Below are 57,671 nucleotides of genomic sequence, written 5' to 3'. Positions count from 1 at the left end.
ACGGCAGATATCGGTCGAGCGTCTCGAACCATTCGGTCGAGTTGCGCGCGCTGTTCTGCAGCTTCAGCACCTCGATATTGCGCTCGGCCTGATATTCCTCGAGCGCTTCTGCGCGGCCCAGACCGGGGCGGCTCAGCACCTGGGCCAGCTTGATCGCATCCTCGAGCGCGAGCTTGGTGCCCGAACCGATCGAGAAATGGGCGGTGTGCGCGGCGTCGCCGAGGAGGATGAGCTTGTCGTATGACCAGCGGCCGGTGATGATGCGCCGGAAATTGAGCCAGGCCTGCGGTCCGGGGAGGTGGGTGGCGTTCGACATCAGCGGATTGCCGTCCAGATATCTGGCGAAGATCTTTTCGCACAGCGCGATCGCTTCGGGCTGGTCCATCTTGTCGAGGCCGAGCTTCGCCCATGTCTCGGGCTCCATCTCGACGATGAAGGTCGAAAGTTCGTCGTCGAAACGATAGGCGTGCGCCCATACCCAGCCCGCTTCGGTACGTTCGAAGGCGAAGGTGAAGGCTTCGAACTGTTTTGCGGTGCCGAACCAGAAGAATTTATTCTTCTTGACCTGGATGTCGACATCGAAATGCTCGGCATGGGCATTGCGGATGCGGCTGTTCGCGCCGTCGGCGGCGATCACCAGATCATAATCGGCCCAGTCGGCGAGGTCCGCGCTCGCTTCATGCTCGAAGTGCAGCCCGATACCCAGCTCGCGGGCGCGATCCTGCAGGATCGCGAGCAGGCGCTTGCGCCCGATGCCGATGAAGCCGTGCCCCGACGAGCGAATGCATTCGCCGTGAATATGGATGTCGATATCGTCCCAATGCGCAAATTCGTCACGGATCGTTGCGCCGCTCACCGGATCGTTCGCCATCAGATTCTCGACCGTCTGGTCGGAAAAGACGACGCCCCAGCCGAAGGTGTCGTCGGCGCGGTTGCGCTCGAAGATGTCGATGCTGTGCGCAGGTTCGCGCAGCTTCATCGAAATCGCGAAATACAGGCCCGCTGGCCCGCCTCCGACACATGCGATCCTCACTCGAACGACTCCATCGCCATTGACCGATGCCCCGATTCCTAAGCTTCGCATCAAAATGCTTCAAGCCTAAAATTTTAAGCTTGAAATATCCTTTATCACACAATTATTCACGTGTATGGGAATCACCGGGAGGTAGCGATTGATGAAGTGGCCGGCGCAGCGCCTGACGGCGGGATCGAAAAAGAGCTTCGGCATGTACGACGAGGCGGCGAAGCTCGACGCCGCGGGCGCCGACCTGATCCACCTTGAGTTCGGGCGGCCGCACGCCGACACGCCCTTGCACATCAAGGAAGCGGCGAAGGCCGCGCTCGATGCCGGCATCGTGCACTATGGCGACTTTCGCGGGACGTTGTCGTTCCGGCAGGCGCTGGCTGAAAAGCTGAAAAGCTTCAACCGGCTCGACTATGGCGTCGATGAGATCCTCGTGACGAACGGACTCACCCACGCCTCCTTCGCCGCCTTCATGGCCGCGATCGATCCGGGCGACGAGGTCATCCTGCTCGATCCCTATTATCCCCAACATATCGGCAAGACCGAGCTTGCCGGCGGCAAGGTCGTGATCGCCGAACTCGACAAGGCGAATGATTTCGCGATTTCGAAGGAAAAGATCGCGGCGAAGATCACCGACCGGACGCGGATGATCGTGCTGATCAACCCGGCGAACCCGACGGGCCGCGTCTACAGCCGCGCCGAGCTCCAGAATGTCGCCGATCTTGCGATCGAGCATGATCTGATCGTGCTGTCGGACGAGGTATATGAATATATCACCTATGGCGGGGCGGAGCATGTCAGCATCGCGAGCCTGCCCGGGATGCGCGAACGCACGATCAGCTGCTTCGCCTTCACCAAGGCCTATTCGATGGACGGCTGGCGCATTGGCTATCTGACCGCCGACGCGCGGCTGATGCCGGCGATCATGCGGATCACGATGACCGATGTGACGCACGTCAACGTCTTCATCCAGGAAGGCGCGCGCGCCGCGGTCGAGGGGCCGCAGGACGCGATGCTGGCGATGGTTGAGGCCGACCGGCGCAAGCGCGACATCGTCGTGCAGGCGCTGAACCAGATGCCGGGCGTGACCTGTCCCGAGCCCCAGGGCACCATCTATGCCTTTCCCGATATCCGCGCCACGGGGCGTTCTTCACAGGATCTGGCGATGGCGATCCTCAAGCAAGCGCATGTCGTCGTCGAATCGGGAAGCTTTTATGGCGCCGGGGGCGAGGGGCATCTGCGCGTCTGCTTCGGATCGGAATCCGAAGCGCGGGTGACCGAGGCGATGGAGCGGCTGACGCGCTTCTTCAACGCACTCTGACAGAGGCTGCGGCAACGGACTTTTGCGATCGGGAGACAGGTTTTGAAGATGAAATTGCGTGCGGCTGCCGCGCTGATGACCGCGCCCTTGCTGACCTTCGCTGCTCCGCCGCCGCTTGCCGCGCAAACCGAAGCCGCGCCGTCGGGCTATCCCGCGCTGCTCGCGCTTTACGAAGAGTTCCGTGCTTTCGTCCCGCCACCGATGGTGAAGGGCGTACCCGATTATTCGCCGGCGACGATGGCGCGGCATTATGCCGGGCTCAAGACATTCGAGGCGCGGCTGAAGGCGATCGACGACAGTGCCTGGCCGGTTTCCGAACGCGTCGACTATATGGTCGTGCTCGCGGAAATGCGCGGACTCGAGTTCCAGCACCGGGTCGTTCAGCCGTGGAAGCACGACCCCGCTTTCTACAGCACGACCAACCTCGGCTTCGGGCCCAAGATGCATGGCGCGCTGGCGATTCCGAAGCTGCCGCTGGCGGCGGGCGAACTTGCCGCGTTCAAGGCCCGGCTCGAAGCGGTTCCCGAAGCGTTGCGACAGGCGCGGGCGAACCTCACCGACCCGCGCGGCGATCTTGCGCGGCTCGGGATCGCGCAGAAGCAAGTCGAGGTGAACGTCTACGGCGAACTCGCCGCGCGCGCCGCGAAGGTGCAGCCCGCACTCGCCCTGCCGGCAAAGCGCGCGCAGGCGGCGGCCGCCGGATTCAAGGCCTGGCTCGAAAGCATCGAAGCCGGTCTTCCGGCGCACGGCGGGGTGGGCCGGGAAAATTACGCCTGGTATCTGAAGAATGTTCTGCTGCTTCCCTACACCCCCGAAGAGATCGCGGTGATCGGCGAGCGCGAGTATCAGCGCCAGATCGCATTCCTGAAGATCGAGGAGCATCGCAACCGCGGCATCGCGATGCCTGAACCCGTGCAGACGCGCGCCGAATTCGACGCCAAGCGCAAGGCCGAGGACGAGGATCTGCTGAAATTCCTGCGCGACGGCGACTGGGTGACGATCCCCGATTATGTCCGGCACGATCCCGAAGAGGGACCATATCAATTCCCGTTCGAAAAGGACCCGTCGAAACCGGGATTGTTCGATCCGCCGCTGCATCTGCATTTCTTTTTCCAGGCCGAATTTCGCGACGGGCGGCCGCTGCGCGCGCACAATCTGCCCGGCCACGCCTTCGACGCGCTGCAGGCAGCGCGCGACACGCGGCCGGTGCGGGGGGCGTCGCGGCTGTTTTTCGTCAACGGCCTGCGCAACGAGGGCTGGGCCTTCTATCTTGAGGAAATGATCCTTCAGGCGGGGATGCTCGAAGACCGGCCGAAGACACGCGAGATCGATTATATATTGGGCGCGAAACGCGCCGCGCGCATCCTGCCCGAACTGAAGATGCAGGCGAATGAATGGACGTGGAAAGAGGCCAATGCCTCGCTGATCGCGCGTACGCCCAAATGGATGGAGGCGGGCGACGCGGTAGCGCAGTTCGATATCGAGCTTTATCTGCGCCAGCCGGGTTATGGCATCGGCTATTATATCGGCAAGGTAGAGCTGGAAAAGCTGCTCGCCGACGTAGCGATGCAGGAAGGCGAAAAGTTCGACATCAAATCGTTCCACGACCGCTTTCGCGCCGCCGGGTCGATCCCGATCTCGCTCATCCGCTGGGAAATGACGGGCCGCGACGACGAGATCAGGGGCATGCGATAACAGCCGCGACGGCTTGTCTATCCGATGACGGCGGTCGCTTCGATCTCGACCAGAAAGTCCGGCAGCGCGAGCGCCTGAACGCCGATGAAGGTGTTCGGCGCGGGAAGCGCGCCGTCGTAAAAGGCGCCGACCTCGGCCAGTACGGGCCCCAGCTTGTCCGGATCATGATCGACGACATAGGTGCGCAGCCGCACAACATCGGCGGGCGTCGCACCGGCTTCGGCGAGCACCGCCTTGAGGTTGGCCAGCGCCTGCCGTGTCTGGGCGGCAAGATCGCCGCCACCGACGACATTGCAGTCCCTGTCCCATGCAACCTGTCCCGCAAGATGCAGAGTGCGCCCGCCATCCTGCAGCGCGGCATGGGAAAAGCCGTAACCAACGGCATCATAAAGCCCGGCGGGATTGATCTTGCTGTTCGGCATGCAACTTCCTTTCGTGGGTCAGTCGACGATTTCGAGCTGGTGCCCGAAGGGATCGAGTACATAGACGTTCTTCTTGCCCGCGAGCGGTCCGGCGTCGATGTGGATCGTCTCCAGCGGCGTGCAGCCATGGGCTGCGAGATAGGTGAGTGCCTTGTCGACATCGTCGACCTTCAGCCCGAGGTGATGGCCGCCGCGGTCGCAGTTGCGCGGCAGGTCCTGCCGGCGATCGGCGGGCTTGTCATATTGCACGAGCTGGAAGTTCATATTCCCGGTGAGCTTCATCATAACAAGCGTCAACCGCGCGCCTTTCACGCCCACATGCGTTTCCATCCAGTCGCGGCCCTCGGCATCGACCGGCATGTCCGCCGCGTCGAGCGGTCCCATCCGGAACAGCTCTTCGGCGCCGATGACGTCGCGGTAAAAGGCCAGCGCCGCCTCGATGTCGGGGACGGTCCACGAGATATGGTCGACCGACAGGAAAACGGGCTTTTCAGGTGCTGCGTTCATGCGAAACTCCGTGCGACAGGCCGCCATCTTGGGCGGTCCGTGTCGCGCCTGCAACGCAAGCGAAACGCAAAAATCGTTGCCGTCAATGCAACGGTCAATCGGATGACAGAAGGTCGGCGATGGAGACGGCGCGCGCAGGGAAGCGTGCGGTGAAGCCGACATCGTCGCACCCACCCGCGGCGGAAATCATCCGGAGCAGCGTCGGTTCGCAATTGCGTCCCTGACACGCGCCCATGCCGCATCGCGTCGCCAGCTTCACGGCATTGGCCGACCCGCCTGCCGATACCCGTTCCGACAGCGGGCCGAACTCGACATCCTCGCAGCGACAGACGATCGTCCCGCTGTCCGGCGCGGGAAAGAAGGGGCGCGGGTCGGCAGCCGCGTCGAGAAGGGACGCGAAGGCGCGATGGCGCGCGAACCGGCGCCGGGAGTTTTGCGCGGCGCGCTGCGCCGTGTCGGCATCGAGCAGGCCGAGATCGAGCGCGATCCCCAGACCCGCGAGCTCGCCGCCCGCCGCCGCCGCCGCAGCTCCGGCCACGCCGACCGTCTCGCCCGCCGCGTAGAGGCCGGGCACCGAGGTCCGCATCCAGTCGTCGTGGACACAGGCCCAGCCGCCCGCCGGACCTGCTGCGGTCATGCGCGCGCCGGCCATTCGCGGTAGCGCCGATTGCGGCACGAAACCGTAGCAAAGCCCGACCGCGTCGCATTCGACATTGCCCGCGCTCGTCACGGCGCCCGACACGCGGTCGCGGCCGGTCAGGGCCGACAGGCCGACGCCAAAGCGTATCGGCGCGCCCGCGCGCGCCAGCGTTGCCATGGCCGTCCCGGCAGCGAACAGATCGGATGCGCGGCCGAGTGCGGTTAGCGGCTGCGCGGCGAGCGCAGCGATCATGTGGGCGCGCGGCTGCGCAAAGAGAACAGCGGCGACCGTTCCGCCCGCAGCGACGATCTGCGCTGCGATGATCAGCTGCAGCGGATGGGTCCCCGCGAGCAGCACGCGTGTGCCGGCCAGCAACTGCTGGCTCTTGACGAAGGCCTGGATGCCGCCTGCGGCATAAACCCCCGGCAGCGTCCAGCCGGGAAGGGGCACGGCGAGATCCTGGCATCCCGCGGCGATCAGGATGCGGTCGGCCGCGATGTTTCGCAGGCCGTCGGGGCCGGTCGCAACGATCGATCCCGCCTGTAACCCGACCGCTGAGTGGCCGCCGAGCCAGCGCACTTCCTTCAACTGCCCGAACCGGTCGAGCTGGCGCTTCAGCGGTGCGTAGCTGCGGTCGGCAAGCCAGTTTGCGACGGTGAAGGCGGCGGGGGGCTGTCGCAGGATCTGTCCGCCGGGACGTATCTGTTCGTCGATTACCGCGATCGACAGGCCGTGCCCCTCTAGCGCGATTGCCGCCGCCTGACCGGCGGGACCGCCGCCGACGATCGCGATGTCGAAGCGTTCCGGTTCAGTCACGCGTCGCGACCTCCATGCCATCGCGGGCTTCGACAAGGCAGGCGCGCACGTGCGGTCCGCCGGCTATCAGCGTGACCAGACACTCGCTGCACACGCCCATGTTGCAGAACATGCCGCGCCGTTGTCCGCGTGTGTCCGCACGGAAAACGGCATGGTCGGCCGCGAGCATCGCGGCGGCCACGGTTTCGCCTGCGAAGCATTCGATCCGTATGCCATCGACGGTGATGGCGATCGGGCCGCCGCGGTTCACGCCCCGGGTGATACGGGTCGCACTCATCCCATGAACCCGTTCAGATGTTCGAAGCGTGCAGGTGACAGTGGCGCGAGCGCGGGCACCGGGCCCTCCGCCATCGCATCGGCGATCAGCCGGGCGAAGGTCAGCCCGAGCGTGAAGGCCGACCCGCCCGCCGCGACCCACAGGCCGGGCATGCTCGGCACTTCGCCGACCACGGGCAACTGGTCGGCGGAGATGGCGGTGACCCCGGTCCAGCTGCGGATCAGGTTCAGCCGCGCGACTTCCGGCACGATATCGACCGCGGCACGCAGATTGCCGGTCAGCGAGCCGGGGATCATCGCGGGCCTTGCCGACGGGTCGAATCCCCCTGCCGGCATCCGGGCCAGTCGCGAAGGCCAGCCGCCGCCGATCAGGATATTGCCGGCATATGTCTGCTTCAGCGACAGCCGGCGTCCGACGTGCTGGATAAGATGCGGCACCATGGAGCGTGTCCGCTCGGTCGCATTCATCAGCAGTGCGACGGGATATAGCGGCATGTGGATGTTGAGCAGCGTGCAGACATTGGCGCTCCATGCTCCCGCGGCGACGAGCAGCCGGTCGGCGGACAGGTCGATCCGGTCGCCCCGGATCGTAAAACGCCCGTTTTCGCGTGCGATCGACTGCACGCGCGACGCTGTGCGGATCGATGCGCCTGCGGCGCGCGCGGCGTCGGCCAGCGCGGGGGTGACGGCGCGTGGATCGGCGTGGCCTTCGTCGCCAGAGAAATTTGCGGCCAGGGCGCCCGGTGAAAGATACGGGGCGATCGCGCGCGCTTCGTCGCCGTCGATCGTCCGGACCGACAGTCCTTCACGATGTTCGCGCGCCGCCTTGCGTTCGAGCAGCGCGACCTCTTCGGCGGTTTCGGCGACCATCAGCCCGCCTTGCATCGACACGTGGAGATCGGCGCCCAGATCTTCCTCGATGGCGCGCCAGTCGTCGACCGCGATGCGGCTCAGCGCGACGATGTCGGCTACCTGCCCGGCGAGTGCGTCGCCGTTCTCGAGAAAGCGGCGCTCGATCTGGAAGTGCAACGAACCGGCATTCTGTCCCGACGCACCGCCGTTGATGTCGCCCGCTTCGATCAGCGCGACCGACGCCCCGCGCGCTGCGAGGCGCCATGCGGCGGCACAGCCGATCAGCCCCCCGCCGATGATCGCGACATCAACCTGTTCCATAAAGCCTTAGATGCGTCCGAGCGCGACCAAAGTCTCCCTGATTCTCTCGGCGTCCTCGGCCGACACGTCGCGCAGCGGCGGGCGGACGTAACCGCCCGGCAGGCCTTGGGCATTGAGCCCGGCCTTCAATATGGCGGGCCCCGATCCAAAGCGGCCGACGAGTTCGGGCGTGTACCATTCATCGAGGATGACACGGTCCATGCGGCCGCATTCGCGTGCGCCGGCGGTATCGCCCGCCCAGAGCTTGTTGTAGAAATCGGGATGGGTCCGGCCCAGCACCGCGCCCGCGCCCATTGTCCCGTCGCCGCCTCGCGCTTCGAGCAACGCAAGGCCATGTTCGTCCATCGAATGGCCGAAGATCCGGATCCGGTCCCTGAGCGCGAAGAAGGTGTCGACGAAACGGCGCAGGTCGCTGGTCGATTGTTTGATCGCAACGACATTGTCGAGTGCCGCGAGGCGCTCGAGAAGCGCGAGCGGCATGTCGATGCCGGTGCCGGGAGGCCAGTTGTAGACGCAGATCGGCAATTTGGTTTCCGCCGAAATATCGGCGTAGAAGCCGTGGATCTCGTCCGCCGAGGGGCGATAGTAGGGCGGGGGCGTCACCACGATGCCGTCGAACCCGCTCGCTGCGGCGTGGTCGGCCAGTTCGAGCACATGGCGCGCGGTGTAGGCATTGCATCCCGCAAGTAGCGGCAGCTTGCCGCCGAGCTGCGCGCCCGCTGACGAAAAGAGCGTCTTGCACTCGTCGGTCGACATGCTCGGCCATTCGCCCGTCGTGCCGGCCAGCAGCAAGCCGTGCATTCCTTCGGCATGGAGCCATTCGAGCAGCGTACCGAGTGCGGGCAGGTCGAGATTGCGGTTCGCGTCGAAGGGCGTCGTAATAGCGGGGATATAGCCTTGCCAGTCGGCACGCGATCTCTTGTTCATGTAATTCGGCTCCCCCTTGGTCGGGATATAGTCAATGCGGCCAGCCCCGATAAGCCAAGGTGCATTCGCAGCAAGGGCATCAAAAGACGAAATTAGTTGCGTTTATCGCAACGATGAGCATTTTCGGGCTTCAACCGGTAACTGCGGAGAGATTGCCGATGTGGGATAATGCGCTTCAATATTTCTACGAAGCCGCGAACCTGGGATCGATGCGGCTGGCGAGCGACAAGATCGGCGTGGCCGTGTCGTCGATCAGCCGCCAGATCGCACAGCTCGAGAGCGAGATGGGGATTGCGCTGATCGAACGCGGGCGTCGCTCGATCCGGCTGACCGAGGCGGGGCAACTGGCGTTCGAATATCACAAGAACCAGCTCGCTGACCGCGAAGCGTTGCTGAACCAGATCCAGGAATTGCGCGAGGTCAAATCGGGCCGCATCGACCTTGCGATCGGCGAGGGCTTCTTCGGCCCGCCCTTCACCGCGCTGATCGAGGGATTCCAGCGCCGTAATCCGGGCATCGCGATCACCGTGACGAGCTGCGCCAGTTCGGAGATCATCCGCATGGTGCTCGACGACGAGGCGCATATCGGCATGATCCTCCATACTACCAGCGAGCCCAAAATCCGCACGCGCAGCGCGGTCGCACAGCCCTTGATGGTGCTGTGCGCGCCGAGCCACCCGGCCGCGGCGATGGAGGCGCTGACGATAGCCGACCTCGCCGGTTTCGACCTGTGCTTGCCGCCACAGGGCTTCCGCATTCGCGGCACGCTCAATCATGCCGAAAAGCGCGCGCAAACCTGGCTGGAGCCGCGGCTGGTCACGACCTCGATCCAGATGATGCGCGAGATTGCGAAGGCCGGTCGCGCGTTGACCGTGCTGCCGCGCATCTCGGCACTCGCCGAGCTCGAGGAAGGGACCCTCGTCGCGCGCCCGCTGCTCGACGATGCGATCGAGCACAGCACGGTCAGCCTGATCCACAGGCTCGGCCGGCAGCTCGAGGGCGCACCCGCGCGGCTGATGACCATACTCGAGGCGCGGCTGAAAAGCTGGAGCTGATCGCCGATACCGCTCAGGCGGGATGCGGGGCAGTGGTGGCGCGGCGGGGCCATGCCGCGCATGCCACCGCCGCGACGGCGGCGTTGATCGCCATCGCGACCAGCCCATGGTCCCAGCCGGGCAGCAGCATCGTCCACAGTTGCTGTGCCTGCGGCAGCAACAGGGCGAGATAGCCGGCCACGATCCCCGCAAACACGCCCCCTGCGTGAGCGCGCTTCCAGGTGAAGGCGAAATAGACGCCCGGCGCGAGCATGCCGATCGCGGCATAGGCGGACAGCCCTATCTCGACGAGCGACTTCGATCCACCGAGCATCAGCCACACCGCGATGGCGGCGAAGACGATCATCGACAGGCGCGAGGCGAGCAGTGACGCGCGGTCGGAGAGGCCGGGCCGCATCGGCAGCAGGATGTTGCGGCTGAAGATCGATCCCGCGGTGAGCAGCAGCACCGACCCCGGTACCAGCGCGAGCAGGCATGCCGTCCCCGCGAAGATGCCGACCGCCCACGCCGGATAGCGATCGGCGACGAACTGCAGCAGCACGGCATTGGTGTCGCCGCCCTCGGGCTGCGTGCCGGCGAGCAGCGCCGCAAAGCCGAGCAGGATGATGAAGAAATAGGACAGCGAATAGATCGGCTGCCAGATCGCGTTGCGCCGGATCGTCGCTTCGCTTCCTGCCGAGAAGCAGAGCTGGAACAGATGCGGGAGAATCCAGTTGCCGAGCGCGACGTTAAGCGCTGCGGTCATCAGCCAGACGGTCGACAGGCCGGCCCCGGGCTGGAGCCCCGGCAGCCGGCCGATGCCGGGGAACTGGTCCTGCGCCATATTATAGACGTCGAGCATCGACGCGGCGCCGACCTTCGACGCGACGGTCGCACAGAGCGCGACGACGATCAGCAGCATCAGCACGTCCTTCACCCCCGCCGCGAAGGCGGCCGAGCGCAGCCCGGCGAAATAGACGAAGGCGAGCATGATGACCGCGGCGACCGTCGCCGCGCCCGCCGTCGAAACCTCGGGGCCCAGCGTCAGCCGCACGATCAGGCTGAGCGCGACGATCTGGATCTGCACATAGATGATCAGCGCCGCGATCCCCGCCACGCCGACCACGACGCCGAGCCAGGTCGCGCGATAGTGTGCGGCAAAGAAATCGGCCTGGGTAACCAGCCCGTATCGGCGCCCGGCATTCCAGATGCACGGCATCAGCCAATAGCCGATCGCCGCCGAGAGCGAGACCGAAGTGAAGGCGAGATAGGCGGGCGCGCCATGCGCCCACGCGAAACCGGAAATGCCGAGCACGGCGAAGGTCGTGTAGATCTCGCCGGCATTGAGGAACCAGAAGACGAGCACGCCGAAGCGGCGGCCACCGACCGCCCATTCGGTCAGCGTACGCGCACGCTCCTGCCGCCGCGCCGACAGCAGGGCTCCGGCCATCGTGCCCAGCACGACTGCGAGGGTGAGGGCGAGGATCAATGGCTTTCTCCCGCCTGTTCGGAGTTTTCGTCATCGTCTCCGAATTCGGGATGCCGGCGGTCGATCGCGAAGACGAGGGCGATGATCGCCGAGGTGACGAGGATTCCGGTCATCTGCCAAACCATGGGGAAAGGAAGCGAGAAGGGGCGCCAAGCCACGTCGTTGACCAGCGGAACCGCGCCGACCTGCCACAGAAAGGGAATGAGCAGCAGCCATCGATGGCGGCGCGAAACTGGGGGCGTTGCGGAAAGCACTTCGGTTTCCGAGGACATGAGGTGCGGCATCCTCAAGCCCGCCCGCCGCCCGATGCGACCCACGCGCGTATCTTCGTTTCGAGCACCTCCATCGGCAGCGCGCCGGTGTTCAACACCTGATGATGATAGTCGCGAATATCGAATGCGGTGCCGAGAGTCTTCGCCGCATCCTCGCGCAACTCGCGGAATTTGAGTTCGCCGATCTTGTAGGCGCATGCCTGCGCGGGATAGGCGATGTAACGGTCGATCTCGACCACCACATCGCGCGGCGCCATCGATGTGTTGCCCAGCATATAGTCGATCGCCTGCTGGCGTCCCCAGCGTTTCGCATGGATGCCGGTATCGACGACAAGCCGCACCGCGCGCAGCATTTCCATGTCGAGATGGCCGAACATCTGCATCGGGTCGGTGAACATGCCGAGTTCGGGGCCGAGCGATTCGGCGTAAAGGCCCCAACCCTCGGTGTAGGCCGTGGCCTGCCCGTGCCGGAGCAGCGGTGGCAGGTCGGCATTTTCGATCGCGAGCGTCAGCTGGAAATGATGGCCCGGAATCCCCTCATGCAGCGTCAGCGTCTCGAGCGTCGGGATCGGCCGCGTGTTCAGCATCGACATGTTGAAAAAGAGGATGCCCGGCGACACGCCGTCGGGCGGTCCGGGGCGGTAATATCCGGTGCCGCGCTGATCGCCGAGCGCGGGCAGCGGGCGGACTTCGAAGGGCGCTTTGGGGCGATTATGGAACAGTCGCGGAATCGCCGGCCAGATCTTCGCCTCGATCGCCTCGAACCGCGCGAGCAGTTCGGCGGGGGTTTTGTAATAATATCGAGGGTCGGTGCGGACATGTTCGAAAAAGGCCTTGAGGTCGCCCGCGAAGCCTACTTCGATGCGGATCTTTTCCATCTCGCCGCGGATCCGCGCGACTTCGGACAGGCCGAGCATGTGGATGTCGTCGGCCGAGCGCGTCGTCGTCGTGTGCCGCGCGAGATTCCAGTCGTAGAGCGCGGCGCCGCCCTTCATCGCCCACAGACCGGGCGCGTCGGGCGCGTCTGCCAGATAGGTTCGGCGCAGATAGGTCGCCCAGGCGCGGTAGGCGGGATAGACCTTGTCGTCGATCGCGGTTCGGAACGCGTCGGTTATCCGGGCGCTTTCGGCGGGAGTGAACGTGTCCGGCATCCGGTCGACGCCCGACCAGAAGGGGCTTTTTTCGACGGGCAGCGCGAGCATCGCGTCGACCTGTGCGAGGATATTGGTGACGATGATCTTCGGTTGCAGATAACCTTCGGCCCGGCCTTCCTTCAATCGGGCGACGGTGCTGTTCATATAGTCCACGAAACCGTCGATGCGCGCGAGGGTGTCGTCATAGTCGCGGACGGTCGCGAAGGGGGCGGCTCCGCCTGACAGAAAGTCGGGGAACTCGACGTGCAGGCCGAACGAGGGATTGAGCGGCGCCTTGCGCTGCACGGCGAACAGTCCGCTGTCGAACAGCGCGAGCATCTGGCGCGTCTTGTAGTCGAATACGTCATAGGCGATGCTATCGACCGGCGACAGCGTCGCGCGATCTATCTCGCGGAGCGCGGCAAGGTCGCGCACCTTGTTGGCACGGAGGGTCGCGCCATAGCCGTCGCTCAGCGGATCGACGAAAAGCGCGCCCCCTGTTCCTCCACCGTTGCGGGCCGCGCGTAACGGATCGAGCGCGGCATCGGCCGCCTCGCTCTGTTCGAGAAGCGCGCGCAGCGCTTCCGCACTTGAACCCGTCTTCGCGAAGCCATGTAGCGGGGTCAGCGCGCTGGCCGCCATCATCCCGATCACCGCGCGGCGCGCGAGCTGAAATGGTCGTGTATGATGCATGATCGAGTCCCCGCCTTGTTTTCGACTTGTCGCATGATCGTGTCGCGACGCGGCCAGAATGCAACCGGCGGTGTGGCGGAGCTCGATTGGCGTGGCCGGCCGTGAAGCAGCGGAAAGAAGCGGTTTTCCGCATTTATCGTTGTCGTTTCTGAAAGCTTGTTGAAGTTACGTTGCGTTTACTGCAACAAACTTGCGCCTTCTTGCGCATTGTTTTCTTGAGCCATTGCCGCAGGTTCGGCCGCAGATACTAGGGAAGGGCAATTGATGAAACGACTGCATGCCGCGCCGGCGCTTGCCGCATTTCTGGGACTTTTTGCTGCATCGGCGGCGGCTCAACCGGGCGAGGCGCCTGCGGCCGCGCCGCTGACCGCGCTGGTTGGCGGCACGGTCGTCGGCATCGACGGCGGAGCGCCGATTTCGAATGCCACCATATTGGTGCAGGGCGAGCGCATTCTGAAGGTCGGCCCTGCGGCGTCCGTCGACGTCCCCTCCGGGACAAAGGTGGTGCCGATGAACGGCAAGTGGCTGATCCCCGGCCTGATGAACATGCACGTCCATTTCGGGCTGAAGCTTCCCGGCGCCGCGGGCGCCGAACTGATCAACGAGAAGGACGGCGAGGAAGTCCTGCGCATGGCGGACAATGCACGCCGGACGCTGCTCGCCGGGGTCACGACGGTCCGGCTGACCGCCGAGGACCGCGGCCTCGATTTCATGCTCAAGCGCGCGATCGCGAAAGGTCAGGCGGTCGGCCCGCGTATCGAGACCGCAGGTGAACTGATCGTCCCGACCGGCGGCCACGGGTCGCTCGAGGCTGATGGCCCCGCCGAACTCAGCAAGGCGGCGCGAACGCAGATCAAGGGCGGTGCGAGCTGGATCAAGATTGCGATCTCGGGCGGTATTTCGGACACGCACGGCAGCATTTCCGCCGCGCCGATGACCGATGCCGAACTGTCGACGATCATCGAGGTCGCACATCGCAACGGGGTGAAGGTGACCGCGCACAACGGCTCGTCCGAAGCGGCGCTTCAAGCGTTGAAGTTCGGTATCGACTGTTTCGAACATGGCTATCATCTCAATGACGAGGTGCTCGCGAAAATGAAGGCGCAGGGCACCTGGCTGGTACCGACGATCGTCGTCAGCCAGCCGGGAGCCTATGAATTCTATCGCAAGATCGGTTCGCCCGAATGGTATCTCGACCGCGTTGCCTCGACCGGCAAGGATCATTGGGCGGTGCTGCAAAAGGCGATCAAGCTCGGGGTCAATGTCGCGCTCGGCACCGATCAGTTTCCGTTCGAACCCAATGGTGGAACGACCGCGACCGTCGCCGAGGCCGAGTTGTATCAGAAAGCCGGCATGACGCCGCTGCAGGCGCTGCAGGCGGCGACGATCAAACCCGCGGCGATGCTTGGGATCGACAAGGACGTCGGGCGGATCGTCGCCGGCCAATACGCCGACATCGTCGCCGTCACCGCCGATCCGGCCAAGGATGTCGCGGCGTTGCGCACGCTCGACTTCGTGATGAAGGGGGGCGTCATCTACCGCAACGACGCGATGCCCGAAACGATCGCGCACTGACTCGATAAATGGGGGTCGCCATGACATATCGCCTGCTTTCCGCCGCCGTCCCGCTCGCCATCGTCGTCGGGGCACCCGCCGCGGCGCAGCCCGTCGCGCTCGTCGGCGGCAATGTCGTCGATCTGGCCGGGAAGGCACCGCTGCGCGATGCCGTGGTGCTGATCGACGGCGAACGCATACAGGCAGTTGGCCCGCGTGCCTCGACGCCGGTCCCGCCGGGGGCGACGGTCATCCCGATGGATGGCAAATGGCTGATCCCCGGCCTGATGAACATGCATGTTCACCTCGCGCTCAACCTGCCGGGGGCGTCGCGCATCTATAACGAAACCCCCGACTCGATGGCGCTCCGCACGCTCGACAACGCGCAGAAATCGCTGTGGTCGGGAGTGACGACGATCCGGCTGACGGGATCCGACGCCGGGGTCGATTTCACCGTCAAGCGCGCGATCGACAGCGGCGTTTTCGACGGGCCGCGCATCCACACCGCGGGCTCGTCGATCGTTGCAACCGGCGGGCACGGCAAGACCGAGGTCAACGGGCCGGCCGAATTCGCACGTGCGGTCCGCGAGCAGGTAAAGGCTGGCGCCACCTGGATCAAGCTCGGCATTTCGGGCGGAATTTCGGATACGCACGGCGACATCGGCGCCTCGCCCTTTACCGATGACGAGCTGAAAACCGCGATCGAGGTGGCGCACCGCAACGGCGTGAAGGTCACCGGCCATACAGGGTCGCCCATCGCATCCGAGGCTGCGATCGATGCCGGGATCGACTGTTTCGAACATGGCTATTTCCTGACGCCCCCCGTCCTCGCGAAGATGAGGAAGAAGGGCGTCTGGTACGTACCGACGATCGTCGTCAGCCAGAGCGGCGCCAAGGCTTTCTACAGGAAGATCGGTTCGCCCGACTGGTATCTCGATCGCGTCGATTCGGTCGGAAAGGCGCATATCCAGTCGCTGCGAGACGCGATTTCGGCAGGGGTCAACATCGCACTCGGCACCGACCAATATCCCTGGGAACCGAACGAGGGCACGACGGCGACCGTCCGCGAAGCCGAAATCTATGTCGATGCGGGGATGAGCCATGCGCAGGCGCTTCGCGCCGCGACGAGCGAACCGGCGCGGATGCTCGGCGTCGACAGCGAGGTGGGGCTGCTGAAGGCAGGCTATTACGCCGACATCATCGCGGTGGACGCCGACCCCACGCGGGACATCCGCGCGCTGCGCACGATCGGTTTCGTGATGAAGGGCGGCAAGCTGATCCGCAACGATGCGGCGCGATAATAGACAACGAATCGCGTGATTTTTGTTACATTGCCGCGGCGGCCATCGATGGATGGTGCCGCGGCCCGTCGTCGATGACCCATGGCTCGGCGGTATCCGCGCAATAACCCGGATCGGGTCGCGGGCCGTCTGGTCGCGCAGTTATAATCGGCAAGCTATTCATCAAGTATCTGATAAAAATAATGAAAATATATCATTCGAGGTCTTTGAACGATCCCGATCAGGTGGAGAGAGGTCGTCGCGGGCGAGAACAGGGTTGTTCGTTATTTGCGTTCAGCGCAACGAACGCGAATTTGTAATGTTGTTGAAACAACAGTGCAACTGACGGACACTCCCCGAAACACCGCGGTCTCGAGGCCGCCAACGAAGCAATATAGTTACAGGGAGTTCCAAATGAAAAAGACGCTGATACTCGCATCCGCGCTTGCGGCCCTCAACTTCGCGGCACCGGCGGCGGCCCAGGAAAAGCCTGCGACCGACGTTCTTTCCAAGATGTTCATCTGGTGGAACGAGGCGTTCCGGACTCCCGGTGCCTATACGCCGGAAAATTTCTCGAAATTCTTCACTCCCGATGCGACGCTGGTGCTCGAAGGCCGCACCGTCATCAACGGCGTCAACCAATGGGCGACCCATTTCCAGCGCATCCAGTCGGGCGGCGGCGACGTCGAGATCGTCGTGCCATTCAAGGACGTCTTCGAAGCCGACGACCGCGTCTACACCTATCATGTCATTCGTTCGCGGCGCGACGGCAAGACCGGCTGCTCGCTCGCGGCGGGCCATGCGGAGCTCGAAGGTGGCAAGATCGCGTCGATCGTCCTCGTCCGCCACACGCTGGAAGAGGGCAAGGATCCACTCGACCCGCAATGCTGGACCAAATGACGCCCTGACGGTGACCGTGGAGAGGATTGGATCAAGGGGCCGACGGACAGGACTGCCGGCCAATGAGGGGGTTTTGACATGAAGTGCATCAATCAGGAAAAGCGCGGCATTGGCCGCTTTGCGTTGGGAACCGCGACCGCGGCGATGATCGGAGGTTTGACCGCCGTCCCCGCCTATGCCCAGCAAGCGGGTGCGTCCGAAAGCGCCGGTGCGGGCGAAATCGTCGTCACCGCGCAGCGCCGCGAACAGAGCCTGCAAGATGTTCCGATCGCGATCACCGCGCTCAGCGCCGAGACGATCAAGAACCAGAATATCCAGAGCGTCGACGATTATTTCGCCATGACGCCGAACGTCAGCTTCCAGTCGAACGGATCGCGCGACCGCAAGGATCTTGCGATCCGCGGCATTTCGAACCAGCTCAATCCCTATGCCGACGTCCGGCAATCGAGTTACGCCTTCTATGTCGACGAATTCAACGTCGCGGCGGGGACGAGCAACCCCCAGATCGTCGATCTCGAGCGTATCGAAGTGTTGCGCGGCCCGCAGGGCACCTATTTCGGCCGCAACGCAGTCGGCGGCGCGATCAACGTGATCACGAAGAAGCCCGTCGATGCGTTCGAGGGCGAGCTCGAGCTGGGCTACAGCCGCTTCGATACGAAACGCGCGCAGGGCGTGATCAATATCCCTGTCGTCAGCGGATTGCTCGCGGTTCGCGCATCGGGTCAGATCGAAAAATCCGACGGCTATATCAAGAATATCAACCCGATCGGCGGCGGCAACGACAGCGAATATTATACCGGCCGCATCCAGGCGCGCTTCACGCCGCTCGACAATCTGACATGGGATTTCACCTATAATTATTCCGATGAAGAAGTGGGCATGCGCAACGGCGTACCGACCGGCTTCGTCACGCGGACCTGGGCTTCGGTCTATTATGGCGCCGCCGCCGGAACGATCGCCGACGAAGACGGCGTGGGCTTTTTTCCGGACAACAAGACCCGTGTGAATTTCAACCGCGACCAGCGTGTCGGCAGCAAGTTCGAATATTTCAGTTCGCGTGCGGTCTGGGATTTCGGTCCGGTCGCCCTGACGGCCGTCGGCGGGCATCTGGTCGCCGATGTCTTCAACTATGGCGATGTCGATGGCGGCAGCCCCGACTTTTTCTACGAAGACCTGAAACTGCGTCGCAAATCGACCAGCGGCGAACTTCGACTGCAATCGACGGGGACCCAGTTCTTCGACTGGAGCCTCGGCGCCTCGCTCGGCAAGGATAGTGGCGTCAGCGACCAGTCGACCTATCACGGCGCCGACAGCCCGCTTTGTCCTGCGGCCAGCGCGGGCAACTGCGAAGGGCTGGAAGTCACCGGCGCCGACGGCGCCAGTTCAAGCCGCTATTTCGCTATCTTCGCCCAGGGAACGCTGAATTTCGGCGAGAAATTCTCGGCGACCGCTGGGCTTCGCTATTCGTGGGAGAAGGTGACGAATATCTCACAAACCCGATCGAATACGGTGGTCACCGGCAACAATGACCGCGTCGCCGATTTCGAGGATATCTCGCCCAAGGTCACGTTGAGCTATAAACCCAACAGCGACTGGATGATCTTCGCGACCGCGTCGCGTGGCTTCAAGTCGGGCGGGACGCAGACGACCAATAGCGCCGCGCTGACCAACGAATTCAAGCCTGAAACGCTCTGGAACTATGAACTCGGGACGAAGTTCGACCTGTTCGACAAGCGTCTGCGCGTCGACATCACCGGCTTCTATATGGATTGGAAGGATGTCCAGCAGACGATCCGCTTCCAGTTCATCGACCCGGTCAGCGGGCTTCTGCGCGGGGTCAGCGGCATCGCCAACGCGGCTTCGGCCGAAAGCTATGGCGTCGAGGCGAGCTTCGACGCGCGGATTACCGACCGTTGGGCGCTCGGCGGCAACGTCGGCTTCAACAAATCGAAGTACAAGGATTATCCGAACGCGCTCATCGACGGTATGGTCATCGATATCAGCGGCGAGCAACTGACCAATGCACCCGAATGGACGCTCGGTGCGCAGACCCAATATACGCTGCCGATCGGTGACCGCTTCGAAGCCTTCGTACGCGCCGAATGGAATTATCGCGATGCGATGATCTCCAACCCCTATTATTATCTATACAAGGATGTGGCGGGCGAACCCTTCGAAAGCCCGAGCTATCACAATGTGAACCTGCGTCTGGGCGTCGAGGATGACCGCGTTCGCGCGGTGGTGTTCGTCGAGAATCTGTTCGATGCAGACTATTATGCCAACGCCTATGAAAAGGCATTTTACAGCGGCGTGCAGGTCGAACCGTCCTATCGTGTCTTCGGTGTCAGCGTCGGCTATAAGTTCTGACGCGAACGGGGGTGGCGGCCCTGGTCGCGGCCGCCCCCCTCTGCTTGACCGACCGACCGACGACAATATTGCACTGGAGTAACGCCATGATCGACCGTCGACGCTTTATGGGAGCCGCGGCGGCGACCGGCTTGTCAGGGTTCGTGCCCCCTGCGCTAAACGCGCAAGGGGGCGCCGCGGATCGCGCGCTGGAGGCATTGCTGCAGCGGCACAGCGAGGCCTATCTGCGGCGTTCGCCCGAGGAAGCAACGGCGAACAATTTCGACACGGGCGCGCATGCGCTGCTCCGCAGCCGGCTCGATGACCGGTCGCTGGCGGCGCGCGCCAGCGACCGGGCCGCCGTCCGCACGGCACTGGCTGAGCTCGGTTCGATCGATGTCGGCGCCTTGTCTTCGCGCGCGGCGCTGGACCGCGATGTCGCACATTATGTCTACCGGACGCTCGACGACCTTCTCGGTCGATACGGCTATGTCGACGGCAATTTGCGGCCGAGCCCCTATGTCGTCAGCCAGATGAACGGTGCTTATTACTGGCTGCCCGACTTCATCGGCAGCCGCCATCCGATCGAGACCAAGGCCGACGTCGAGGCTTGGCTCCAGCGCCTCGCGGCGCTCGCGGTTGTACTCGATCAGGAGAGCGAGCGCATCCGCCACGATGTCGGTATAGGTGTTGTTCCGCCCGATTTCGTGATCACCCGCACCATTGCGCAGATCAAGGGCCTACGCGATGGCGATCCGCTCGGATCGGCGCTGATCGCGCCGGCGCTCAAGCGCATCCGCGAGAAAGGGCTGGGCGATCCGGCTGGTCGCGCGAGCGATATTTTCCGTTCGGCTATCCAGCCCGCGCTCAGCCGCCAGATCGATGCGCTCGAAGCGCTCGCGCCGCAAGCCGACGACCGCGCCGGGGTCTGGAAGCTGCCCGACGGCGATGCCTATTATGCCGCGGCGGTGCGTTCGAACACGACGGTCGATACCCCGCCCGGCGAGTTGCATCGCATCGGGCTCGATCAATGCCGTAAACTCACCGCCGAGATCGACTTGCTGCTGAAAGCGCAAGGTCTGAGCAAGGGGAGTGTCATTGCCCGCGTTTCGGCGCTCAACAGGGATGACCGGTTCCGCGTGTCCGCCGATGATGCAGGGCGCGAAAAGCTGTTGGCGCTGGCGAACGAGCAGCTCGCGGCGATCAAGGCGCTGTTGCCCGGCGCGTTCGGTATCACATCGGTCAGTCCGATCGCCGTGCGTCGCATCCCGCCGGCGATCGAGGCGGGCGCGCCCGGTGCCTTCTATTCCGAAGGCGCGCCGGGCGAGCCGGGTGTCTATTCGCTCAATCTCAAGAATCCGGGCGAGCATGTAACGTGGCGTCTGCCAACCCTGACGCACCACGAAGGCATTCCCGGCCATCATTTCCAGTACAGCGTGCTCGGCAAGGCGCCGGCGCTCCCCCTGTTCCGGCGTATCGTGCGTTTTTCTGCCTATACCGAGGGGTGGGCGCTCTATGCGCAGCAGGTCGCCGACGAACTCGGCATCTTCAAGGACGATCCGTTCGGACGGATCGGTTATCTTCAGTCCGAGCTGTTCCGGGCTGCCCGCATCGTCGTCGATACCGGGCTCCATCATCACCGCTGGACCAAGGCAGAGGCGGTGGCATGGATGGTCGAAAATGCCGGCGAACAGCCCGAGGCAACCGACCGCGAGGTCACTCGCTACGCTGTCTATCCTGGGCAGGCATGCAGCTTCAAAGTCGGTGCCAACGCGATCTATGCGGCGCGCGAGCGGGCGCGTTCGGCCAAGGGTACGGCATTTGACGTGCGCCAGTTTCACGACCTGGTTCTGACCTCAGGACCGATGCCGATGACGGTACTCGATGCCTCCGTGAGAGATTGGGCTCAGCGCGTTCGTTGATATCGAGATGCCGCAGCGCAGCGAAACGACTGGCTTTGGGGTGGTGAGGCGGCATTACAGATTCAAATTGTCAGAAACGCTCTGCCCTCGGACTTTTCATCGCAATCCATCAGGCTGCTTAAAAATCACGAGTCAACGGCGGTAAGAGGCTATCCAAATATACGCATCCAAGGACTCCAACACGAATATCGAATGACCGCGATTGGACGCAAAGCCGACCTCACCCACTCAATCGAACAGAAATTTCCCGATGATTTGAGTGCCCGTCATACCCATTTCAGTTACGCCAGCACCCTTGCCGGCGGCGCGGCGAAGGGTTCGAGCGTGCCGAACCAGGCAACCAGCGCGAGGATAGCGAGCGCCGCCGACGCTTCGACGATCAGGCTCCTGCGCAGGGCCGAAAGCACGGCTTCGGGATTGGCATCGGCGGCGGTCGCGAGCGCGGGCGTCAGCCGCCAGCGATTGGCGCCCGCGAGCGCGAGCATCAGAGCGAACAACGCGAGCTTGGCAAGAAGCAATTGCCCATAGGCCGAGCCGAGCGACCGGTCGAGATTCTGGACGCCGACGATCATCTGGCCGTTGATGAGGCCGGTCGCGGCGACGATGAGGACGCATATCGTTCCGATGCGCGAAAACCGGTCGAGACTCCGCACCGCAATCCGGAGCCCGTCCGGTCGTTCGCGAAGGCCGTGCGGCGCGATCAGGAGAAGGAAGGCGCCGATCGCGCCGATCCAAACCGCGGCCGCGATCAGGTGCAGGATGTCGCTGATCCGGTGCACGGTGCCTGCGGCGCCCTCGGTCGCGCCCGCGTGCCCGGACCAGACGAGCGTCGCGGTGGCTACCGAGCCGGCCACCGCGAGCGCCGCGGCCGCAGCTGTCGGCCAGCGCGTCATCCGGAGCGCGACGGCAAGCGCGAGCAGGAGCGCGGCGCTCCGGTAGAGCCAGGCCATCCCGACGTCGGTCTCGCGCACCAGATCCAGCAAAGGCCGAAGCTCCAGCGAGAGGAGCCCCACGCCCTGCATCGAAGCGGCGAGCACCGCCATTCCGAGGATGGAGAGAAGCAGCCCGGCGGCGCAGAGCCATCGCTCCGCACGCCAGATCGCGGCCATCGCGGTCCGTGGTTCGAGACGTTCGCTTGATGTCAGTGCATAGAGCGGGAATGCGGCAAGACCGGCGACCAGCATCAGGTCCGCGTAAAGTGCGAACCTGATGCCGATCAGAACAGGGTCGGCCACCGCCCTATTTTACCGTGAAGCTGAATTCGCTGCCCATGCGGTGCGTATCGGCGCCCGCCGCCGACCATTTGACCTTGTAGGTGCCGGGGACGAGCGCGCGTTTCGGGGTGAGCGTCATCGACTTGCCGTCCTTGCCCATCGCGGATCCGATCGCGATCTTCATCGGCGGGTGGTCGGTCATCCCCGGCATCGCGGTCATTACCAGTTCGGCGCGCACCGTCGACGCGATCAGCTTTTCGCTGAATTTGAGCTGCACCGACGTCACTTTCGCGACCTTGGCGTTGGCAGCGGGGGTCGATGCGACCAGCTTGGCATGCGCCATCGCCGCGGCGGGCGACAGCACCAACGCGGCCGCGGCGAAAAGCGCGAGAGGGGAGAGGGGGAATCTGTGCATAAAAAGCTCCAACAGCATGTCTGTGCTGCTAATACGCATGCCAGGGTGCGGGCCCTCGTACGAAAAGGTCGCGGCCCGAACGGGAGAGGATGAGGGGTGATGCGCGCCGCTGCGTATGATCCCGATGAAAGGACCGGAGCAACGGTGATGGACGACGAATTTCGGAAAATGCACGCGGCCGTCATGCCGTCGGCGCTCGACGCGCTCGACGACCGCGTCCTCGCCGCGCTCGCCGTCCGGAAACGCGAAGCCGCAGCGACGCGCCGGCTGATGGCGGTCGCCGCGCTGGTATCGCTCGGCGGCGGAATGATCGGGGGCAGCATTTTCGCGCCCACCGCGGTCGAGGCAAAGCCGCTGACGCCGCTGATTCCCGCGAGCCCGCTCGCACCGTCGACGATATTGGACGCGCGCCGATGACGTCTGCACGCCGGCTCGCGATCGTCGGGCTCATCGCTTTTCTCGCGGCGATCGCGGGCGTCTTTCTCGGCCGCCTGCTCGTCGACGCGCCGAAGCAGGACGAGACCGAATTGCACGCGCTGCTGCACCGCGAACTGACGCTGTCGGCGGACCAGGATAAGCGCATCCACGCGATCGAGGCGAAATTCGCCGCGCGCCGCACCGCGCTCGAGCTCGAGATGCGCGCCGCCAATATCCGGCTCGCGCAGGCGATCGAGGCCGAGCACGGTTATGGGCCGCGGGTCACCAAGGCGATCGACGAGACGCATGAAGTGATGGGCGAACTTCAGAAGGAAACATTGCAGCATCTTTTTGCAATGCGCGCGGTTCTCGACCGCGAACAGGCGGCGATGTTCGACAAGGTTGTGGTCAAGGCGCTGACCGCCGATGCGAGGTGACGCCCGACCTGTCGCAATGCCCCGACCGTGACCTCGCGGCGCTCGCCCTGTCGGGGCGGCAGGACGCCTATCGCGAATTTCTGGCGCGGTACAAGGCGCCCGTCTTCCGCTTGATCCGGGGGCATGTCGGCGACGAGGGCGAGGCGATGGACCTGACGCAGGAGGCCTTTGTCGCGGGGTTCGCCGCGCTCGCCCGCTATGATGGCGAGCGGCCCTTTCGCACATGGATTTCGCGCATCGCGCTCAACAAATGCCGTGACTGGGGCCGCCGCCGCGCGGTCCGCGCCTTCTTTACGCGCGCGTTGCCGCTCGAAAGCGCTTATGACGTCGCCGGCGACAGCCCGCCGCTCGACGTCGAGGCGGCCGATCGCGCCGAACTGGCGCGGGTGCAGCGCGCGATCGCGGACCTGCCGGCCAATCTGCGCGAGGTGGTCGTGCTGCGCGGAGTCGAGGAATATAGCCAGGCCGAGACGGCCGAGCTGCTGAACGTCAGCGAAAAGACCGTCGAAACGAGGCTCTATCGTGCGCGCGCCAAACTCCGCGCGATGCTGGGGACGGCGGGAACGTGAGGGGCGCGCCGCCGCGGCGCGTATGGGAAGCATTCGGAAAAATGAGAAGGCGGATATGACAATCGATCGGCGGCGTTTCATCGGTGCGGCAGCGGGGGGAGGGGCGACGGCCGCGCTGGCCGCATGGTTCCCCGCCTGGGCGCAGCCGGTTTCGGCCGGTATCGTCGCGCCCCTTCCGACCGTGTCGGGCAACGACATCACGCTGCGCATCGCGCGCCAGACGATGCGCATCGACGGAAAGCTCAGCCGGGCGATCGGGATCAACGGCACCGTTCCCGCGCCGCTGGTCCGGCTGAAGGAGGGGCAACAGGCGCGCCTGACGGTTGTAAACGATCTGGACGAGGACAGTTCGATCCACTGGCACGGGCTGATCCTGCCCTTTCACATGGACGGGGTGCCGGGGGTCAGCTTTCCCGGGATCAAGCCGGGCAAGCGCTTCGTTTACGAGTTTCCCGTCGTCCAGTCGGGCACCTATTGGTATCACAGCCATTCAGGGCTGCAGGAACAGCTTGGCCATTATGGTCCGATCGTGATCGATCCGAAGGATGCCGATCCGGTCGCCTATGACCGCGAACATGTGATCGTGCTGTCCGACCACAGCCAGCTCGCACCCGAAGAAATCTTTCGCAAGATGAAGGTCAATCCGGGGCATTTCAACATGCAGCGCCAGACGCTGTCGGGGCTGCTCGCCGGCAAGGACCAGACGCTCAAGGACCGGGTCGAATGGGGCCGGATGCGGATGGATCCCACCGACATCGCCGACGTCAACGGTTCGACCTACACCTTCCTCGTCAACGGCCATGGACCGCGCGACAACTGGACCGCGTTGTTCGCGCCCGGCGAGCGCGTGCGGCTGCGCATCATCAATGCGTCGGCGATGTCGATCTTCAACGTCCGCATTCCGGGGCTCCGTATGACGGTCGTGCAGGCCGACGGGCTCAACGTCCGGCCGGTCGCGATCGACGAATTCCAGATCGGCGTGGCCGAAACCTATGACGTCGTCGTCACCCCGGCCGACGACCGCGCCTATACATTCGTCGCCGAAGCGAACGACCGGTCGGGCATGGCGCGCGCGACGCTCGCGCCGCGTGCGGGCATGGTCGCGCCGGTTCCGGCGCTGCGCCCGCGCCCGCTCGCGACGATGAAGGATATGGGGATGGGGGGCATGGGCGACATGCCGGGCGGCGGCGACGCGGCCTGCGCGCCCGAACATGCCGCCATGGGGCACTGCACCCCCGCCGGCGCCGCGCCCGCCGCCGATCATGCCGCAATGGGACATGGCGCGGGCGGCATGGAGCACAGCATGCGCGATTTCAGCGTCGCGCCGCAGGTCAAGCGCGACCCCAGCGTCCAGTCGATTTCGCCGATGCCGGTCGACCGGATGGCCGAACCGGGGCAGGGGCTGGAGGATGTGGGGCACGAGGTGCTGACCTATCATCACCTCGTCGCACTCGACCGCAATCCCGACGTGCGCGCGCCCGGACGCGCGCTCGACATCCACCTGACCGGCAATATGGAGCGCTTCATGTGGTCGTTCGACGGCGTGAAGATGTCCGACCATCACGAACCCATACCCTTTATCGAGGGCGAGCGGGTGCGCGTGAACCTGATCAACGATTCGATGATGAGCCACCCTATTCACCTGCACGGCCATTTCTTTGAACTGGTGACGGGCAAGGGCGATCACGCGCCGCGCAAGCATACGGTGATCGTCCAGCCGGGCGGAATCGCGACATTCGACTTTACCGCCGACGCGCTCGGCGACTGGGCGTTCCACTGCCATCTTCTCTATCACATGCACGCCGGCATGATGCGCGTCGTCAGCGTCCGCCCGAAGGGAGAGGCGGCATGAGGCGCGCGTCGATGCTGCTCGCCGGCCTGTCGGCCCTCGCGCTCGCCGGTCCCGCCGTCGCGCAGTCCGACCCCCATGCGGGGCATGGTGCGCCGCAACCGTCCATGCAGGAAGCTCCGCCGCCCGAGGCGAAGGAGCAGAGCATGAACGGCGGCTGCACCGCCGAACATGCGGCGATGGGCCATTGCACCATGGCCGACGACGACCCCGATCACGACGCGCACGGCGACCATGCCGAGCCAGCCGGGCCTGCCCCGGCCGAAGCCGACCCCCATGCCGGCCATGCAATGGCGCCAGCTGCGCAAGCCGCGGCGGGCGATCCCGCCTGTCCGCCCGAACATGCCGCCATGGGGCATTGCACGCCCGACGTCGCACCGCCGCCGCAGTCCCCCGGCGGTGCGACGGGCACCGACCTGCCGCCGGGCGACGCTCCCGCGCCGCCGCCGCCGGACGACTGGTATGCCGACCGCGTCTTTTCCAAGGCCGCGATGGATCATTCGCGGCACGAGATGATGAGGGAGAACGGCGGTCAGACCTTTGGCTTCGTCACCGCCGACCTCGAATATCAGGCGCGCAAGGGCCGTGACGGCTTCAGCTGGGAGGGAGAGGCCTGGTACGGCGGCGACATCGACCGGCTGACGATCAAGAGCGAAGGCGAAAGCACGATCGGCGAAGGGCTGGAGGAGGGCGAGGCGCAATTGCTCTACAGCCGCGCCATCGGCCCCTATTTCAATGCGCAGGCCGGTGTCCGCCAGGATTTCGGCCCCGGTCCCGACCGGAGCTATGCCACCGTCGCGATCGAAGGGCTCGCCCCCTATTGGTTCGAGGTGGGCGGCGCGCTTTTCCTGTCGGACAAGGGCGACCTTCTTGCCCGGATCGAGGGCGAATATGACCAGCGCATCACGCAGCGGCTGGTGCTCCAGCCCGCCGTCGAGGCGAATTTCGCGCTGCAGGACGTGCCCGCGAACGGCATCGGATCGGGCCTGTCGGACGTCGAGCTGGGTCTCCGCCTGCGCTATGAGATCGTCCGCGAATTCGCGCCCTATATCGGCGTCGAATGGACGCGCCAGTTCGGCGACACCGCCCGCTTCGCGCGCGCGGCGGGCGAGGATCCCAGCAGTGTCGCGCTTGTCATGGGGGTGCGCGCCTGGTTCTAGGGTCCTGACCCTGGGCGCCTCCCCCGGGGCACGCTCCGGACAAGCCAATCGACAAGCCGGCGCGCCGCCGCGACTCGGGGGTGCCCACCCGCGGGCGCCCCGGCGTTTGCGTGCCGCATCGCCCCCTCCCCGACAAGCGCGCGTAATTTAATTACGCCGATTTGCCGTGCGGGCAAAAAAATCGTGCGACTTTGAGGGGTAGGGCTTTCGCCTGCGTATATCGACTGGCAATGCGTCCTGCGGAAGTGTCAATAAGATATTGAAATAAAAACGAAATTTCCGTTGACCTGTATATACAATTGATGCTTTCTGCCGCCATGCACGAAACCAGATGGGGGTTTGCCATGACGATCAGGACAATTTTGCTCGCCAGCGCGGCGTTCGCCGCCGGCCTTTCCACGCCCGCCTTCGCGCAGGTCGAAGCGCCGGCCGACGGCGCCGAAAGCGCCGCGAGCCCCGACGACATCGTCGTCACCGGGTCGCGCATCCGGCGGCAGGATCTTGCGGGCGTCGGGCCGGCGACCGTCGTCTCGGCCGAGCAGATCGAGAATACCGGCCTGGTGAATATCGAAACCGTGCTGCAACGCCTGCCCGCCAACGCGGGCTTCGCGGGCAACCAGACCTCGGCCTATTGGGCGAACAACGGTTATGGCACGGCGCAGGTCAACCTTCGCGGCCTCGGCATCAAGCGCACGCTGGTGCTGCTGAACGGCCGGCGCCTCGTCGCGGGCGGCACCGGGGCGAACTCCTCGCCCGACCTCAACATGATCCCGGTCGCGGCGCTCGCGCGCACCGATGTGCTCAAGGACGGCGCCTCGGCGATCTATGGCGCCGACGCGATGGCGGGCGTGGTCAATCTCGTGACCCGCACCGACTATGAAGGCCTGGGCCTCAGCGTGCGCCAGGGCATCACCGAAAGGGGCGACGGGTCCGACTTTACCGCCGATCTCCTGTGGGGCGTCCGCAATGATCGCGGCGGCTTCATGGCCGCGGTCACCTATCAAAAGACGCGAGCGGTCAACATGGCGACGCGCGCGCCCTGTTCGCTCGCCGAAACGACACCTGGCACACTGAGCTGCGTCAACAGCGCCTCGACGATCGGCGGGCGCGCCGTGCTCCCGAACGGGCAGCAGATCAATTTCAACCAGGTTCTCGGCGGCGACGGCGACTTCTTCGAGCCCTACAGCGCCGCCAAGCATAATTTCAGTTCGAACCCGTTCCTCAATGCGGTGAGCCCCGTCGAGCGCGTCAGCACGGCCTTCTTCGCCGACTATGACCTCAGCGACAATATCGAGGCGTTCGGCGAATTCCTTTATACCTTCCGCAAGTCCAACCAGATTGCGACCCCGGGAACGCTGCGCAACCTGTCGATCGCCGCGAGCAACCCCACCAACCCGACGGGCGAGAATATCGTGCTCATCCAGCGCCGCCTCGCCGAGCCGGGGCCGCGCCAGTTTTTTCAGGAAACCGACACCTGGCAGGGCACGTTCGGGCTGCGCGGCAAGCTGTCCAACGACTGGGCGTGGGAAGTCGCGGGCGCATTCGGGCGCAACACGGCGGTCGACGGCTCGACCAATATCGCCAATCTCGAGCGCGTCGCGAACACGCTCGACACGAGCAAGTGCAGCCTGGCGGCGGGCGCCTCGATCCCGTGCGCCGATTATCTGGGCTTTGGCGATCTGACGCCCGAGGTTCTCGACTATATCCTCTTCACCTCGCGCGATCGCGGCGGCAACGAGCTGGCGACGGTCACCGCGGACCTGAACGGCAACCTCTTCAACCTGCCCGCCGGTCCGGTGTCGTTTGCGACCGGGCTTGTCTATCGCAAGGAAAAGGGCTGGCGCGATCCCGATCCGCTGACCGTGCTCGGCATCGCCAACACCAACCAGCAGGATCCGATCTCGGGTTCGACCACGGCGAAGGAGGCCTATCTCGAGCTGTCGGTGCCGATCCTCGCCGATACGCCCTTTTTCGAAGCGCTGACCGCGGGCGGTGCGGTGCGCTTCTCCGACTATGACCTGTTCGGCAGCGACTGGAACTACAAGGCGAGCCTCGACTGGATGATCAGCGACAGCTTCCGCCTGCGCGGCACCTATGGCACGGGCTTCCGCATCCCGAACGTGCCCGAACTTTATGGCGGCGTATCGGAAGGCAATCTGACGACGACCGATCCCTGCTCGCGCTACGCGGCCAGCGGCGATGCGACGCTGATCGCCAATTGCCAGGCCTCGGGCGTGCCCGCCAATTACGTCCAGCTCGGCACGACGATCCTGACGACGGTCGGCGGCAACGAGAATCTGAAGCCCGAAAGCTCGACGACCTGGACCGTCGGGACGGTGGTCTCGCCCAAGGGGCTGGTCCCCGGCCTGTCGCTCACCGCCGACTGGTTCGACATCAGGATCAAGGATGCGATCCGCGCGATTCCCGGCTCGACCAAATTGTCGATCTGTTACGCGAGCCAGAATCTGTCGCATCCCTTCTGCGACGATTTCACGCGCAGCACGCTGACCGGCGAAGTGACCTTCCTCTCCGCGCAGCCGATCAACACCGGCCGCGAGGAAATGAACGGGCTCGATCTGGGGCTCGTCTATGCCGGTGGCATCGGCAGCGTGAACCTATCGCTCGACGTCAACCTGACCTACCTCAACAAATATGTCGTGCTGCCATTCCCCGGCGGCGCCCCGATCGATTTCGACGGCTTCATCGGCGGCGGCAACGGCGGCTATGCGAAGTGGCGCGGTTATGGCGTGCTGACGGCCGAGAAGGACGGGATCAGCGCGACCTGGTCGACGCAGTGGATCGGTAAGGCGACCGATTTCAACGCCGCGCCCGGCGAGATCGGCTATCGCACCCCAAATGTCTTCTACCACAATCTCCAGCTCGCCTACGAGATCGACGAAAAGACGCGTTTCCAGCTCGGCGTCGACAATCTCTTCGACCGCAAGGCGCCCTATATCCAGAGCTTCACCGATGCGAACACCGATACGATGACCTATGACCTGCTCGGCCGGCGCTTCTATGTCGGCTTCCGTACCGCCTTTTAAAGGGGCAGGGGAGCATGGCAATTCGTTGGCCGCTGGTCGTTCGCCGGACGCATAAATGGCTGGCCCTGGTGGTCGGCGTCCAGGCTTTGCTCTGGACGCTGACCGGCTTTTACATGGTGGCGGTGCATATCGACATCATTCACGGCGACGATCTGGTGCGCGCGCCGGTTGCTCAGCCCTTTGACCTCGACGGGCTTGCCGCGCCGTCGAAGATCGTCGCGGCGGCGCCGGGCGTCTCGGAAATGCGCCTCCAGCGGTTTTCCGGCCGGCCGGTCTGGCGCGCCGAGACACCCGAAGGCGCGCGCCTGTTCGATGCGCGCACCGGAGCGGCGCTGCCCGCGCTGACCGAGCCCCAGGTGCGCGAACAGGCGCGGCGCATCTATACGGGCGACGGCAAGATCGTTTCGGTTCGGCTTCTGACCGAGGCGCCCCAGGAAATGCAGGCGCGCAAGCCGCCCTATTGGCAGGTCGAATTCGAAGGCTGGAACCGGCCGACGCTCTATCTGTCGCCGGCGACGGGCGAGCTCGTCTCGCGCCGCCACGCGCTGTGGCGCGTCTTCGACTTCGCGTGGATGCTGCACATCATGGATTATGACGAGCGCACCGACGTCAACAATCCGCTGCTTCGCGTCGCGACCTGGAGCACCTTTGCCATGGCGGCGACCGGCGCCTGGCTGCTGATCTGGTCCTTCCCGCGCCGCAAGAGGAAAAAGGCATGAAAAAGCTTCGCCTGTCGCCGCTGCTCTTCCGGCGCATCCACAAATGGGTCGGGCTGATCCTCGGCCTCCAGTTCCTCCTCTGGGCGCTCAGCGGTTCGGTGATGGCGCTGCTCGACAAGGACAAGGTCGGCGGCCACGGCGGCGGCATGTCGCATTCGCACCCCTTGCCGCCGGGCGAATATCATGACGTCGCCGCCTTGCCCGACGGCGAGCCGGTGACGGGAGTGGTGCTGCGCGATCTCGGCGTGCGGCCGGTCTATGAGGTCGAGAGCGCGAAGGGCACCCGCCTTGTCGATGCGACGACGGGTGAGGATATCCGCGTCGATCAGGATATGGCGCGCGAGGTCGCGATGATGATGAACGAGGCGCCGGTCCGCAAGGTGAGCGCGATTGCCAAGCCCAACCTCGAATCGCGCGATCATGAAGGCGCGATGTGGCGTGTCGATTTCGCCGATGCCGAAAACAGCAGCGCTTATGTCACGCTCGATACCGCGCGCTTCCTCGTGATGCGCGGCGACACCTGGCGCACCTGGGACTTCTTCTGGATGCTCCACAATATGGACTATCTGAACCGCAAGAGTTTCAACCACCCGCTGATCGTCTTCGTCGGCTTCGGCGCGCTCTGGCTGTCGGGGACGGGCTTTTATCTCTTGTTCAAAAGCTTCAGCCGCGCCGATTTTCGCTGGCTTCGCCGCCGCCGCAAGCCCGTGGTGACGCGCAGCACGTCCTGACGCGTCAGTCGTCGACCGAGAAGGCGGCCGAAAGCTCGAAACGCGTGCCGGGATGGGAAAGCCAGGCGTGCGACACCAGCCGCCCGCGGCTCCAGGTTCGCCGGGTCATTCGCAGGACCGGCTCATTCTCGTCGAGGCCGAGCATGCCGCGCGTGCGCGCGTCCGGCATCGTCGCGCAAACGCGGTGCTCGACCCGTTCGAGCGGCGCGGTGCGCGTCAGATACTCGTTCGGCGTCATCTGCGTAAAATCGATCCGGCCGTAGTCGGGCGCCACCGAGGCGAGGACGAACCGCTCCTCGAGTTGAATCGGGAACTCGGCCTCGTGGTGGACGATGATCGAGTGGAAGATTTTCGTGCCCACCGGCACCTCCAGCAACACGGCGGTTTCGGCACCCGCCTTTTCCTCGACATTCTGGATGACCCTCGCGCGGTAGTCATGGCCGCGCCCGCGGATTTCCTCGGCGATGTTCCGGATTTCGATCATATGTCCGATCGGCTTCGGTTCGGCGATGAACGAGCCGCTGCCGGCGCGGCGGACAATGATGCCTGCGGCCTGCAACTCGCGGAGCGCGCGGTTTGCCGTCATGCGCGAAACGTCGAACTGTCCGACCAGATCGGCCTCCGACGGCACGCGGTCACCCGGTTTCAAGCGGCCGTCGCGGATGGCATCGTGGATGCTTTGCTTGATCGCCGCGTAGCGCGGAGGGGTGTCCGGGGCAGCGCGGCCGGAAGACCGCCTGGCGTTGTTCGAGCTTCGTCGAGGCATAAGATCCATCACCCGTCTATACAGGTGAAACCATCCCGATTCCAATCGTTCCGATCGCTTCGCCGTCAAGATGGGCGTTGCTGCCGCGCGTTACCCGACTTCCGGGGCGTTATCGCTCGCGCGCCGCCGTGGTGCGGATTTCGTCGATCGGGCTCAGCAGATAGGATGCGAGCGACCGCCGGCCGGTGCGGATGTCGGCGGTAACCGCCATGCCGGGGGTGAGCGATATTCTGGTTCCGTCGCGCAGGATCGTCGTCTGGTCCAGTGCGACGCGCGCCGTGTAGATGAGTCCGCGCTTTTCGTCCTGCACCGCGTCCGAGCTGACCTGCTCGAGCCGGCCCGGCACAGCGCCGTAGCGCGTGAAGGGAAAGGCCTCGACCTTGAGCGCGACGGGCTGGCCGGCGGCGATGAAGCCGACATCCTTGTTGGCGATCGTCACCTCGGCGACCAGCTTTCCGCGCGCGGGCACGATCACCATGATCGGCTTGGCCGCTTCGACGACGCCGCCGACGGTGTGGACCGCGAGCTGCGTGACGGTGCCGTCGACCGGGCTGACCAGCCGCTGGAGGCTGCTGCGTTTCGCCGCCTTGGTCAGCTCCTCCTTGCGCAGCCGTGCGTCGCTTTCGGCGCGCGCGAGGTCGGCGAGGATGCGGGCGCGCGCCTCCGCGGCGGACTGGCTGAAACTGCCGCCCGCCGCGGCGATCTGCGCGTCCGCCTTGCGCGCGGTGGCGAGCGCGGCGTCGCGGTCGCGCGCGGCGGCGATGCGCTGACGGCGCATCTCGATCACGCGCAGCTTGGAGACATAGCCCTTCTCGAGCAGTTTCTCGTTGGCGGCGATCTGCTCGTCGAGCAGGGGAAGGGTTTCGTCGAGCTTGTCCGCCTGAATCTGCGCCTCGGCCCGGCTCGCGCGCGCGGCCCGGGTGTCGGCGGCGCGCGTCTGGCTGCCCGCCCGGATCTCGGCGAGCTGGGCGCGGGCGAGCGCGACCTGGGTGTCGGCGACCTCGGACGAGGTGCCGGCGGGCGGTGCGAAGCGCAGGCCCCGGCCGTCGAGCGCGGAGAGGATGGCGCGCAGCCGCGCGGCGTCGAGTTCGGCGGTCTCGAGCGCCTTGCGGGCTTGCGCTGCGTCGGCATCGGAGACGGTGGGATCGAGCTCGACCAGCGGCTGGCCCGCGCGGACCCTCTGGCCGTCGCGGACCAGTATCGCGTGGACGATCCCCGCCGCGCCGGGCTGGATCAGCTTGACGTCGTCGGCGGGAACCAGCTTGCCCGGTGCAGAGGCGACGACGTCGACCCGGCCCAGCACGAGCCAGAGCAGCGCGGCCGCCAGCAGGCCGAGCAAGAGCCAAGCGGTGACCCGCGCGGTCGGCGACACCGGGCGCTCGACCACCTCCAGCGCGGCGGGAAGGAAGTCGGTCTCTTCGGTGCGCAGAACCGCGCGCGAGCGCACGCGTTCATTGTCGAGCGCGTCGCGGACGGCGGTCCAGTGGCGGGTGATCGCGTTCATGCCGCCGCCCCCGCCTGAACGCCGATCTGGCGGTGATGGAGCGCCGCATAGCGCCCGCCGAGGCGGAGCAGCTCGTCATGCGTGCCGCTCTCGACGATGCGCCCCTTGTCGAGCGTCAGAATACGGTCGCACTGGCGGATCGCCGAAAGGCGGTGCGCGATGATCAGCACGGTGCGGCCCGCGGCGATCGCCTTCAGATTGCGCTGGACGATCTCCTCGCTCTCGGCATCGAGCGCGGAGGTCGCCTCGTCGAGGATCAGGATGCGCGGATTGGTGATCAGCGCGCGGGCGATGGCGAGGCGCTGGCGCTGGCCGCCCGAGAAGTTGACGCCGCGCTCTTCGACGATCGTGTCATATCCGTGCGGGAGCGCGAGGATGAAATCATGCGCGCCCGCGAGCCGCGCGGCGTTCATCACCCGCTCGATCGGCATGGCGGGGTCGGCGAGCGCGATATTCTCGCGGATCGAGCGGTTGAACAGGATATTCTCCTGCAGCACCACGCCGATCTGGCGGCGCAGCCAGGCGGGGTCGATCTGGGCGATGTCGGCGCCGTCGACCAGCACCCGGCCGCTCGCCGGCAGATAGAGACGCTGGAGCAATTTGGTGAGCGTCGACTTGCCCGAGCCCGAGGCGCCGGCAATGCCGATCGTGGCGCCGGCGGGCAGGTCGATGTCGATGTCGTCGAGCGTCCAGGGACCATCCGCAGCATAGCGGAAACGGACATTTTCGAAGCGGATATGGCCGGCGAGCGCGGGCAGCGCCGTCCGCGATCCGGCACCGGGCTCGCCGCCCGTGTTGAGGATGTCGCCCATCCGCGCGACCGAGAGGCGGACCTGCTGGAAGTCCTGCCAGAGCTGCGCCATGCGGATGACCGGGCCCGAGACGCGCTGCGCGAACATGTTGAACGCGACCAGCCCGCCGATCGTCAGCGCGCCCGCGATCACCTGCTGCGCGCCGAAGAACAGGATCGCGGCGAGGCTGAGCTTGGAGATGAGCTGAACCGCCTGACTGCCCGAATTGCCGAGGTTTATCACGCGCTGGTTGGCGGCGCTGTAGGCGGCGAGCTGGCGTTCCCAGCGCTCCTGCCATTGCGGCTCGACCGCGGCCGCCTTGAGCGTCTGCATGCCCGAGACGCTTTCGACGAGCAGCGCGTTGTTCGCGGCGCCGCGCGCGAATTTTTCATCGAGCCGGCGGCGCAAAGGGCCGGTGACGAGCAGCGAGACGATCACATAGGCGGGCAGCGTCAGCGCGACGATGAGGAAGAGTGTCGGCGAATAGAGCCACATCGCGACGAGAAAGACGATCGTGAACAGCGGATCGATCAGCACCGTGAGCGAGGCATTGGTCATGAATTCGCGCACCGTTTCCAGCTCGCGGACGCGGGTGACGGTGTCGCCGACGCGGCGGTTCTCGAAATAGGCGAGCGGCAGGCGGAGCAGGTGGCGGAAGAGCCGGCTGCCCAGCTCGACGTCGAGTTTCTGGCTGGTTTCCGAATAGAGCCGGGTGCGCAGCCAGCCGAAGGCGACTTCCCAGAGCGAGACGATCACCAGCCCGATGCTGAGCACCTGGAGGGTGGCGAGGCTGTTGTGCGCGAGCACCTTGTCGACGACGTTCTGGAAGAAGAGCGGCGCTGCGAGCCCTAGCAGGTTGAGTGCGAGGGTGATCAGCAGCACCTCGCCGATCAGCTTTCGATATTTGACGATCTGGGGGACGAACCAGGTCATGTCGAAGGCGGGCGCGGCGACCTGCGCGGCATCGCGCGTCGCGACGAGGAGCAAGGCGCCCGACCAGCGGGCCTCCAGTGCGCTGCGATCCCAGCGCTCGATCTCGGCGCCGGGGCGCTGGACGGCCACGGCGTCCTCGCCGACGCGACCGATCACGAACCAGCCCTCGGGCCCGCCGCCCAGCACCGGCATGGGAAGGCGCTGCAATCGCTCGAAATCGCCGGTGGTGGCGCGGGCGCGGACGCCCTCGATGCGCTTTGCCAGGCGTAACAGATCGGATTCGGTGACGGGGTTGGCATGACCCAGATCGTGGCGCAGCTCGACGGGGTCGGCGGCGATGCGGTGCATGGCGAGGATCAGCGCGAAGGCGGCGAGCCCGCTGTCCGCGGGCGGCTCCGACGAACCGAGGGACAGGTCCTGCTGCACGGTGCGTCTCCGATCGGGTTTCTCAGGCGTTGACAATATGCGGGGTGCGGCGGGCCAGAGTGAGCCCGGCCTCCGGCCCACAGCCGCCGCGCGGCTTTCGCGGTGAGCAATGTGAATCGTCCGGCACGGTCCTTGGTAGCGGCCAAATCCCGGCGAGCGAAGGCGCCGAGGCTCCGGTCGTCGGAGCAAAGGGGCGATTCGGCTTTCGCAGGCGCAGCATATGGTTGACCCGGATGCCATCGCGGGCTGTCTGCTCGCGATTGCGGGGGGTCGCTTTTCAAGCTTGTGACGGAGCCCCGCCATGCCGACCCTCTACATCTCTCCCACCGGCAGCGGTTCGGGCGACGGCTCCAGCGCGGCGAACGCCGCGACGCTGGAGGATCTGCCGCAGCTGATCGCGGCGGCCGGGCCGGGCGGCGAGGTGCTGCTGCTCGCCGACCAGGGCGCTTATACTGCGCCGGCGGGCGCGCTGGCTATCGTTGCGGGCGGAACGGCGAGCGCGCCGGTGACGGTCCGCGGCGTCGACAGCGCGGGCAATGCGATGGCGGCGACGATCACCGGCACGCGAAGCGAGCCTTTCGATCCGGCCATGCCGCCGGGCGAGGAGATATTCCGGCTGCTCAACGGCGCGGACAATCTGCGCTTCAGCGATCTGGCGTTCCAGAATGTCGGCACGGCCTTTCGCGTTGGCGCGGACGTCGGGAACCTGGCGATCGAGCATGTCGAGGCGACGAATGTCGCCCGCTTCTTCGACAATATGGTCTCGGGCGCCAACGCCAGCGCGACGATCACTGGCCTCACGATCCGCGACGTCGCCGTGAACGGCTATTCCAAGGGCGCGATCCGCATCCAGTACAACAGCAATGACATCCTGATCGAGGATGTGCGCGGCGACAGCCGGTTTCAGGACGGCGACAATTTCGCGATCGGCGTGCATCTCACCGACACCGTGCACGATGTGACGATCGATCGCGTCGCGATGCGCAACGCGCTCGACACGGTGAACGACTATCGCAACGGCGACGGCTTTGCGACCGAGCGCGGCACCTATGACATTACGCTGCGCGACGTGATCGCCACGAGCAACAGCGACGGCGGGCTCGACCTGAAGAGCGACAATATCGTGATCGACGGCGCGATCGTTTCGGGCAACGGCCGCAATATCCGGCTGTGGGGCACGGGCGCCGAGCTGAGCAATATCGTCAGCCTCGACGCGGGCGCGCCGCTGGCGGGCGGCAACCGCGAGCATATCTGGCTGGCCGAAGGCGCGAGTGCGACGATCGACGGCGCGTTTTTCTCCGACCCCGGCTCGCCAACCCTGTTCAACCTCGCCGAGCGGAACGGCCGGCTGGCGGTCGAGGATTTCGGGTTCGTCATCGGACCCGGCACGACCCAGTCGGTGCGCGGCACCGGATCGGTGCTGACGCTGACCGGTGAGCGTATCGCGGTGACGGCAGGGACCGCAAGCGACGACCTGCTGGCGGGCACCGCCGCCGCCGATGCGCTGGCGGGGGGCGGCGGGCGCGACATGCTGAGCGGCGGGGCGGGCAATGACCTGCTTGCGGGCGGGGCGGGCGACGACATGCTGGTCGGCGATGCCGGCGACGACCGCGTCGAAGGCGGCACCGGGCGCGACATCATGGTCGGCGGCGCGGGGAGCGACCTGCTCAGCTATGCCGGCAGCGCCGCGGGCGTGCGGATCGACCTGTTGCGCCTCGCCGCCGGTGGCGGCGATGCCGAAGGCGATCTGTTCGACGGGTTCGAGGGGATCGAAGGCTCGGCCTTTGCCGATGTCCTTGCGGGCGACGCGGGCGCGAACCGGCTGTTCGGCGGCGCGGGCGACGACGCGCTTTCGGGCGGGGCGGGCGACGACATGCTCGACGGCGGCGCGGGCGCGGACCTGCTCGACGGCGGCGCCGGGTTCGATTGTGTCGATTATGGCAGCAGCGCCGCGGCGGTGGTCGTCGATCTCGCCAATGGCGCGGCGAGCGGCGGCGAGGCGGCGGGCGACCGGCTGGTGAGCATCGAGGCGGTGCGCGGTTCGGGCTTTGCCGATACGCTGTCGGGGGGTGACGGCGCGGACTGGATCGAGGGCGGCGCGGGCGACGATCGGATCGACGGGCGCGGCGAAGACGACCTGCTTCTCGGCGGGGCGGGCGCCGATACGCTGATCGGCGGCGCGGGGATCGACAGCGCGGATTATTCGACCAGCGGCGGGGCGGTCACCATCGACCTTGCCGCGGGCACGGGAAGCGGCGGCGATGCCGAGGGCGACCGGATCGAGGGGATCGAGCAACTGATCGGTTCGGCTTTCGGCGATGTGCTCACCGGCGACGGTTTCGACAATATATTGACCGGCGGCGCAGGCGCGGACCGGCTGACCGGCGGCGCCGGGATCGACACCGCCGATTATTCGGCGAGCGGTGCCGCGGTGACCGCGGTGCTGGGCGGCACCGGCAGCGGCGGCGATGCCGAGGGCGACGTGCTGGGGGGAATCGAGAATCTGGTCGGCGGCGCGTTTGACGACGTGTTGATCGGCGACGGCGCGGTCAATGTCCTGTCGGGCGGTACCGGGGACGACCGGCTGGTCGGCAATGGCGGGGCGGACCGGCTCGACGGCGGAGCGGGGTTCGATGTGGCCGACTTTTCGGCCAGCGCGAACATGGTGACGGCGGACCTTGCGGCGGGCACGGTTTCGGGCGGGGTCAGCCTGACCGCGATCGAGGGCCTGGCCGGATCGGCGTTCGACGACGCGCTGAACGGCGACGCCGGCGACAACCTGCTGGTCGGCGGCCGAGGTGCGGACTTGCTCGACGGGCGCGACGGTTTCGATACCGCCGACTATTCGGATTCGGCCGCGGCAGTGCAGGTCGACCTTGCCCTGTCGGTACAGGGCGGCGCAGGCGATGCGGCGGGCGACCGGCTGGTGAGCATCGAGGCGCTGGTAGGCTCGGCGTTCGACGATTCGCTGGCGGGCTTGGATGGCGCCGAAGCGTTGTATGGCGGCGCAGGGGCGGACCGGCTCGAAGGGCGCGGCGGCGACGATCTGCTCGAGGGCGGGGCGGGCGCCGATATGCTGATCGGCGGCGCCGGTATCGACACGGTCGACTATAGCGCCAATACAAGCGCCGTCTCGATCAACCTCCAGACCGGCGCGAGCAGCGGCGGCGATGCCGAGGGGGACCGGTTCGACGGGGTCGAGCATTTCATCGGCACCGGTTTCGCCGACACGATCATCGGCGACGGAGCGGACCAGATACTGGTCGGCGGCGCGTCGGGCGACCGGCTGGACGGGGCGGGCGGTTTCGACACCCTGGTCTATTCGGGCAGCGCGGCAGGGGTGAGGGTCAACCTCGCGACCAATATCCTGTCGGGCGGCGACGCGCAGGGTGACAGCATTTCCGGAATCGAAGGGCTGGTGGGCAGCGCCTTCGCCGACACGTTGACGGGCGACGCGAACGCCAACCGGATCGAGGGCGGCGGCGGTAACGACGCGATCGACGGCGGCGCGGGCGCGGACGTGATGATCGGCGGCGAGGGCAATGATTCCTATATCGTCGACGACGCCGGCGACCAGGTGGTCGAGGCGGTCGGCGGAGGGAGCGACATCGTGCGCACCAGCCTGTCCTCGCTGACGCTCGCCGACGGGGTCGAGGACCTGAGCTATGTCGGTAGCGGCGGCTTCTCCGGCACCGGCAATGCGCTCGATAACAGCCTCTATGGCAAGGCGCTGAACGACGCGCTCTACGGTCTCGATGGCGACGACAAGCTGGTGGGCGGCGCGGGCGCGGACCTGCTCGACGGCGGGGCCGGACGCGACCAGGTGGATTATACCAAATCTGCCGCGATCACCGTGAACCTGGTCACCAACGTCAATCACGGCGGCGAGGCGGAAGGCGATCGGCTGGTGGGAATAGAGATTGTGATCGGTTCCAACTATGCCGACAGCATCACCGGCAGCGACGACCCGCTGGCCGGCGACACGCTGTACGGCCGCGGCGGCGGCGATGTGCTGGTCGGCGGCGCGGGCGACGACCAGCTCGACGGCGGCAGCGGCAACGATGTGCTGCGCGGCGGCGCCGGCAACGACCTCTATGTCGTATATGAGGCCGGCGACCAGGTGATCGAGGCGGCGGGCGAAGGCCGCGACCGCATCCGGACCGCGGCGCGCAGCTACACGCTCGGCGCCAATATCGAGGAGCTGGTCTATACCGGGACGATCGGGGCGGCGATGACCGGCAATGCGCTCGACAATTTCGTCGTCGGCGGCGGCGGCGAGGATCAGCTGGCCGGAGGCGACGGCGCGGACGTGCTGCGCGGCGGCGCGGGCGGCGATCTGCTCGACGGCGGCGCGGGATCGGATACCGTCGAATATGCCGGCTCGCTCGGCGGTGTGCTGGTCAACCTGCGCAGCCAGACCGCGACCGGCGGCGATGCCACCGGCGACCGGCTGATCGCTATCGAAAATGCCGAGGGCTCGGCCTTTGCGGATGTACTGCTCGGCAGCGCCGGGGCCAATGTGCTGACCGGCGGCGAAGGCGACGACGCACTCTCCGGTGATGCCGGCAACGACATGCTGCGCGGCGGGGCGGGCGTCGACCGGCTCGATGGCGGCAAGAACGAGGATGCGCTCTACGGCGACGACGACGACGACACGCTGTATGGCGGGCAGCAGACCGACCGGCTCTATGGCGGCGCAGGCAACGACCTTCTGGTCGGCGATACCGAATGGATCTCTTCGCTGGCCGCGCGGGATACGCTCGATGGCGGCGACGGCGACGACGTGCTGGTCGGGGACGGGATGAGCATGACGGCAAGCGGCGTTGGCGGCGTGGATACGCTGATCGGCGGGCTCGGCGACGACGTGCTGTACGGCGACGCAATGACCATGGCGGCCGGAGCGCGCGGGGGCAATGACAAGCTGACCGGCGGCGGCGGGAGCGACCGCTTCGTCTTCGCGCCCGGTTCGGGCGCCGACGAGATCACCGATTTCACGCGCGGCGGCGCAGAAGCCGACCGGATCGACCTCAGCGCCTTCGACATCGCCTATGAGGCGCTGCGCTTCACCACGAGCAGCACCGGGGTGACGGTTCAGCTCGGCGGTACCGATACGATCTTCGTTCGCGGCGCCACCGCGCTCGACCCGGCCGACTTCGTCTTCGGCTGAGCATCGCACCGTTCGGCCGAGGGATACCTATGGCCCTCTCCCGCAAAGGGCGGAGGAAAGTCAGCCGAAGACGAAATCGTCGGGCGAAAACGCCTGCGCACCGCGGACGAAGATGCTGTCCGCGCCCATCGTGATGCGGACGCCGTCCGCGCTCGCCGTGAAGCCGAGCCGTTCATAGGCGATGTCGAAGGCACTGAGGTCGATATGGTCCGCTCCGGAGGTGAAGTCGCTGATCTCGTCGGCGCCCGAACCGGGCGCGAAGACGAACCAGTCGGCGCCCGCGCCGCCCGCCAGCAGATCGTCGCCGCCGCCGCCTATCAGGTGATCGGGACCGTCGCCGCCGTAGAGCTTGTCGTCGCCGCCGGCCACCGTCGCGGCCGACTCGCGGCCGTCGCCATAGAGCCAGTCGGCGCCGTCGCCCCCCTCCAGCGTGTCGGCCCCGCCGCGGGCGCTGTCCGTCATCGCGTCGCCGTCGCCGATCAATATGTCGTTGCCCGCGCCGCCGGTCAGCCGGTCGTTGCCTCCCCTGCCGCTGCCATAGATATTGGTCGCATCGCCGATCAGCAGATCGGCATCGTCGCCGCCATCGAGCCGGTCGTGGGCGCCCCGGCTGCTCAACCATTCCTGGTCGCCGATCAGCCGGTCCGCGCCCATGCCGCCGAAAAGCGCGTCGGACTGCCAGCCGCCGAGCAGCATGTCCGCGCCGGATTGGCCCTGAAGCAGGTCCTCGCCATTGCTGCCGACGAGCCAATCGTCTCCCGAATTGCCGGCGATGTCGTCATTGCCGTCGAGCCCGCCCAGCGTGTCGCTGCCCGCGCCCCCGATCAGGCTGTTGGCGAGCGCGTTGCCATTGCCGATGAAATCGGCGGCACCGCGGCGGATCAGTTGTTCGATATGACCGGCGAGCGTGTAGCCCTCCAGCGTCGTTTCGACCCGATCGAACCCGGCGTCAGCTGCCTCGGCGATCCGGTCACCGGTGTCGTCGACAAGGAAAATATCGTCGCCGGCCGTGCCCTGCAGCGCGTCGGCCGTCGCGGTGTCGGGCAGGGGAAGCAGCGCGATAAAGTCGGTCGCGCCGGGCGAGGCATCGCCGCGATCGACCGTCAGCGTTTCGCGGATCGTCTCGATGCCGCTGAGACCGGGAAGCGAATCGCGGGTGAGTAGCGTCGCGAGTTCGGACAAGGTGATCTCGACGCCCTGCAGCGTGAGCCGCCCCTGCGAAGAGATCACCTTGGTGCGCGACCCGGCATCCTCGAAGCGGCCGCCGATCACGGTGACATCGGCGTCGTTGTCGAGCCAGAGCTGGTTCTGTTCGGAAATGCCGCCGCGCAGCACCGGATTGAGGCCCGTCGAGTCGATCAGCGTGGCCTCGCCCCATAGCCGGTAGTTGCGGCCGTTCTCCTCGCTGAGCGCGCGGACGACCAGAGTGCCGCTCGACTTGAGGTCGTACCCACCGTCGCTGTTGCCGCGCGCGACCGTGTCGATCAAACGCACGTCATACACGCCGCGCTCGGTTGCGAAGCCGTCGCCGTTGAAATAGGCGCCGGCGGTGCTCTGGATATTCTCCATCACCACGCGGCTGAGCGTGACGTTGTGGACGGTGTCGTCGAGATGGATTCCCGCGGGCAGGTCGTCGCCGGTCTGCCCCGCCATGTCCGCGGTGACATTGTCGATCACGACGTTGTTGGTGTCGTACTGGAGGCGGATCGCGACCCTGGAGAAACCCTGCACATCGACGTCGCGGATCGTAAGCCCGCTGATCGTCGCGGTGCCGGAGGGCGCGCTGGCATAATCTTCGAAGAAGCGGCGGACGTTATTCGCGTCGACATCCTCGACATGGAGATTGGCGAGATCGGCGGTGACGCGGAAGGCGGTGCCGACATTGTCGATCCGCAAGTCGCGAAATTCGAGATTGTCGGCGCCCGTGCCGAGCTTGAACAATTCGTTGCCTGCGGCGTCGCCCGCCTGCCAGTCGGCCGGGCGCGAGCCGGTGAACTGCGCCGCCATGGCATTGCCGTCCGAATCGATGCCGCGCACCACCACCGGCTCGCCCTCCGACCCGCCGCGCGTGATGCCGAGGATGCCGGTGACGTTGTAACCGCCCTGGTCGGCGAGCAGCAGCACTTCGCCCCCCGGCCCCGCGCGTCCGATCAGCGTGTTGAGCGAGCCGATCGACGCTGCATTGTTGATATCGCTGCCACTTTTGTCGCCGGATCCGGCGGGCGAGATATACAGGCTTGGCATGACGAACGACCCCTTGCTGTTACGTCGAGGTTAACCTCGACAAATCCGACATGATGCACGGCACCATGGTTAAGCCAGCGTTATCCTGATCATCGGAGCGGTTATTGCGATGGAGCGCGGGGACTTTCGGGCCGATCGCGCGGCGTCTCGCTTGGTCGAGAAATTCGGCCCAGCGCATTCTTGTCCGGCGCCTGAGTCGTTGACATGAAATGATTTTTACACCGCGCGGCCGAGTCGAAAGCGGCATGATCGCACCAGTGCCGGCCAATCCGCGATCGGCCGAAAGCGAAATGGAGCGGCGGCGTCCATAGCCGTTCGTTGAACCACAAGTGTAACATAGCTCTCCTACGGGCGCCGCATGGCTGTGTTATCTCCGCAACGCATCGAGTGGCTCGCGCGCAAGATTCTTCCGCACGAAGCCGAGCTTCGCACCTGGCTCCGGCGCCGGCCGCTGGTCGGACTCGACGTCGACGATGTCGTTCAGGAATCCTATGTCATCCTGGCCGGCCTCGGATCGGTAGATCACATCCGCAACCCGCGAACCTATCTGTTCGAGGTCGCCAAATCGGTCGTCCTGATGGCGTTGCGGCGCTCGCGCGTCGTTTCGTTCAGCACCCTAGCCGACATCGAAGGACTCGAAATATCCTGCGATGCGCCGGGACCCGAAAGCATCGCAGCGGGGCGTCAGGAACTGTCGCGCGTCGCGGCGTTGATCGCCGATCTTCCGCCCAAATGCCGCGAGGTGTTCACGTTGCGCAAGGTTCACGAACTCTCGCAGCGCGAGGTCGCCCGCAAGATGGGAATTTCGGAGAATACTGTCGAAAAGCACATGGGTAGGGCGATCCGTCTTCTATCGGCTGCAATCGCCTATGGCGGAAAGTCGGCGATCGCGGCATCTGATGCATATGATCGAGACTTCGCCCGACCCGAGCCGCAGGGAAACCGCCTCGCAAATTGAAGAAGCGGCGGCCGCATGGGCGGCCAGAACCGACCGCGGACCGCTCGCTCCCGACGATCAGGCGGCGCTCGACGCCTGGTTGCAGGGCGACAGCCGCCGTATCGGCGCCTATGCACGCGCGCTTGCCGTCAACGCGCATTTCGATCGCGCCGCCGCCTTGGGCACGAATTTCTCGCCGGCCGATTTCGAGGATGCGACGAAGCCCGCGCCGCAGGTGGCGCGGCGGAAATTCATTCTGGCAAGCGGCGGCGCGCTCGCGGCTTCGGTTGCCGCGCTGGCCGGCTATGGCCTGCTGGCTGCGCGGTCGACAATCAGGACGGGCAAGGGCGACATGCGCCGCGTCACCCTGGCCGAGGGATCGGCGATTACGCTCAACACCGACAGCCGCATCGAGCCCAGGATCGAGGACAAGCTGCGCGAGGTCGATCTGGTCGAAGGCGAAGTCCTGTTCGACGTCGCGCGCGACCGGCAACGGCCCTTCATCGTGCGGGCGGGACATGCCCGCATTCGCGTTCTGGGCACGAGTTTCACGGTTCGGCGTTTCGGCGACGATGCGGTCGAGGTCACCGTCTTCGAAGGGCTGGTCGAAGTGGGAGGCGCCGGCGACGGGCGGAAACAACTGCTTCGCGCGGGCGAGCGGACGCGCCTCCTCGCCGGTGGGGGCTTTCGCACCGAGCGTCTGGCGCCGACCGTGCTCGAACGATCGGTGGGTTGGCGCCGCGGACTTCTCGACCTCGAAGGCATGACGCTCGACCAGGCCGCCGCCGAATATGCCCGCTATTCGGACCGTCGCATCGAGATCGGCGACCGGACGGTCGGCGCGATGAAGGTGGCGGGCGTCTATTCGACGAGCGATCCAATCGGCTTTGCCGAGGCGGCCGCGCTCAGCCTGGGTATCCGCGCCGAGCCGATATCCGACGGAGTAAGGCTCGCCCTTCCATAGCGATCGAAGTTTTTTTCCGTCGGCGATGGCGGAAAGATCGCTGCACGTCATCCAGCCCCCGAACCATGGCTGAAGCAACAAGTTCGGGGGCGTTAAAATGTATTTGAGGTCGGTATTGAGCAGCGGCGTCGCCGTTGCCGCACTCGCAATTTCGTCGCCGGCGGCGGCGCAGACGATCAGCTTCGATATTCCGTCGCAGAGCCTTCCGGCGGCGATCTCGGCCTTCGGACGCCAGGCGGGGCTTCAGATCGTGGCGCCCGTCGCCGGTTTCGAACATGCCAAATCGCGGCCGATCGTCGGAAAGATGACGTCGCGCGACGCATTGCGCAAGCTGCTGGTGAGCACGGGCCTCGAAATCGTATCGGACGCCGGCGGCGTTGTCGTCCTGCGCGCCCGCGCCGCGGCGAACGGTTCGGCGAGCCCGGCCGGATCGAGCCCGGCCCGGTCGGGCGAACAGCGCGCCGCGGGTGAGGGCATCGTTACCGGCCGCGTGCTCGACCCGGCAACGGGCGAATATCTGCGCAACGCGATCGTCAGCGTCGAGACCGCCGACGGCCGCCGCCGCTCGACCAATTCGGGCGAGCGCGGCGAATATCGGATGGTCGACGTCCCGGCGGGCCCGGCGAGCATCGCCATCAGCTATACGGGTTACAGCGATCACGTCGAAACGATCGACGTCGCCGCCGGCGTCACGACACGTCACGACGTCGAGCTGGTCCGCCCCGGGGCGGAGGGCGCGCAGGATATCGTCGTGGTCGCCAGCGTCCTCGAAGGCGATGCGCGCGCGATCATGAACCAGCGCGAATCGATGGACATCAAGAATAATCTGTCGGCCGAATCCTATGGCGATATCGCCGACGGCAATCCGGCCGAATTCCTGAAATTCATGTCGGGCGTCGACACCGACGGCACGAACGGCACCGCGATCAGCGTTTCGCTGCGCGGCATGCCGTCGGACTATACGCAGGTGACCCTCAACGGCACCAGCATGGCCTCGGCGGATGCCAATACCGGCGCGGGTTCGGCGCGCGTGTTCAGTTTCGAAGGCGTCTCGCTCGCCGGCATCGATTCGATCGAGATTTCGAAAACGATCAGCGCCGACGTCGATGCCAATGCGCCGGCGGGAACGATCAACATCCGTACCAAGCGCGCCTTCGACCGAAAGCGCCGGCTGTTCAACGTACAGTTGAGCGGCGCGACGAGCGCCGATCTTTGGGAAGGGCGCAATACCGGGCCGCAGGAAGGCGGCTTCGATGCGCCGCTGTTGCCGAATGGCGAGGTCCAGTTTTCGGACAGCTTTTTCGGCCGCCGGCTGGGGGTGATGGCGAGCTTCGGCTTTACCAACACCTATATCGAGCGCGAGGAAATCACCAACAGCCGCAACTATGCGCCCACTGCGATCAGCCCCGACCCGCTCGCGACAACCGTCATCGCGGCGCAGAGCCAGTTCCGCAAGACGTCGCGGATGGCGGGCGCGCTCAACCTCGACTTCAGGGCCAGCGACGAGCTGATCCTGTCGCTCGCGAGCAACCTCAACCGGGGCAGGGTCTATCAGCAGGAGCTCACGCCGACCTTCACCACGGGCGCGCGGACCGTCGGCGTGACGGGCGATGCGGGGCTGGATTTCACGACGCAGCAGGGCGCCGCGGCGAACAGCTTCCGGGCGGCGAGCGCGGTCCAGTACAAGATCAACAAGGGCTTTTCACTCACCCCCGGTTTCGAATGGACGCGCGGCGGCCTGCGGCTCGACGGCTATCTGTCGTGGTCGCGCGCCAAGAGCCGTTACGACAGCCCGTCGAAGGGCGCGGTCAACGCCTTGCTCAGCACGGTCAATTCGACAGGGAATTTTTCCGCCGAACGGAGCGAGCTTACCGAAGCCGATTGGGACATCCGGCAGGTCAGCGGCCCCGACTGGACCGATTCCGATTCCTTCACCCTGTCCGGTACGCCGAGGATCCGGCTCAACAACGGCAACACATCCGAGGTCGATTTCAAGACCGCAGCGATGAACCTGACCTATGATACGTCGGTGGGCGGGATCGAGGCATCGTTCAAGACGGGCTTCAAGGTCCAGCGGTCCGAATATGAGTTTTCGAACCGCTCGGCCGAAAATGAATATTCCTATGTCGGTCCGATGAGCAACGCCGAGTTTCTTCGCGCCATCGGCTCGTTCACCGATCTTTCGTCCTATTCCGACAGCGGCCTGAAGCTGAGTTCGCTTTCCGGAAGCGAAAAGCTGTACATGCCGAGCCTGTACAAGGTCTGGCAGCTGTTCGAGGCGAACCCCGACCACTGGCAGCGCAGCTTTACCGCGGCGAACTGGTACAGCGCCAACGTCGCCAGCGACGCGCATTTCCGGGAGACCAACGCCGCCGTCTACGGCATGGCCACGATCACGCCGTTCGAAAGCCTGCGGCTGCGCGGCGGCCTGCGCTGGGAACAGACCCGCACCGCATCGCGCGAATTCGATGCGCTGACCGCGGAGGAGGTTCGCGCGGCGGGTTTCGACGTCTCCGACAGCACCGGACGGGCCACGACGATCGAGGGGCTCGAATATCAATATCTCTCGCGGCCGAAGATCTATCGCAAAGGCAAATACGACTATTTCTTCCCGAGCGCGTCGCTGAAATATTCGCTCGGCCGCAACACCGACCTGCAGCTCGGCTACAGCAACACGATCCTGCGGCCGCCCGTCAGCCAGCTGGCCGGCGTCTGGTCGGTGAACGATCTCGACCGGATCATCCGGGCGCCCAACCCCAACCTCGAACCCGCGGTCTCGGACAATTTTTCGGCGCGGCTCGCGCATTATTTCGAACCCGTCGGCCTGGTCGCGATCAACCTCTATATGAATCGCACGAAGGGGCTGTTCCAGGAGCAGGAGCTGACCGCCGAGGAGTTCGGTTATACCGGCACCCAATATGCCGATTACACCTTCATCACCACGACGACGGTGGGCGGCGATGCGGTCAACATCAAGGGCGTCGAGTTCGAGTTCAACCACGCGCTGACCTATCTGCCCGCGCCGTTCGACGGCCTGTCGGTCCGCGGTTCCTATATGTATAACGACCCGGATATCCCGATCGTTCGTGTCGCCGACCATGTCGGCAGCTTCTCCCTCTCCTACAAGAAGGGGCCGGTGAAGCTGTATCTCAACAGTGTGTGGACCGGCGAAAAATATCGCAGCACGACGCCGTCGTGGTTCGAGGAACGCATCGACATGAATCTGTCGGGCAGCGTCGCCTTTCACCGCGGCTGGGAAGCCTTTTTCTCGATCCGCAACCTGCTGAACGAACCGGTGAACGTCATCGTGCCCGGCAGTCTCGCCGCAAGCGGCCCGCTGGGCGATCACAGCGCGATCTATGTCCACAACGGCCGCAGCGGCGTGATCGGCGTCCGGGCGCGCTTCTAGCGGCCGCGAAGGAGGCATCCATGGTCTTCTATCGAAACAAGCTGAAGGCGGGGTTGGCGTTGCTCGCCGCGCTTGCCGGTCCTGCCAGCGCCGGAGCGGCGGAGGCGCCCCGGCGGACGTGCGGCGAATTCAGGGTCGCGATGATTCCCGATACGCAGAACTATGTCGATTACCGGCATCAGAAATGGTCGGGTTTCCCCTTCGACGCGGTCGAGCAATTCTATGGGCAGATGCGCTGGGTGGCGGAGAATTCCGCAGGGGCCGGCGGCGATATCGCGTTCGCGACCCATGTCGGCGACGTCTGGCAGCATTATTCCGAATGGATGGACCCGGCGCACGCCGCGCGCGGTTTCAAATGGATTCCGAACGGCGGTTCGGAAGTCGCAATGTCGCCCAAGGTCCATGCAAGGGGGTTCGAGATTCCCGTGGCGGTGCAGGCCTACCAGCTCGTGGCGGGCAAGCTGCCCTTTTCGGTCGTGCCGGGCAATCACGACTTCGACGCGCTGTGGACCGATCCCGCACATCCGCCGCAGCCCGAGCAAGAAAAGGCGGGGGTGCGCCATGTCGGGGGGCTGACCGGTTTCCGATCGGCCTTTTCGGACAAATCGGCATTCTTTGCGGGGCAGCCCTGGTACGTCGGATCGCATGACGGCGGCGCCGACAGCGCGCAGGTCTTTCGCGCGGGACAGTGCCGCTTTCTGCATATCGGCCTGCAATATCATGCCCCCGACGCCTCCCTCGCCTGGGCGAGCGCGATGATCGACCGCTTTCCGGGGTTGCCGACCATCGTGTCGACGCACGATTATCTGGGGCGCGACGGGCAGCGCAATCTGAAGTCGAACCCCCGCAACAGCATACTCGACCCGCTCGACAATGATCCGGAGATGATGTGGGACGAGTTCGTAAGCCGTCACGACCAGATTTTCCTGGTGCTGAGCGGTCATGTCGGCGGCCAGGGTTTCAGCATCGATACGAACCGGTCGGGCGGTAAGGTCTATCAGATGATGGCCGACTATCAGGGACGGGGCCAGACGGCGAAAGACGCGGGCGCCGAAGGCAGCGATGTCGGCGATGGCTGGCTGCGGCTCCTGACCTTCCGCCTCGACACCGCGAAGCCGAGTATCGACGTCCGGACCTTTTCGACCCATTATGGGAAATATGCGTCGGAGCTTCCCGAATATGCGGGGTGGTACAAGGCGCACGACGGACAGGGCGATCTGTCCGACGCCGATTATCTGAAGCGCGACGAATTCACGATCGAACTGGACGATTTCCACCGGCGCTTCGGCGCGCCGGATGCCCCGCCGCCAAAGCGCGGTTCCTGACCGCTTCCTTCCCATTCTGTCCCGGAGAATCTCATGGATCGCCGTAACCTCATCAAATCCGCCGGTTCGCTCGCCATCTTCGCGGGCTTGTCCGTCCGGCCCGTTTTCGCGCGACCGATCGAGGGTTACCCGTTCACGCTCGGCGTCGCCTCGGGCGATCCCCATCCCGACGGCTTTGTCCTCTGGACCCGCCTCGCGCCCAACCCGCTCGAGCCCGGCAGCGGCATGCCGATGGCGACGGTTCCGGTGCAATGGCAGGTGGCGAAGGACGAGCGTTTCGCGCAGATCGTGCAATCGGGCGAGGCGATGGCGCGGCCCGAGCTCGGCCATTCGGTTCATGCCGAGGTTCGGGGGCTCGAACCCGCACGCCGCTATTGGTATCGCTTCCTGGTGGAAGGCGAAGCGAGCCCCGTCGGCACCGTGCGCTCGGCGCCGGCGGCGGGCGCCGCGGTCGACCGGCTCCGCATCGGCGTTGCGGGCTGCCAGAATTATGAGAGCGGCTATTTCACCGCCTATCGCTATTTGAGCGAAGAGCCCGATCTCGACGCCATCTTTCACTATGGCGACTATATCTACGAAGGCCGGTCCGGGCGCAGTTGTCCGAAGATGGGGGAGGGGGAGCGAACCTGTTTCCGCAGCCATGCCGGCGACGAAATCTATTCGCTCGACGATTATCGCCGACGCCACGCGCAGTACAAGATGGACGAAGACCTCCAGTCGGCGCACCGCGCCGCGGCCTTCCTGTCCACCTGGGACGATCATGAGGTCGATAATAATTGGGCGGACGATCGCGACGAAAACGGCACGCCGCCCGAAGCATTTGTGCTGCGCCGCTTCGCCGCGATGCAGGCGTGGTACGAAAATATGCCCGTCCGGCGCGCGCTGTTCCCGACGCCCGCGGGCCTGCGCATGCACCGGCGGCTCGATTACGGCCGGCGGCTGCGTATCCATCTGCTCGACACGCGCCAGTATCGCGCCGATCAGCGCTGCGGTCCCGGGGAAGCGGAGCACTGTCGTCCCTCCGGCGATCGCGGTCCCTCGCAAATGCTGGGCGCCGAACAGGAGGCGTGGCTGAAGGACGGGCTGGGGGGCGACTTCGGCTGGAACCTGCTTGCCCAGCAGGTGATGATGATGCCGTTCGTCTATCCCGAAAGCCGCGCCCAAGGGCCCACCAACCTCGATTCCTGGAGCGGCTATTCCGACGCCCGGGCGCGGCTGGTCGATGCGATCGCCGAACGAAAGCTCAACAACGTCATCGTATCCACCGGCGACGTCCACAAGCATCATGCGGGCATCGTTCCGCTACGCGAAGGCGAACTCGACGGACCCGCCGCGGCGACGGAATATGTGGCGAGCTCGATTGCGTCGGGCGGCGACGGCGCGGACATCCCCGCGGGCTGGGAAAAGGTTCCCGAGCAAAACCCCCATACGAAATTGCTGAACGACCGCCGGGGGTATCAGCTTTTCACGATCGGGAAGGACAGCTGGCGGACCGATGTGGTCGGCGTGACCAAGGTCAGCGATCGGAGCGGTGCCAAGCAGAAGATCGCGACGCTGGTGACGCTTCCGCAACAGCCTGGAATCCACCGCGAATAATAACCGCGGAGGGCGGCCGCCTATTCGGGCGAAGTCGCCGGGCTGCGCGCCAGCAGCTCGATCTGGTGGCCATCGGGATCGGTCAGGACGGCGATCCGCATCCCGGCATAATCGACCGGACCAAGCGCGGTTTGGGCGCCGCGGTCGATCATCCGGGCTGAAATCCTGTCGACGTCGGCGACGAAATAGCCCGTCGGCCCCTGTGCCGCACCGCGGTCGATCGCGCGGCCGTCCTTCCAGCGGCAGAGCACGACGCTGGCACCCTGTTTGGCCGGAGCGAGGATGACTTCGTCGAACTTGCCCGCGTCGATCCGCCGCTGTTCGCGAAAGCCGAGGCAGACCGAATAGAAGTCGATCGAGCGGTCGAGGTCGGCGACGAAAATCTTGTAGAAGGCGGGCGCGGTCTCGATGACGATTTCGTCTGCTGGCATGTCAAACCCCTGTCTGTTCGGTGTGATGGACGGCGCCGTAGCGCCGATTGGCGTAAACGAGCGCGGCCTCGCCCGCGCCCAGTTGCACGTCGCGAACCGCGCAGAGCAGGACGCTGTGCGTGCCGAAGCCATGCGCCTCGACGAGGTCGCATTGCAGCGCCGCAGCGGCACTGCGCAGCAGCGGCGGCGCGCCCGGACGGCAGAGCCAGTCGCCTTCGGCGAAGCGGTCTTCGCGATGCCCGAGCGCGCCCGAGAAGCGCATCGCCAGCGCATCGTCGCCGGGGGCGAGCATGTTGAGGCAAAGGCGCCGCGATGCAATGATCGCGCCGTGCGTCGCCGATCCGCGATCGATCGAGAGGATCATCGACATCGGATCGACCGACAGCGAGCAGGCCGCGGTCATCGTCATGCCGTGGCGTTGCCCCTCGACCTCGGCGGTGACGATATGGACGGTCGCAGCGAGCCGCGCCATCGATTCGCGAAACGCGTCGAGGCTGGGGATCATCGTCACGATCAGATCTGCCGGGTCGCGGTCGCCCAAAAGCGGCGGCGGACCTCGGCGCGGAGGACCTTGCCCGCTTCGCTGTGCGGAATCGTCTCGACGAAATCGATCGAGCGCGGTCGTTTGAACGCGGCGAGACGTTCGCGCGCATAAGCGAGTAGGTGGCGTTCGAGTTCGGGTGAGGCCGCGAAGCCGTCGGCGAGCGCGACCACCGCCTTCACTTCTTCGCCCCACTCCTCGTTCGGCACGCCGACGGTGCAGACCTCGCGCACCGCGGGATGGCCGGCGAGTGCATTGTCGACTTCCTGCGGGTAGATGTTGACCCCGCCCGAGATGATTACCTCGGCCGAGCGGCCGGTGAGATAGAGATAGCCGTCCGCGTCGACATAGCCGAGGTCGCCGACGCTGTAATGGCTGCGGCCGAAGGTTTCGGCGTTCTTTTCGGGCGCGCGGAAATAGCTGGGGCTGGTCGCCGGATTATAGGGAAAGCTGACGAAGCCGAGCTCGCCGGGCGCGCAGACATTGCCGTCGGCGTCGCGGACCGACGTCAGCGAGCCCTCGGGGATGCGGCCGACGCTGCCGGGCTTCTTGAGCCAATCCTCCGACGTGATGCCGATCCCCGGCGAGGCCTCCGTCGCGCCATAATATTCGTGGAGGACGGGCCCGAACCAGTCGATCATCGCACGCTTGACCTCGGGCGAGGTGGGCGCGGCGCCATGGAAGATGCGCTTCAGGCTCGACAGGTCGGCGGTCTCGCGCACCTCTTCCGGCAGCGCGAGAAGGCGGCGGAACATCGTGCTCACCATATGCGAATGGGTGACGCGATATTTGCCGACGAGAGACAGCCATTCCGCGGCGTCGAAACGCTCCATCATCAGCAGCGGAATTCCCGACGCGATCGCAAAGGCGATGTCGAAGGTCAGCGGGCCGCCGTGATAGGCGGGGCCGCAGAGCAGGTTGAGATCGCCGTCGCGATAATCGCAGAGGCTGTTCTCGCGTTGCGGCATCAATATGATCGGGTTCTGCCGCACCACGCCTTTCGGCTGGCCGGTGGTTCCCGAAGTGTAGAGCATGACGGTGCCGATGATCGGGTCGGCCGGATCGGCGGGTTCCTGCCGGTCGAGCGCGTGTGTATAGCTGTCGAAACCCGCGCGCGCGACGCCGGTCGTCAAGCGCGTCGCGACATCCCTTGTCGGCGCGGGCGCGGTCAGGTCGACGAACTCGCCCTGGACGACCCACGCCTTCGCCTCGCAATCGGTCAGGATATAGGAGGCCTCGCGCGGCGAAAGATGCCAGTTGATCGGGGTCAGGCGGAGGCCGCCGCGCTGGCAGGCGAGATAGGTTTCGATGAATTGGGGGATATTGCCGCAGAGAAGCGCGACGCCGTCGCCGGGCACCAGACCGGCCGCGCGGAAATGCGCAAGCAGCCGGTTGGCGTTGCCGTTGAGTTCGGCGAAGCTGCGATTGCCGCGCGGCGACAGGAGCGCGGCCCGATCGCCATTGCGGCGCGCCCAATGGCTGAACAACATGCCCTTTCCGGCAAGAGCGAAAAGCTCTTCGGCGGTCGGTTCTACCGGGGCCGCTTCGGCCACCGCGCTATCGGTCATAAGGGGCTCGTCCGAAAAGACGGAGGGCGGCGCGTCGTCCACTGGCCGCCCTCCAGTAGAGGATCATGCCGCCGCCAGCGAGGCGTCCGAGCTATAGTTCATCATCGCGTCGTAGTTGGTGCGATAGAACATGTCCTTGACCGCCTCGTCGACGCCGTCGAGCGACTTTTCGAACTTGCCGACGGGATCCTTGGTCCCTTCGGGATGCGGATAGTCGCTCGAGAACATGAAAAGCTCGGGGCCTGCGTCGGCGATCATCTGGCCGACGTCCTCGCCCGGGAAGGGCGTGAACTTGACCGCGCGGCGGATATAGTCCGACGGCAGCTTGTCGAGGGTCTGCAGATATTTGTCGGTGCGCGAGAAGCTCTTATACGCATAATCGATGCGGCGCAGGAAATCCGGAACCCATCCCGCGCCCGACTCGATCACGCCGCCGCGCAGGTCGGGAAAGCGGTGGAAGATGCCATCATAGACCATCGCGGTCAGGAATTCCTGCGGCGCGAAGCAGAGCGCGGTGAAATCGTCGAAGCGCAGATTCTCGCCGCCGCCGTGGAGGTCGGCCGAGCGTTCGCGGCCGTTGTTGTGATAGCCTTTCGGCTGCGTCTTGGTGCCTGTGCCGATGTGGACCATGAACGGGATCTTGCGGTCCGACAGCATCTGCCAGAAGCGGTCGTGATCGGGGTGTCCCGGCGAACGATCTCCGCTCGGCATCGGTGCAATGCCGACCGCACCCGCACCCGCGTCGATCGCGCGCCTGGCTTCGGCGAAGGCCATTTCGGGATCGTCGAGCGGAATATAGGCGACGTTGACGAGGCGCTTGTCGCCGTTCGAAAATTTCTGCTGCGCCATATTGGCCGCGCGCGCGATGGCATATTTATCTTCGGGCGTTTCGGCGCGCGCCATGCCGGCGAGGCAGGCGGTGGTGAAGACGAGCTGGCTGACGAAGCCATATTGGTCGAGCATGCGCGTGCGTTCGCCGGCGTCGAAGGCGCCGAAGGCGAGCCAGCCCTTGTCGCCGGCGATCGGATTTTCGGCGGCGGCGGCCTCGGCTTCGGCATCGGTCGCGCGTGCCTTCGCCTTGTCGATCATGCCGACGACGCGGCCCGACTTGTCGGCCTTGTAAAGCGCGCCGAATTTCTCGCGCAGGCGGTCGTCGAGAAATTCATGGATCCAGTCGTCGGTTTCCATGGTGTGACTGTCAGCGTCATTGATGACGCGGCCATATGCAAAAGCCACTGCAAGTCTCCTCAATCTCGTTTCGGTTGCAAAATGCTATCAATTAATCGGTGCGTGTGTCAATGATTCGAATTCATGTTTAAAGCCAAAAAATGACATATCACGATGACTAAGTTGATTTCATGTCAATTGCCGAGGCGAACGCGCATCGTCACGCCGACCTGCCGCTGGCTGTAGCGCGAGAGATATTGCGCATAGCCGCCCGAGGTGTCGGCCGAGTTGGGGGCGAGCAGCGTCACATATTGCTTGTCGAGCAGGTTGCGGACGAAGGCGCGCAATTCCCACTTGCCGTCGCCCAGCGACAGCCCGACCGAGCCGTTCCAGATTCCGAAAGCCGGCTGGATCGTCGTCGGATCGCCATTGGCCGAGAATTGCTCGTCGCTGCGCCACGAATAATCGGTCGCGAGCAGCAGGTTGACGCCGTCGTCGATCGGTGCCTCATAATTGGCGGCGAGGTTGAACTTGAATTTCGGCGCGTTGGCGAGGCGGTTGCCCGAGGCATCGATCACGGGGCGCCCCGCGACGATCCGGCATCCGTTCGAGGGCGTCGGCACGGTCCAGGCATAGGGGCAGGACAGGCCGTCGAGGTCCTGATATTCGGCATCGACATAAATGCCGTTGGCGCTGAGCGTCAGGCCGTCGGCGGGACGGATCGAGAATTGCGCCTGCACGCCCTTGGTCTTGAGCCCGCCGGCATTGGTGGTGCGGAAGCCCGGCGGGTTGGTGCTGGTGTCGTAGATCTGCGTCTGGAAGTCGGTGAAATCTTCATAGAAGAGCGCAGCGTTGAAGGTCGCGCGATTGTCGAGGAAGCTCGCCTTGATCCCGAGGTCATAGGCCCAGACCTTTTCGGGCCGGATGATCGGATCGACGCCGGGCGTGATGATGCCGCTGGATGCGAGGCCGGGGCCCTTGTAGCCGCGTGCGACATTGGCATAGACCATGACATCGGGCGCGACGTCATACTCGCCCGTGACTTTCCACGAGAAGTTGGTCGTCCGCCCCGTCTCGGTCGTGTCGCCCGCGACGCTGCCGATGATCGCCGATGATCCGGGCAGCGCGCCGGGGAGATCGTATGCGATGCGGCGTGCCTTGAGGTCGTCGCGGGTCAGGCGGCCGCCGACGCGCAGACGCAGCGCGTCGGACGCATTCCACGTCACCGAGCCGAAGCCGGCAAGGCTTTTCGACCGGAAGTCGGTTTCGATCACCGCGACGACGAGCGGGAGTGGCGCGGGGCCGAGGAGGCGCCCGCCCGCCTGGTAGAAGACGTCGTTGGTGCTGCGGAAATAGAAGAGGCCGGCGAGCCATTCGATCGTCTGCCCCGCGGGCGAAGCGAGGCGCAGTTCCTGGCTGAACTGGCGATAGTCATAGTCACCGCCATTATAGTCGAACCGGTCGAGCGGGGTCTGGTCGCCGTCGAAGTCGAGAATATAATGATTCTTGCGATAGGCGGTGATCGAGGTCAGCTCGATCCCGCCGAGATCGACGTTCAGCTCGGCGCTCGCGCCCTTGTAGGCACGCAGCGGCGCGCCGGGATAGGTGCCGAACGGCTTGCCCGCGACGACGTCGAGATTGTCGGGACCGGGCACCACGCCATAAATGTCGAAATAATTGGCGAGGTTGGCGTTGGCGCCCAGCGTCCGCGCGGTCGAGAAGCAGCAGACCGACGTGTCCTTCGCATAATCGGCCGAGACGAGGAGGCTGACATTGTCCGACGGCTCGAAGAGCAGCTTGCCGCGAAAGCCGTAGTTCTTCTCGCCGTTATAATCCTGGTTCAGGAATTTGTTGCGAATGAAGCCGTCGGTGCGGTTGCGAAAGCCGACGAGGCGCACGGCCAGCGTGTCGCCGATCGGGACG

The 57,671-nt window shown here is 65.5% G+C and carries 42 protein-coding genes and 1 pseudogene (2 of these 43 running past the window's edge); 22 read left to right on the top strand and 21 right to left on the bottom strand.

Features of this window, described 5'->3' with window-relative positions:
- On the bottom strand, positions 1–1,033 hold the start of the coding sequence (locus E5675_RS18040) for a bifunctional salicylyl-CoA 5-hydroxylase/oxidoreductase (RefSeq protein ID WP_136175720.1). Its footprint begins 1,268 nt before the window's first position; the window shows 1,033 of its 2,301 coding nt (coding positions 1–1,033); it begins with the start codon at positions 1,031–1,033; the stop codon falls past the left edge of the window.
- 142 nt (positions 1,034–1,175) lie between these two features.
- On the opposite strand from E5675_RS18040, the gene E5675_RS18035 reads away from it, so the two are divergent.
- Positions 1,176–2,345: a pyridoxal phosphate-dependent aminotransferase gene (locus E5675_RS18035; RefSeq protein WP_136175719.1), complete on the top strand. Its 1,170-nt coding sequence runs from the start codon at positions 1,176–1,178 to the stop codon at positions 2,343–2,345.
- Between the two features lie 48 nt (positions 2,346–2,393).
- Positions 2,394–4,040 carry a DUF885 family protein gene (locus E5675_RS18030; RefSeq protein ID WP_136175718.1) on the top strand — a complete coding sequence of 549 codons (1,647 nt, stop codon included), beginning with the start codon at positions 2,394–2,396 and terminating at the stop codon, positions 4,038–4,040.
- A gap of 17 nt (positions 4,041–4,057) precedes the next feature.
- On the opposite strand, the gene E5675_RS18025 is transcribed toward E5675_RS18030, so the two are convergent.
- From E5675_RS18025 to E5675_RS18000, 6 genes are all read right to left on the bottom strand, one after another.
- Entirely contained in the window at positions 4,058–4,462 is a 405-nt protein-coding gene (locus E5675_RS18025) for a RidA family protein (protein ID WP_136175717.1), read from the bottom strand.
- Between the two features lie 18 nt (positions 4,463–4,480).
- The gene (locus tag E5675_RS18020) at positions 4,481–4,969 is read right to left on the bottom strand and encodes a VOC family protein (protein ID WP_136175716.1); all 489 of its coding nucleotides are present in this window, start codon (positions 4,967–4,969) and stop codon (positions 4,481–4,483) included.
- Between the two features lie 94 nt (positions 4,970–5,063).
- Positions 5,064–6,425, bottom strand: coding sequence for an NAD(P)/FAD-dependent oxidoreductase (locus tag E5675_RS18015; protein ID WP_168707925.1), 1,362 nt, complete (start codon positions 6,423–6,425; stop codon positions 5,064–5,066).
- Complete coding sequence (locus tag E5675_RS18010; RefSeq protein ID WP_136175714.1) at positions 6,418–6,702, bottom strand: (2Fe-2S)-binding protein; 285 nt, start codon at positions 6,700–6,702, stop codon at positions 6,418–6,420. Before E5675_RS18010 ends, E5675_RS18015 begins: the two co-directional genes overlap by 8 nt.
- Positions 6,699–7,874: an FAD-dependent oxidoreductase gene (locus E5675_RS18005; RefSeq protein WP_136175713.1), complete on the bottom strand. Its 1,176-nt coding sequence runs from the start codon at positions 7,872–7,874 to the stop codon at positions 6,699–6,701. Before E5675_RS18005 ends, E5675_RS18010 begins: the two co-directional genes overlap by 4 nt.
- Positions 7,875–7,880: 6 nt before the next feature.
- Positions 7,881–8,801, bottom strand: coding sequence for a dihydrodipicolinate synthase family protein (locus tag E5675_RS18000; RefSeq protein WP_136175712.1), 921 nt, complete (start codon positions 8,799–8,801; stop codon positions 7,881–7,883).
- 158 nt (positions 8,802–8,959) lie between these two features.
- Between E5675_RS18000 and E5675_RS17995 the strand changes: the two genes are divergently transcribed.
- A complete protein-coding gene (locus tag E5675_RS17995) occupies positions 8,960–9,856 on the top strand; it encodes a LysR family transcriptional regulator (RefSeq protein WP_136176566.1) in 897 nt (298 codons plus the stop codon).
- 13 nt (positions 9,857–9,869) lie between these two features.
- Here E5675_RS17995 and E5675_RS17990 read toward each other — a convergent pair whose 3' ends face one another.
- The 3 genes from E5675_RS17990 to E5675_RS17980 are packed head-to-tail and all read right to left on the bottom strand — an operon-like array spanning position 9,870 to position 13,422.
- Positions 9,870–11,324 carry a sodium:solute symporter family protein gene (locus E5675_RS17990; protein ID WP_136175711.1) on the bottom strand — a complete coding sequence of 485 codons (1,455 nt, stop codon included), beginning with the start codon at positions 11,322–11,324 and terminating at the stop codon, positions 9,870–9,872.
- Positions 11,321–11,641, bottom strand: coding sequence for a DUF3311 domain-containing protein (locus tag E5675_RS17985; protein ID WP_247594679.1), 321 nt, complete (start codon positions 11,639–11,641; stop codon positions 11,321–11,323). The genes E5675_RS17990 and E5675_RS17985 overlap by 4 nt, the downstream gene beginning before the upstream one ends.
- Positions 11,611–13,422: a DUF885 domain-containing protein gene (locus tag E5675_RS17980; RefSeq protein ID WP_136175709.1), complete on the bottom strand. Its 1,812-nt coding sequence runs from the start codon at positions 13,420–13,422 to the stop codon at positions 11,611–11,613. Before E5675_RS17980 ends, E5675_RS17985 begins: the two co-directional genes overlap by 31 nt.
- 264 nt (positions 13,423–13,686) lie before the next feature.
- Between E5675_RS17980 and E5675_RS17975 the strand changes: the two genes are divergently transcribed.
- The 5 genes from E5675_RS17975 to E5675_RS17955 all read left to right on the top strand — a co-directional run bounded on the left by E5675_RS17975 (position 13,687) and on the right by E5675_RS17955 (position 21,424).
- Positions 13,687–14,997, top strand: a complete 1,311-nt coding sequence (locus tag E5675_RS17975; RefSeq protein ID WP_136175708.1) for an amidohydrolase family protein — start codon at positions 13,687–13,689, stop codon at positions 14,995–14,997.
- A 20-nt stretch (positions 14,998–15,017) separates the two neighbouring features.
- Positions 15,018–16,277, top strand: a complete 1,260-nt coding sequence (locus E5675_RS17970) for an amidohydrolase family protein (RefSeq protein WP_136175707.1) — start codon at positions 15,018–15,020, stop codon at positions 16,275–16,277.
- Positions 16,278–16,670: 393 nt separating this feature from the next.
- Positions 16,671–17,156: a hypothetical protein gene (locus tag E5675_RS17965; protein ID WP_136175706.1), complete on the top strand. Its 486-nt coding sequence runs from the start codon at positions 16,671–16,673 to the stop codon at positions 17,154–17,156.
- Positions 17,157–17,234: 78 nt separating this feature from the next.
- The gene (locus E5675_RS17960) at positions 17,235–19,523 is read left to right on the top strand and encodes a TonB-dependent receptor (RefSeq protein ID WP_136175705.1); all 2,289 of its coding nucleotides are present in this window, start codon (positions 17,235–17,237) and stop codon (positions 19,521–19,523) included.
- Positions 19,524–19,609: 86 nt separating this feature from the next.
- The gene (locus tag E5675_RS17955; protein ID WP_136175704.1) at positions 19,610–21,424 is read left to right on the top strand and encodes a DUF885 family protein; all 1,815 of its coding nucleotides are present in this window, start codon (positions 19,610–19,612) and stop codon (positions 21,422–21,424) included.
- Positions 21,425–21,705: 281 nt separating this feature from the next.
- Here the strand turns inward: E5675_RS17955 and copD are convergent, their stop codons facing one another.
- Positions 21,706–22,659 (bottom strand): copper homeostasis membrane protein CopD, encoded by a 954-nt coding sequence (copD, locus tag E5675_RS17950; protein WP_136175703.1) that lies wholly within the window; start codon positions 22,657–22,659, stop codon positions 21,706–21,708.
- Positions 22,660–22,663: 4 nt separating this feature from the next.
- The gene (copC, locus tag E5675_RS17945) at positions 22,664–23,053 is read right to left on the bottom strand and encodes a copper homeostasis periplasmic binding protein CopC (protein WP_136175702.1); all 390 of its coding nucleotides are present in this window, start codon (positions 23,051–23,053) and stop codon (positions 22,664–22,666) included.
- Positions 23,054–23,152: 99 nt separating this feature from the next.
- On the opposite strand from copC, the gene E5675_RS17940 reads away from it, so the two are divergent.
- From E5675_RS17940 to E5675_RS17905, 8 genes and pseudogenes are all read left to right on the top strand, one after another.
- Positions 23,153–23,470 (top strand): hypothetical protein, encoded by a 318-nt coding sequence (locus E5675_RS17940; RefSeq protein WP_136175701.1) that lies wholly within the window; start codon positions 23,153–23,155, stop codon positions 23,468–23,470.
- Complete coding sequence (locus E5675_RS17935) at positions 23,467–23,907, top strand: periplasmic heavy metal sensor (protein ID WP_136175700.1); 441 nt, start codon at positions 23,467–23,469, stop codon at positions 23,905–23,907. The genes E5675_RS17940 and E5675_RS17935 overlap by 4 nt, the downstream gene beginning before the upstream one ends.
- Entirely contained in the window at positions 23,904–24,476 is a 573-nt protein-coding gene (locus E5675_RS17930) for an RNA polymerase sigma factor (RefSeq protein ID WP_136175699.1), read from the top strand. The genes E5675_RS17935 and E5675_RS17930 overlap by 4 nt, the downstream gene beginning before the upstream one ends.
- A gap of 102 nt (positions 24,477–24,578) precedes the next feature.
- A pseudogene (locus E5675_RS17925) lies at positions 24,579–26,253 on the top strand (copper resistance system multicopper oxidase); the annotation flags it as partial.
- A gap of 71 nt (positions 26,254–26,324) precedes the next feature.
- A complete protein-coding gene (locus tag E5675_RS17920) occupies positions 26,325–27,485 on the top strand; it encodes a copper resistance protein B (RefSeq protein WP_136175697.1) in 1,161 nt (386 codons plus the stop codon).
- A gap of 344 nt (positions 27,486–27,829) precedes the next feature.
- Positions 27,830–30,529, top strand: a complete 2,700-nt coding sequence (locus tag E5675_RS17915) for a TonB-dependent receptor (RefSeq protein WP_136175696.1) — start codon at positions 27,830–27,832, stop codon at positions 30,527–30,529.
- Positions 30,530–30,543: 14 nt separating this feature from the next.
- Positions 30,544–31,248: a PepSY domain-containing protein gene (locus E5675_RS17910; RefSeq protein ID WP_136175695.1), complete on the top strand. Its 705-nt coding sequence runs from the start codon at positions 30,544–30,546 to the stop codon at positions 31,246–31,248.
- Complete coding sequence (locus E5675_RS17905; RefSeq protein ID WP_136175694.1) at positions 31,245–31,979, top strand: PepSY domain-containing protein; 735 nt, start codon at positions 31,245–31,247, stop codon at positions 31,977–31,979. Before E5675_RS17910 ends, E5675_RS17905 begins: the two co-directional genes overlap by 4 nt.
- 4 nt (positions 31,980–31,983) lie before the next feature.
- On the opposite strand, the gene hutC is transcribed toward E5675_RS17905, so the two are convergent.
- Genes hutC through E5675_RS17890 form a run of 3 tightly spaced genes read right to left on the bottom strand, consistent with a single transcriptional unit; the run spans position 31,984 to position 36,321 of the window.
- Positions 31,984–32,814 carry a histidine utilization repressor gene (gene hutC, locus E5675_RS17900; protein WP_247594678.1) on the bottom strand — a complete coding sequence of 277 codons (831 nt, stop codon included), beginning with the start codon at positions 32,812–32,814 and terminating at the stop codon, positions 31,984–31,986.
- 40 nt (positions 32,815–32,854) lie between these two features.
- Positions 32,855–34,249 (bottom strand): HlyD family type I secretion periplasmic adaptor subunit, encoded by a 1,395-nt coding sequence (locus E5675_RS17895; RefSeq protein WP_136175693.1) that lies wholly within the window; start codon positions 34,247–34,249, stop codon positions 32,855–32,857.
- Entirely contained in the window at positions 34,246–36,321 is a 2,076-nt protein-coding gene (locus E5675_RS17890) for a type I secretion system permease/ATPase (protein WP_281727868.1), read from the bottom strand. The genes E5675_RS17895 and E5675_RS17890 overlap by 4 nt, the downstream gene beginning before the upstream one ends.
- A 379-nt stretch (positions 36,322–36,700) precedes the next feature.
- Here E5675_RS17890 and E5675_RS17885 point away from each other — a divergent pair, with 379 nt between their 5' ends.
- Positions 36,701–41,566 (top strand): calcium-binding protein, encoded by a 4,866-nt coding sequence (locus E5675_RS17885; RefSeq protein WP_136175691.1) that lies wholly within the window; start codon positions 36,701–36,703, stop codon positions 41,564–41,566.
- Positions 41,567–41,626: 60 nt separating this feature from the next.
- Here the strand turns inward: E5675_RS17885 and E5675_RS17880 are convergent, their stop codons facing one another.
- Positions 41,627–43,810 carry a calcium-binding protein gene (locus E5675_RS17880; protein WP_136175690.1) on the bottom strand — a complete coding sequence of 728 codons (2,184 nt, stop codon included), beginning with the start codon at positions 43,808–43,810 and terminating at the stop codon, positions 41,627–41,629.
- A 358-nt stretch (positions 43,811–44,168) separates the two neighbouring features.
- On the opposite strand from E5675_RS17880, the gene E5675_RS17875 reads away from it, so the two are divergent.
- The 5 genes from E5675_RS17875 (at position 44,169) to E5675_RS17855 (ending at position 52,041) form a co-directional block, all read left to right on the top strand.
- Complete coding sequence (locus E5675_RS17875; protein ID WP_136175689.1) at positions 44,169–44,768, top strand: RNA polymerase sigma factor; 600 nt, start codon at positions 44,169–44,171, stop codon at positions 44,766–44,768.
- Positions 44,716–45,711, top strand: coding sequence for a FecR domain-containing protein (locus tag E5675_RS17870; RefSeq protein ID WP_168707924.1), 996 nt, complete (start codon positions 44,716–44,718; stop codon positions 45,709–45,711). Before E5675_RS17875 ends, E5675_RS17870 begins: the two co-directional genes overlap by 53 nt.
- Positions 45,712–45,808: 97 nt before the next feature.
- Complete coding sequence (locus E5675_RS17865; RefSeq protein ID WP_136175687.1) at positions 45,809–49,120, top strand: TonB-dependent receptor; 3,312 nt, start codon at positions 45,809–45,811, stop codon at positions 49,118–49,120.
- A gap of 20 nt (positions 49,121–49,140) precedes the next feature.
- Positions 49,141–50,445 carry a serine/threonine protein phosphatase gene (locus E5675_RS17860; RefSeq protein WP_136175686.1) on the top strand — a complete coding sequence of 435 codons (1,305 nt, stop codon included), beginning with the start codon at positions 49,141–49,143 and terminating at the stop codon, positions 50,443–50,445.
- Between the two features lie 33 nt (positions 50,446–50,478).
- Complete coding sequence (locus E5675_RS17855; RefSeq protein ID WP_136175685.1) at positions 50,479–52,041, top strand: alkaline phosphatase D family protein; 1,563 nt, start codon at positions 50,479–50,481, stop codon at positions 52,039–52,041.
- 20 nt (positions 52,042–52,061) lie between these two features.
- Here E5675_RS17855 and E5675_RS17850 read toward each other — a convergent pair whose 3' ends face one another.
- From E5675_RS17850 to E5675_RS17830, 5 genes are all read right to left on the bottom strand, one after another.
- Positions 52,062–52,472, bottom strand: a complete 411-nt coding sequence (locus E5675_RS17850; protein WP_168707923.1) for a VOC family protein — start codon at positions 52,470–52,472, stop codon at positions 52,062–52,064.
- Between the two features lies 1 nt (position 52,473).
- The gene (locus tag E5675_RS17845; protein ID WP_136175683.1) at positions 52,474–52,977 is read right to left on the bottom strand and encodes a flavin reductase family protein; all 504 of its coding nucleotides are present in this window, start codon (positions 52,975–52,977) and stop codon (positions 52,474–52,476) included.
- A gap of 8 nt (positions 52,978–52,985) precedes the next feature.
- Positions 52,986–54,581, bottom strand: coding sequence for an AMP-binding protein (locus E5675_RS17840; RefSeq protein ID WP_136175682.1), 1,596 nt, complete (start codon positions 54,579–54,581; stop codon positions 52,986–52,988).
- 63 nt (positions 54,582–54,644) lie between these two features.
- Positions 54,645–55,817: an amidohydrolase family protein gene (locus tag E5675_RS17835; protein WP_247594677.1), complete on the bottom strand. Its 1,173-nt coding sequence runs from the start codon at positions 55,815–55,817 to the stop codon at positions 54,645–54,647.
- A gap of 125 nt (positions 55,818–55,942) precedes the next feature.
- Positions 55,943–57,671, bottom strand: partial view of a TonB-dependent receptor gene (locus E5675_RS17830; protein ID WP_168707921.1) — the 3' portion only. 596 nt of this gene lie beyond the right edge of the window; 1,729 of the gene's 2,325 nt are visible here — the last part of the coding sequence; the start codon falls outside the window, past its right edge; its stop codon occupies positions 55,943–55,945.

The sequence above is a fragment of the Sphingopyxis sp. PAMC25046 genome (genome assembly GCF_004795895.1).
In the GTDB taxonomy this organism is placed as follows: domain Bacteria; phylum Pseudomonadota; class Alphaproteobacteria; order Sphingomonadales; family Sphingomonadaceae; genus Sphingopyxis.
The sequence above is the reverse complement of the archived record's forward strand: the minus strand, read 5'-3'. Positions and strand labels throughout refer to the sequence as shown.

Coding starts and splice junctions, on each gene's coding strand:
- E5675_RS18035 (WP_136175719.1), top strand. CDS start 1,176: ATGAAGTGGCCGGCGCAGCGCCTGACGGCGGGATCGAAAAAGAGCTTC.
- E5675_RS18030 (WP_136175718.1), top strand. CDS start 2,394: ATGAAATTGCGTGCGGCTGCCGCGCTGATGACCGCGCCCTTGCTGACC.
- E5675_RS18025 (WP_136175717.1), bottom strand. CDS start 4,462: ATGCCGAACAGCAAGATCAATCCCGCCGGGCTTTATGATGCCGTTGGT.
- E5675_RS18020 (WP_136175716.1), bottom strand. CDS start 4,969: ATGAACGCAGCACCTGAAAAGCCCGTTTTCCTGTCGGTCGACCATATC.
- E5675_RS18010 (WP_136175714.1), bottom strand. CDS start 6,702: ATGAGTGCGACCCGTATCACCCGGGGCGTGAACCGCGGCGGCCCGATC.
- E5675_RS18005 (WP_136175713.1), bottom strand. CDS start 7,874: ATGGAACAGGTTGATGTCGCGATCATCGGCGGGGGGCTGATCGGCTGT.
- E5675_RS18000 (WP_136175712.1), bottom strand. CDS start 8,801: ATGAACAAGAGATCGCGTGCCGACTGGCAAGGCTATATCCCCGCTATT.
- E5675_RS17995 (WP_136176566.1), top strand. CDS start 8,960: ATGTGGGATAATGCGCTTCAATATTTCTACGAAGCCGCGAACCTGGGA.
- E5675_RS17980 (WP_136175709.1), bottom strand. CDS start 13,422: ATGCATCATACACGACCATTTCAGCTCGCGCGCCGCGCGGTGATCGGG.
- E5675_RS17975 (WP_136175708.1), top strand. CDS start 13,687: ATGAAACGACTGCATGCCGCGCCGGCGCTTGCCGCATTTCTGGGACTT.
- E5675_RS17970 (WP_136175707.1), top strand. CDS start 15,018: ATGACATATCGCCTGCTTTCCGCCGCCGTCCCGCTCGCCATCGTCGTC.
- E5675_RS17965 (WP_136175706.1), top strand. CDS start 16,671: ATGAAAAAGACGCTGATACTCGCATCCGCGCTTGCGGCCCTCAACTTC.
- E5675_RS17960 (WP_136175705.1), top strand. CDS start 17,235: ATGAAGTGCATCAATCAGGAAAAGCGCGGCATTGGCCGCTTTGCGTTG.
- E5675_RS17955 (WP_136175704.1), top strand. CDS start 19,610: ATGATCGACCGTCGACGCTTTATGGGAGCCGCGGCGGCGACCGGCTTG.
- copC (WP_136175702.1), bottom strand. CDS start 23,053: ATGCACAGATTCCCCCTCTCCCCTCTCGCGCTTTTCGCCGCGGCCGCG.
- E5675_RS17940 (WP_136175701.1), top strand. CDS start 23,153: ATGCGCGCCGCTGCGTATGATCCCGATGAAAGGACCGGAGCAACGGTG.
- E5675_RS17935 (WP_136175700.1), top strand. CDS start 23,467: ATGACGTCTGCACGCCGGCTCGCGATCGTCGGGCTCATCGCTTTTCTC.
- E5675_RS17920 (WP_136175697.1), top strand. CDS start 26,325: ATGAGGCGCGCGTCGATGCTGCTCGCCGGCCTGTCGGCCCTCGCGCTC.
- E5675_RS17915 (WP_136175696.1), top strand. CDS start 27,830: ATGACGATCAGGACAATTTTGCTCGCCAGCGCGGCGTTCGCCGCCGGC.
- E5675_RS17910 (WP_136175695.1), top strand. CDS start 30,544: ATGGCAATTCGTTGGCCGCTGGTCGTTCGCCGGACGCATAAATGGCTG.
- E5675_RS17905 (WP_136175694.1), top strand. CDS start 31,245: ATGAAAAAGCTTCGCCTGTCGCCGCTGCTCTTCCGGCGCATCCACAAA.
- E5675_RS17895 (WP_136175693.1), bottom strand. CDS start 34,249: ATGAACGCGATCACCCGCCACTGGACCGCCGTCCGCGACGCGCTCGAC.
- E5675_RS17890 (WP_281727868.1), bottom strand. CDS start 36,321: ATGCACCGCATCGCCGCCGACCCCGTCGAGCTGCGCCACGATCTGGGT.
- E5675_RS17885 (WP_136175691.1), top strand. CDS start 36,701: ATGCCGACCCTCTACATCTCTCCCACCGGCAGCGGTTCGGGCGACGGC.
- E5675_RS17880 (WP_136175690.1), bottom strand. CDS start 43,810: ATGCCAAGCCTGTATATCTCGCCCGCCGGATCCGGCGACAAAAGTGGC.
- E5675_RS17875 (WP_136175689.1), top strand. CDS start 44,169: ATGGCTGTGTTATCTCCGCAACGCATCGAGTGGCTCGCGCGCAAGATT.
- E5675_RS17870 (WP_168707924.1), top strand. CDS start 44,716: ATGATCGAGACTTCGCCCGACCCGAGCCGCAGGGAAACCGCCTCGCAA.
- E5675_RS17865 (WP_136175687.1), top strand. CDS start 45,809: ATGTATTTGAGGTCGGTATTGAGCAGCGGCGTCGCCGTTGCCGCACTC.
- E5675_RS17860 (WP_136175686.1), top strand. CDS start 49,141: ATGGTCTTCTATCGAAACAAGCTGAAGGCGGGGTTGGCGTTGCTCGCC.
- E5675_RS17855 (WP_136175685.1), top strand. CDS start 50,479: ATGGATCGCCGTAACCTCATCAAATCCGCCGGTTCGCTCGCCATCTTC.
- E5675_RS17850 (WP_168707923.1), bottom strand. CDS start 52,472: ATGCCAGCAGACGAAATCGTCATCGAGACCGCGCCCGCCTTCTACAAG.
- E5675_RS17845 (WP_136175683.1), bottom strand. CDS start 52,977: ATGATCCCCAGCCTCGACGCGTTTCGCGAATCGATGGCGCGGCTCGCT.
- E5675_RS17840 (WP_136175682.1), bottom strand. CDS start 54,581: ATGACCGATAGCGCGGTGGCCGAAGCGGCCCCGGTAGAACCGACCGCC.